Annotated in this window: 54 protein-coding genes and 2 riboswitches (1 of these 56 running past the window's edge); of the genes, 9 read left to right on the top strand and 45 right to left on the bottom strand. The window is 27.2% G+C overall.

Annotation, left to right across the window (positions count from 1 at the left end; genetic code table 11):
• The 13 genes from BM027_RS12705 to dhaS all read right to left on the bottom strand — a co-directional run.
• Positions 1-675, bottom strand: partial view of a DHH family phosphoesterase gene (locus tag BM027_RS12705; protein ID WP_090092420.1) — the 5' portion only. Its footprint begins 189 nt before the window's first position; only the first 675 of its 864 coding nucleotides appear in the window; it begins with the start codon at positions 673-675; its stop codon lies off the left edge, out of view.
• Between the two features lie 420 nt (positions 676-1,095).
• The gene (secF, locus tag BM027_RS12700; protein WP_090092417.1) at positions 1,096-1,965 is read right to left on the bottom strand and encodes a protein translocase subunit SecF; all 870 of its coding nucleotides are present in this window, start codon (positions 1,963-1,965) and stop codon (positions 1,096-1,098) included.
• Entirely contained in the window at positions 1,958-3,214 is a 1,257-nt protein-coding gene (gene secD, locus BM027_RS12695; RefSeq protein WP_090092415.1) for a protein translocase subunit SecD, read from the bottom strand. Before secD ends, secF begins: the two co-directional genes overlap by 8 nt.
• Before the next feature lie 272 nt (positions 3,215-3,486).
• Positions 3,487-3,855, bottom strand: coding sequence for a TIGR04086 family membrane protein (locus BM027_RS12690; protein WP_090092413.1), 369 nt, complete (start codon positions 3,853-3,855; stop codon positions 3,487-3,489).
• 53 nt (positions 3,856-3,908) lie between these two features.
• Positions 3,909-4,181, bottom strand: coding sequence for a preprotein translocase subunit YajC (gene yajC, locus BM027_RS12685; protein WP_090092462.1), 273 nt, complete (start codon positions 4,179-4,181; stop codon positions 3,909-3,911).
• 173 nt (positions 4,182-4,354) lie between these two features.
• Positions 4,355-5,491: a tRNA guanosine(34) transglycosylase Tgt gene (gene tgt, locus BM027_RS12680; RefSeq protein WP_090092411.1), complete on the bottom strand. Its 1,137-nt coding sequence runs from the start codon at positions 5,489-5,491 to the stop codon at positions 4,355-4,357.
• Positions 5,492-5,560: 69 nt separating this feature from the next.
• The gene (gene queA / locus BM027_RS12675) at positions 5,561-6,586 is read right to left on the bottom strand and encodes a tRNA preQ1(34) S-adenosylmethionine ribosyltransferase-isomerase QueA (protein ID WP_090092409.1); all 1,026 of its coding nucleotides are present in this window, start codon (positions 6,584-6,586) and stop codon (positions 5,561-5,563) included.
• Between the two features lie 18 nt (positions 6,587-6,604).
• Positions 6,605-7,642, bottom strand: a complete 1,038-nt coding sequence (gene ruvB / locus BM027_RS12670; RefSeq protein ID WP_090092406.1) for a Holliday junction branch migration DNA helicase RuvB — start codon at positions 7,640-7,642, stop codon at positions 6,605-6,607.
• Between the two features lie 50 nt (positions 7,643-7,692).
• Positions 7,693-8,289: a Holliday junction branch migration protein RuvA gene (gene ruvA, locus BM027_RS12665; RefSeq protein ID WP_090092404.1), complete on the bottom strand. Its 597-nt coding sequence runs from the start codon at positions 8,287-8,289 to the stop codon at positions 7,693-7,695.
• A gap of 417 nt (positions 8,290-8,706) precedes the next feature.
• Positions 8,707-9,288, bottom strand: coding sequence for a hypothetical protein (locus BM027_RS12660; protein WP_090092401.1), 582 nt, complete (start codon positions 9,286-9,288; stop codon positions 8,707-8,709).
• 114 nt (positions 9,289-9,402) lie between these two features.
• The gene (gene rbr, locus BM027_RS12655) at positions 9,403-9,990 is read right to left on the bottom strand and encodes a rubrerythrin (RefSeq protein ID WP_090092399.1); all 588 of its coding nucleotides are present in this window, start codon (positions 9,988-9,990) and stop codon (positions 9,403-9,405) included.
• 120 nt (positions 9,991-10,110) lie between these two features.
• The gene (locus BM027_RS12650) at positions 10,111-10,980 is read right to left on the bottom strand and encodes a radical SAM/SPASM domain-containing protein (protein ID WP_090092396.1); all 870 of its coding nucleotides are present in this window, start codon (positions 10,978-10,980) and stop codon (positions 10,111-10,113) included.
• A 291-nt stretch (positions 10,981-11,271) separates the two neighbouring features.
• Positions 11,272-11,841 carry a dihydroxyacetone kinase transcriptional activator DhaS gene (gene dhaS, locus BM027_RS12645; RefSeq protein WP_090092394.1) on the bottom strand — a complete coding sequence of 190 codons (570 nt, stop codon included), beginning with the start codon at positions 11,839-11,841 and terminating at the stop codon, positions 11,272-11,274.
• 138 nt (positions 11,842-11,979) lie between these two features.
• Between dhaS and BM027_RS12640 the strand changes: the two genes are divergently transcribed.
• On the top strand, positions 11,980-13,065 hold the full coding sequence (locus BM027_RS12640; protein ID WP_090092393.1) for a glycerol dehydrogenase: 1,086 nt from the start codon (positions 11,980-11,982) through the stop codon (positions 13,063-13,065).
• Positions 13,066-13,356: 291 nt separating this feature from the next.
• Here the strand turns inward: BM027_RS12640 and speB are convergent, their stop codons facing one another.
• The 23 genes from speB to hflX form a co-directional block, all read right to left on the bottom strand.
• Positions 13,357-14,205, bottom strand: a complete 849-nt coding sequence (gene speB, locus BM027_RS12635; protein ID WP_090092391.1) for an agmatinase — start codon at positions 14,203-14,205, stop codon at positions 13,357-13,359.
• Positions 14,198-15,052, bottom strand: a complete 855-nt coding sequence (gene speE / locus BM027_RS12630; protein WP_090092390.1) for a polyamine aminopropyltransferase — start codon at positions 15,050-15,052, stop codon at positions 14,198-14,200. The genes speB and speE overlap by 8 nt, the downstream gene beginning before the upstream one ends.
• A gap of 2 nt (positions 15,053-15,054) precedes the next feature.
• Positions 15,055-16,509, bottom strand: coding sequence for an aminotransferase class I/II-fold pyridoxal phosphate-dependent enzyme (locus BM027_RS12625; protein WP_090092386.1), 1,455 nt, complete (start codon positions 16,507-16,509; stop codon positions 15,055-15,057).
• A gap of 20 nt (positions 16,510-16,529) precedes the next feature.
• Entirely contained in the window at positions 16,530-17,348 is an 819-nt protein-coding gene (gene speD / locus BM027_RS12620) for an adenosylmethionine decarboxylase (RefSeq protein ID WP_175559987.1), read from the bottom strand.
• Positions 17,349-17,546: 198 nt separating this feature from the next.
• Complete coding sequence (locus tag BM027_RS18265; RefSeq protein ID WP_175559986.1) at positions 17,547-17,717, bottom strand: hypothetical protein; 171 nt, start codon at positions 17,715-17,717, stop codon at positions 17,547-17,549.
• A gap of 696 nt (positions 17,718-18,413) precedes the next feature.
• Positions 18,414-19,151, bottom strand: a complete 738-nt coding sequence (locus BM027_RS12615; RefSeq protein WP_090092380.1) for a YebC/PmpR family DNA-binding transcriptional regulator — start codon at positions 19,149-19,151, stop codon at positions 18,414-18,416.
• 348 nt (positions 19,152-19,499) lie between these two features.
• Positions 19,500-20,147, bottom strand: coding sequence for a YigZ family protein (locus BM027_RS12610; RefSeq protein WP_090092377.1), 648 nt, complete (start codon positions 20,145-20,147; stop codon positions 19,500-19,502).
• On the bottom strand, positions 20,135-21,562 hold the full coding sequence (locus BM027_RS12605; RefSeq protein WP_090092375.1) for an aminotransferase-like domain-containing protein: 1,428 nt from the start codon (positions 21,560-21,562) through the stop codon (positions 20,135-20,137). Before BM027_RS12605 ends, BM027_RS12610 begins: the two co-directional genes overlap by 13 nt.
• A 17-nt stretch (positions 21,563-21,579) precedes the next feature.
• A complete protein-coding gene (locus BM027_RS12600) occupies positions 21,580-22,488 on the bottom strand; it encodes a nucleotidyltransferase domain-containing protein (RefSeq protein WP_090092372.1) in 909 nt (302 codons plus the stop codon).
• A 232-nt stretch (positions 22,489-22,720) separates the two neighbouring features.
• Positions 22,721-23,665: a leucine-rich repeat domain-containing protein gene (locus BM027_RS12595; protein ID WP_090092370.1), complete on the bottom strand. Its 945-nt coding sequence runs from the start codon at positions 23,663-23,665 to the stop codon at positions 22,721-22,723.
• A gap of 41 nt (positions 23,666-23,706) precedes the next feature.
• Positions 23,707-24,759: a leucine-rich repeat domain-containing protein gene (locus BM027_RS12590; protein WP_090092367.1), complete on the bottom strand. Its 1,053-nt coding sequence runs from the start codon at positions 24,757-24,759 to the stop codon at positions 23,707-23,709.
• Between the two features lie 41 nt (positions 24,760-24,800).
• Positions 24,801-25,841, bottom strand: a complete 1,041-nt coding sequence (locus tag BM027_RS12585; RefSeq protein WP_090092365.1) for a leucine-rich repeat domain-containing protein — start codon at positions 25,839-25,841, stop codon at positions 24,801-24,803.
• 25 nt (positions 25,842-25,866) lie between these two features.
• Positions 25,867-27,777 carry a hypothetical protein gene (locus BM027_RS12580; protein WP_090092361.1) on the bottom strand — a complete coding sequence of 637 codons (1,911 nt, stop codon included), beginning with the start codon at positions 27,775-27,777 and terminating at the stop codon, positions 25,867-25,869.
• Between the two features lie 21 nt (positions 27,778-27,798).
• Positions 27,799-28,131 (bottom strand): hypothetical protein, encoded by a 333-nt coding sequence (locus BM027_RS12575; RefSeq protein WP_090092358.1) that lies wholly within the window; start codon positions 28,129-28,131, stop codon positions 27,799-27,801.
• Between the two features lie 66 nt (positions 28,132-28,197).
• Positions 28,198-28,563, bottom strand: coding sequence for a WXG100 family type VII secretion target (locus BM027_RS12570; protein WP_090092356.1), 366 nt, complete (start codon positions 28,561-28,563; stop codon positions 28,198-28,200).
• Between the two features lie 88 nt (positions 28,564-28,651).
• Positions 28,652-28,807, bottom strand: coding sequence for a hypothetical protein (locus BM027_RS18260; protein WP_175559985.1), 156 nt, complete (start codon positions 28,805-28,807; stop codon positions 28,652-28,654).
• Positions 28,808-29,016: 209 nt separating this feature from the next.
• Positions 29,017-31,392 carry a YhgE/Pip domain-containing protein gene (locus tag BM027_RS12565; RefSeq protein ID WP_090092353.1) on the bottom strand — a complete coding sequence of 792 codons (2,376 nt, stop codon included), beginning with the start codon at positions 31,390-31,392 and terminating at the stop codon, positions 29,017-29,019.
• An 84-nt stretch (positions 31,393-31,476) separates the two neighbouring features.
• Positions 31,477-35,916 carry a type VII secretion protein EssC gene (gene essC / locus BM027_RS12560; protein WP_090092350.1) on the bottom strand — a complete coding sequence of 1,480 codons (4,440 nt, stop codon included), beginning with the start codon at positions 35,914-35,916 and terminating at the stop codon, positions 31,477-31,479.
• An 8-nt stretch (positions 35,917-35,924) separates the two neighbouring features.
• Positions 35,925-37,181, bottom strand: coding sequence for a type VII secretion protein EssB/YukC (locus BM027_RS12555; protein WP_090092346.1), 1,257 nt, complete (start codon positions 37,179-37,181; stop codon positions 35,925-35,927).
• 13 nt (positions 37,182-37,194) lie between these two features.
• The gene (locus tag BM027_RS12550; RefSeq protein WP_090092344.1) at positions 37,195-37,434 is read right to left on the bottom strand and encodes a hypothetical protein; all 240 of its coding nucleotides are present in this window, start codon (positions 37,432-37,434) and stop codon (positions 37,195-37,197) included.
• The gene (locus BM027_RS12545) at positions 37,406-37,927 is read right to left on the bottom strand and encodes a hypothetical protein (protein WP_090092342.1); all 522 of its coding nucleotides are present in this window, start codon (positions 37,925-37,927) and stop codon (positions 37,406-37,408) included. The genes BM027_RS12550 and BM027_RS12545 overlap by 29 nt, the downstream gene beginning before the upstream one ends.
• Before the next feature lie 53 nt (positions 37,928-37,980).
• Positions 37,981-38,274, bottom strand: coding sequence for a WXG100 family type VII secretion target (locus tag BM027_RS12540; protein ID WP_090092339.1), 294 nt, complete (start codon positions 38,272-38,274; stop codon positions 37,981-37,983).
• A gap of 189 nt (positions 38,275-38,463) precedes the next feature.
• On the bottom strand, positions 38,464-40,278 hold the full coding sequence (gene hflX, locus BM027_RS12535) for a GTPase HflX (protein ID WP_090092338.1): 1,815 nt from the start codon (positions 40,276-40,278) through the stop codon (positions 38,464-38,466).
• Positions 40,279-40,843: 565 nt separating this feature from the next.
• Here hflX and hpt point away from each other — a divergent pair.
• Positions 40,844-41,365 carry a hypoxanthine phosphoribosyltransferase gene (gene hpt / locus BM027_RS12530; RefSeq protein WP_090092335.1) on the top strand — a complete coding sequence of 174 codons (522 nt, stop codon included), beginning with the start codon at positions 40,844-40,846 and terminating at the stop codon, positions 41,363-41,365.
• A gap of 89 nt (positions 41,366-41,454) precedes the next feature.
• Here the strand turns inward: hpt and yunB are convergent, their stop codons facing one another.
• Entirely contained in the window at positions 41,455-42,105 is a 651-nt protein-coding gene (gene yunB / locus BM027_RS12525) for a sporulation protein YunB (RefSeq protein ID WP_090092332.1), read from the bottom strand.
• A gap of 271 nt (positions 42,106-42,376) precedes the next feature.
• Between yunB and BM027_RS12520 the strand changes: the two genes are divergently transcribed.
• Positions 42,377-44,878 carry a transglycosylase domain-containing protein gene (locus tag BM027_RS12520; RefSeq protein ID WP_090092330.1) on the top strand — a complete coding sequence of 834 codons (2,502 nt, stop codon included), beginning with the start codon at positions 42,377-42,379 and terminating at the stop codon, positions 44,876-44,878.
• Between the two features lie 135 nt (positions 44,879-45,013).
• On the opposite strand, the gene BM027_RS12515 is transcribed toward BM027_RS12520, so the two are convergent.
• A complete protein-coding gene (locus BM027_RS12515) occupies positions 45,014-45,853 on the bottom strand; it encodes a YcdB/YcdC domain-containing protein (RefSeq protein ID WP_090092327.1) in 840 nt (279 codons plus the stop codon).
• Between the two features lie 63 nt (positions 45,854-45,916).
• Positions 45,917-47,026, bottom strand: a complete 1,110-nt coding sequence (locus BM027_RS12510; RefSeq protein WP_090092324.1) for a GNAT family N-acetyltransferase — start codon at positions 47,024-47,026, stop codon at positions 45,917-45,919.
• Between the two features lie 579 nt (positions 47,027-47,605).
• On the opposite strand from BM027_RS12510, the gene BM027_RS12505 reads away from it, so the two are divergent.
• The 5 genes from BM027_RS12505 to BM027_RS12485 are packed head-to-tail and all read left to right on the top strand — an operon-like array spanning position 47,606 to position 51,899.
• On the top strand, positions 47,606-48,145 hold the full coding sequence (locus BM027_RS12505; protein WP_090092321.1) for a helix-turn-helix domain-containing protein: 540 nt from the start codon (positions 47,606-47,608) through the stop codon (positions 48,143-48,145).
• A gap of 24 nt (positions 48,146-48,169) precedes the next feature.
• Positions 48,170-49,219 (top strand): spermidine/putrescine ABC transporter ATP-binding protein, encoded by a 1,050-nt coding sequence (gene potA, locus BM027_RS12500; protein WP_090092318.1) that lies wholly within the window; start codon positions 48,170-48,172, stop codon positions 49,217-49,219.
• Positions 49,212-50,054 (top strand): ABC transporter permease, encoded by an 843-nt coding sequence (locus BM027_RS12495; RefSeq protein WP_090092315.1) that lies wholly within the window; start codon positions 49,212-49,214, stop codon positions 50,052-50,054. The genes potA and BM027_RS12495 overlap by 8 nt, the downstream gene beginning before the upstream one ends.
• Entirely contained in the window at positions 50,048-50,848 is an 801-nt protein-coding gene (locus tag BM027_RS12490) for an ABC transporter permease (protein WP_090092313.1), read from the top strand. The genes BM027_RS12495 and BM027_RS12490 overlap by 7 nt, the downstream gene beginning before the upstream one ends.
• Positions 50,835-51,899, top strand: a complete 1,065-nt coding sequence (locus BM027_RS12485) for an ABC transporter substrate-binding protein (RefSeq protein ID WP_090092310.1) — start codon at positions 50,835-50,837, stop codon at positions 51,897-51,899. The genes BM027_RS12490 and BM027_RS12485 overlap by 14 nt, the downstream gene beginning before the upstream one ends.
• Positions 51,900-52,020: 121 nt before the next feature.
• On the opposite strand, the gene ndk is transcribed toward BM027_RS12485, so the two are convergent.
• Complete coding sequence (ndk, locus tag BM027_RS12480; RefSeq protein WP_090092307.1) at positions 52,021-52,431, bottom strand: nucleoside-diphosphate kinase; 411 nt, start codon at positions 52,429-52,431, stop codon at positions 52,021-52,023.
• A 122-nt stretch (positions 52,432-52,553) separates the two neighbouring features.
• On the opposite strand from ndk, the gene BM027_RS12475 reads away from it, so the two are divergent.
• Entirely contained in the window at positions 52,554-52,826 is a 273-nt protein-coding gene (locus BM027_RS12475; protein ID WP_090092304.1) for an acylphosphatase, read from the top strand.
• Between the two features lie 51 nt (positions 52,827-52,877).
• Here the strand turns inward: BM027_RS12475 and rsiV are convergent, their stop codons facing one another.
• The 5 genes from rsiV to BM027_RS12450 all read right to left on the bottom strand — a co-directional run bounded on the left by rsiV (position 52,878) and on the right by BM027_RS12450 (position 57,346).
• The gene (gene rsiV / locus BM027_RS12470; RefSeq protein WP_090092301.1) at positions 52,878-53,735 is read right to left on the bottom strand and encodes an anti-sigma-V factor RsiV; all 858 of its coding nucleotides are present in this window, start codon (positions 53,733-53,735) and stop codon (positions 52,878-52,880) included.
• Positions 53,736-53,741: 6 nt separating this feature from the next.
• Positions 53,742-54,224 (bottom strand): sigma-70 family RNA polymerase sigma factor, encoded by a 483-nt coding sequence (locus tag BM027_RS12465; protein ID WP_090092298.1) that lies wholly within the window; start codon positions 54,222-54,224, stop codon positions 53,742-53,744.
• A gap of 250 nt (positions 54,225-54,474) precedes the next feature.
• Positions 54,475-54,627, bottom strand: coding sequence for a zinc-ribbon domain-containing protein (locus BM027_RS12460; protein WP_090092295.1), 153 nt, complete (start codon positions 54,625-54,627; stop codon positions 54,475-54,477).
• Positions 54,628-54,841: 214 nt separating this feature from the next.
• Positions 54,842-56,263: an alanine/glycine:cation symporter family protein gene (locus BM027_RS12455; protein WP_090092292.1), complete on the bottom strand. Its 1,422-nt coding sequence runs from the start codon at positions 56,261-56,263 to the stop codon at positions 54,842-54,844.
• A 75-nt stretch (positions 56,264-56,338) separates the two neighbouring features.
• Positions 56,339-56,428: riboswitch (glycine riboswitch) on the bottom strand.
• A gap of 2 nt (positions 56,429-56,430) precedes the next feature.
• Positions 56,431-56,534: riboswitch (glycine riboswitch) on the bottom strand.
• A gap of 377 nt (positions 56,535-56,911) precedes the next feature.
• Positions 56,912-57,346 (bottom strand): GNAT family N-acetyltransferase, encoded by a 435-nt coding sequence (locus BM027_RS12450; RefSeq protein ID WP_090092289.1) that lies wholly within the window; start codon positions 57,344-57,346, stop codon positions 56,912-56,914.
• Positions 57,347-57,671 lie beyond the last annotated feature (325 nt).

Raw genomic sequence — 57,671 nt, 5'->3', positions numbered from 1 at the left:
ATTAAATTCTATTACTGATCTTAACCCATTATTGTTGGTATTAAATAAAAATTTATTCCCTTCTTTTATTAATATTCCATTTTCTCCTTTGGTCGATACATTTGTACATTGTACTCCCATAAGAATTAAATCTAAATATTTATTAATACTTTTCATATTGTAATATATTGCAATTGATTGCATTAACTTAAATGTTAATGCACTTATAGATAAATTTTTATATCTATACTGACATCCTTTTTGTCTTGGGTTAACATATATGTATTCATCTACAAGGTCACTTTCCTTGTTTTCAAGAACAATTAAATCTATACCCAATTTTTCACACAAAGTTACTTCTTCCTGTGACTTTAGTCCTACCCCTAAGGTTATTAATAACTCAGCTCCTAAAAAATCCACATTATTCTTTATATCTTTAGAATTAAGTTTATCTCTACTCTTCACTCCATCATATATAAGATATTCTACATCTGCATTTAAATACTTCAAAACAAGTATTAATGATGCAATTGCACAAATACCATCAACATTTGGAATTCCATAAATAACTATTTTTTCTCTATTGTTTACAGCAGAGACGACTCTTTCTAATGCTTTGTTCATACCTTTAAGTATAAAGGGGTTATATCCAGTAATATAATTTGGACAATAAATACTTTCCCAGAACTTACGCATGGCTTATTCCTCCATAAAATTAGAAAACAGTTATATTATAATTGATTATAATCTTTTTTACAAATATTTTATTACAAAATGAATAAACCTCCAAATTTCACTATGGAGGTTTAGGCACATTCAAAAAAATAACAGACCAGTGTGCTTGTCTATTTTGTGCCATACTGTGTCAGCAAGTTTTGATAATAGATAAGCTATGAATCAAAACTTACCTTCTTGTCTGACATGAAATATATGGCGCAATCTTTGGTCTGTTATTTTCTTTCATACACCTTATCCAATACTACGCATTACTTAATTGTTTCTAAAATTAAACTAAATAATACATAGACCCCTGGATTACTTTACCTAAACTTTTATGTATTTACTCACAAAAGCAAGTTTCATTTTATCTACCTTTAATTTATATCCAACAATAAATTAAACTCTTTGTAATTTTTTATTTTTCGCTCTTGCCTTAAGATAAACCCAAACTGGAGATGCTACAAATATTGAAGAATAAGCTCCTGCTACTATACCTATAATAAGTGGAATAGTAAATTCTCTAACCGTTGGTACAAATATATTTACAGCAACTATTGTAAATAGTGTTGTTATAGATGTATTTATAGATCTCGTCATAGTTTCAGTTAAACTAATATTAGCTATATCTATTGTATTTGCTCTTCTCATATTTTTTGCATTTTCTCTTATTCTATCAAAAATTACAATGGTATCATTCATTGAATATCCTATAATTGTTAATATAGCTGCAATAAATGGTGTATTAACCTTAATATCAAATATAGCATATACGCTTACAGTTATTAATACATCATGAACAGTTGCTACTAAAGCTGCAACACCAAAATTAAATTCAAATCTTATAGCTATATATATTAACATTACAACACAAGCAATACAAAATGCTATTAATGATTTTTGTGTTAATTCTTTACCAACAGATGCTCCTATTTCATCTTGAGAAATAAGTGCATTATCTTCTAATCCATATTTTTCTTTTAATTCTTTCATAATAGAAGATACTTTTTCGCTATTTAAATCTCCTGATTTAACTTCATACTGATTATTATCTACTGTATTTCCAACAGCATCTTGAGCATATGATTTTATTATATTATCCACTTCTTGTTTATCTGTACTTGAGTTTAATTGAATTGTTAATTGAGTACCACCTTTAAAGTCTATACCAAAGTTTAATCCTCTAGTACATAAAAAGCCTAATCCGATCAAAATAACAATTAGAGAAATTGAAAGCCATATCTTTGATTTTTCTATTATTTTAAACATGTTCTTCCTCCCTCTTAACTCCAAAGTATGATAGCTTTGTTAATATCCCAGCATCAACTGCTAAGTTAATAAGCATTTTACTAACTATCAAAGCTGTAAATAAACTTACAACTATACCTATCATTAATGTAACGGCAAATCCTTTAACTGCTCCTGAACCAAAGAAATATAAAACCAATCCTGATAAGATTGTTGTTACATTTGAGTCTACTATTGAAGACAGTGCATTTTCAAACCCTTTTTTAATTGAGGTTTTAATAGATAAACCTTTTCTTAATTCTTCTCTAATTCTTTCAAAAATCAACACATTAGCGTCTACTGCCATACCAATAGTCAGTAACAGTGCTGCTATTCCTGGTAGTGTCATTGTTACTCCAACTTCTACAAATATAAATAATGTAAGTGTTATATATAAAGTTAAAGCCACGCTAGCTAATACACCTGGAACTCTATAATAACAAATCATAAATAGGAAAACTAATCCTATACCAAGTGCTCCTGCTTTTAAAGCATTTGGTAGTGCTGTAGCACCAAGTTGAGCTCCTACATTTTTTACTGAAGCCGCTTTAACTGTAGTTGGTAAAGCTCCTGAGTTAATAATTCCAGCTAAACTCTTAGCTTCTTCTAAATTTTTACTACCAGAAATGCTTGCCCTTCCATCTGTAATTTGTGTTTCTACAGTAGGCGCTGACACTACTTCGTCATCCATACAAATGGAAATTTTTTGTCCTATATATTTGCCAGTTGCTGCTGAAAAAGCTTGTTGGCCTTCTTCATTTAATTCCAAAGATACAGATGGTTTACCATTTTCTTGATTAATTCCTGCCGATGCTTTTTTTACTTCTTTACCAGTAAGAATTTCTTCTCCATCTGGACTCTTAAATACTAGATTTCCTGATTTACTTAAACTTTCTACGATTGCTTGTGAATCAAATGCACCTGGAACATCTACTCTGATTTTTCTATCACCTTCTGTTGTTACAACAGTTTCAGCAACTCCAAGTTTATTTACTCTTAAAGAAATATGTTCCTTAGTACTCTCTAATTGGTCTTTAGTTACTTTATCGTCTTGAATTTCCATTAACACAGAAACTCCACCTTGTAAATCAAGTCCTTTGGTTATTACATCATTAAAAGATTTAAATTGCCATCCGCCCAAGAAAAATCCTCTAAATCCTGCAAAAGCTAAAAAAAACGTTACAACAATTATTGCTATAAATAATGCTGAACTCTTACTTTTCTTCTTCATTTTAATCCCCCTCTGGTATTTCTACAATTTTTATTACTAAGTAAAATTAAAATTATTCAACCTATACCGTTAAAACTTTCCATAAATTTTTGTTATGTAAAACGTCTATACACAAGTATAAGTTATGGTAAACTAAGTGAAAATATTAATTCTTCACTTAGCAAACTTAGCTTATACCTAGTTTACAATAATTTCTATAAACATTAATAGTGTTCAATACTTTTCTAACACACCCATGATTATATCACAATAAAATTTCTTAATAAAGATTTTTATAAATTTATCCCTAACATTCCTGCTAGTAATCCAACAACTACTGATATTATACACTTAGCTAAATCAAAAGCTTGAAATATTATAGCACCACCTATGTAACTTGAAATTATAAATAAAACCAAATAATAACTTAATCCTATTCCAAGTCCTACTAACCACCCTTTAGACGCATTAGCTTTTGCACCCATTACAGATCCTAGCGCTAAACTCACTAAAGATATTATTACATATAACATACTAAATACACTTGAACTAAATTCTATTGTTTTCATAAGTATTGACAATATTAATACTCCAATTAAACTTAAAATTATTGTTCCACCTAATCCTTTTAAAACTGATCTTAAATAATTATTACTTTCCATTAAAACAACACCCCCCAATACTTTATTTTATGAAGTATCAAGGGGCATTATGATTAATTTTCTTTGTTTACTTTGGATGATATTCCATTTTTAGAAAGTTTAATCTTAGTTTTTGCTGGACTTGTTTCAATAATAATATATTCTTCATCTATATTTGTTATTTTACCTATGATTCCACCTCTTGTCATGATTTCATCATTTACTTGTAGTTCAGTTAGCATGGTACTATACTGCTTTTTTCTTTTCTTTTCAGGTAATATAAGTAAAAAATAAAATATAACAAATACCGCTACCATCGGTAGTACATTACTAAGTATTGAAGCCATCGTCATTTTTTTTACCTCCATAAATTTACTTTTATATTAAATCACTATTTTTTAAATATGTGTAATATAATGCTTTAATAAAATACTATTTTAAAAATCTACAAAATAAGTTCTATCTTATTCCATGATAGATAGTTTACAATTATTTATATATAATGTCAATTAAAGTTCTATTATATGATTTGCCATTCTCTTAATTTTTGTTCTTTAAAATCTTTAAAATAATCTCCATCTATGGCATCTCTTATCTCTTTCATTAGATTATTGTAGAAATATAAATTATGTAACACACATAATCTCATAGCAAGCATTTCTTTTGCTTTAAATAAATGTCTAATATAAGCTCTTGTATAATGCTGACACGCTGGACATTTACAGCCTTCATCTATTGGTCTATCATCTAATTCGAATTTAGCATTTAATATATTGAATTTACCATCTTTAGTAAATAAATGACCATGTCTACCATTTCTTGCTGGAAGTACACAATCAAAAAAATCTACTCCTCTATCTACAGCTTCTAGTATATTAGCTGGTGTTCCAACACCCATTAAATAAATAGGTTTATCTTCTGGCAGATGAGGAACTACAGCATCAATTATTCTATACATTTCTTCATGAGTTTCACCAACTGCTAATCCTCCTATTGCATATCCATCTAAATCCATCTTGGTTATAGTCTTAGCATGTTTTATTCTTATATCTTCATAAACTCCACCTTGATTTATTCCAAATAACATTTGTTCTTTATTCAATGTATCTTGTGATGAATTTAATTTATCCATTTCGATTTTACATCTTTCAAGCCATCTTGTAGTTCTGTTTACTGAATTTTCAACATATTCTCTTGTAGATGGGTTAGGTATGCATTCATCAAATGCCATTGCTATAGTTGATGCCAAATTACTTTGAATTTGCATTGATTCTTCTGGACCCATAAATATTCTTTTGCCATCTATATGAGAGTTAAAATATACGCCTTCTTCTTTTATCTTTCTCATTCCTGATAAAGAGAAAACTTGAAATCCACCTGAATCTGTTAATATAGGTCTATCCCAATTCATAAACTTATGTAATCCACCAAGCTCTCTAACAACCTTGTCAGAAGGCCTTAAATGAAGATGATATGTATTTGAAAGTTCAACTTGACATTCTATTTCCTTTAAGTCCATGCTAGAAACTGCACCTTTTATAGCAGCTAATGTTCCAACATTCATAAATACTGGTGTTTCTATAGTTCCATGAGGCGTAACAAACCTTCCTCTTCTTGCTTTTCCATTTTTCTTTAATAAAGTATACTTTTTACTCAAAAATTTCACTCCTTATAATTGTTGCCTTATCTATTGATTATAATCAATTTTTATATTAATAATTGAGTTTTATTTAATAAACATAGCATCTCCAAATGAGAAAAATCTATATTTTTCTTTAACTGCTTCATTATATGCATTCATAACATTTTCCTTACCTGCTAAAGTCGAAACTAACATTATTAATGTAGATTGTGGCAAATGAAAATTAGTAATTAATTTATCAACAATATTGAATTTATATCCTGGATATATAAAAATATTAGTCCATCCACTTTGTTCTCTGACTATGCCATTTTCATCTCCAATAGTCTCTAATGTTCTTACTGAAGTTGTTCCAACTGAAATAATTTTGTTACCTCTTTTCTTTGTTGCATTTATAATATCTGCACTTTCTTTTGAAAGATGATAAAACTCTGAATGCATTTCATGTTCTTCCAACTTTTCAGCCTTTACAGGTCTAAATGTTCCAAGTCCAACATGTAAAGTTAAATAAACTACATTAACACCTTTTTCTTCAATTTGCTTTAATAATTCTTTTGTAAAATGTAATCCTGCTGTTGGTGCTGCTGCTGATCCCTTTTCTTTAGAATATACTGTTTGATATCTCTCTTTATCATCTAATTTTTCATGAATATATGGTGGAAGTGGCATTTCGCCTAAAGAATCTAAAACCTCTTCAAATATACTAGCATAATAAAATTCAATTATTCTATTGCCATCTTCTTTAACCTCTATTACCTCTGCCTTAAGCTTTCCATTTCCGAAAGTAAATCTTCTACCAACCCTTGCTGACTTACCCGGTTTAGCTAAACATTCCCACTTATCGCCTTCTATTCTCTTAAGTAATAAGAATTCTATTTTTCCACCTGTTTCTTCCTTTTCTCCAATTAATCTTGCTGGCATTACTCTTGTATTATTTAATACTAAAGTATCTCCAGAATTTAAATAATCTATAATGCCATGAAAAGTTTTATGCTCAACTTCGCCTGTTTCTTTATCTAAAACCATAAGCCTTGAAGAATCCCTTTGTTCTAGTGGATGTTGTGCTATAAGTTCTTCTGGTAAATAAAAATCAAAATCCTTTACGTTCATTATTATATCTTCTCCTAACTATTTAAAAAAACTTCTTTGTCCTTTATTAATTTCACTATTTTTATTAATATTAACTTTCCCTATATGTTTATAGGCCTTATCTGTTGCAACTCTTCCCCTTGGTGTTCTTATAATAAACCCTTGTTGAAGTAAATATGGTTCATAAACATCCTCAATGGTTCCAAGTTCTTCCCCGATAAAATAGGAAAGAGTTTCTATTCCAACAGGGCCACCATTGAAATTATCTATAATAGCTTCTAATATTTTATTATCGACTTTATCAAATCCTTGATTATCCACTTCTAACAATTCTAAAGCCTCTTTTGCTTCTTTAAGCGAAATTATATTGTTAGATTTAACTTCAGAATAATCTCTAACTCTCTTTAATAATCTATTTGCAATTCTTGGTGTTCCTCTAGATCTAGTTGCAATCTCAAAAGCACCTTCTTCTGTAATTTTGCATCCAAATACTGCAGCACTTCGTACAATAATCTCCTTAAGTTCATTCTCATTGTAATATTCCATGGCACAAAGCACTCCAAATCGATCTCTTAAAGGAGATGTTAGCATTCCAATTCTCGTTGTTGCTCCTATTAATGTGAATTTAGAAAGATCAAGCCTTATAGACTTTGCAGCCGCACCCTTACCTATAATGATATCTAATGCATAATCTTCCATAGCAGGATACAATATTTCTTCAACGGTTCTATTTAATCTATGTATTTCGTCAATAAACAAAACATCATAATCTTTTAAAGTAGTTAAAATAGCTGCTAAATCTCCTGCCCTTTCAATTGCCGGGCCAGATGTGATTTTTAAATCCCCACTCATTTCCTTAGCAATAATATTAGCTAGCGTAGTCTTACCGAGACCTGGAGGACCATATAAAAGTACATGATCTAACGCCTCTTTTCTATTTTTTGCTGCTTTTATAAATATATCTAATCTTTCCTTTACTTTATCTTGCCCAATATATTCATTTATCTTTTGAGGTCTTAAGCTAAGTTCAGATTTACTATCTTCTTGTATTTCACTTGGGACTACTATTCTTTCCATAAACACACCTCCTATTTTATCAAAATACTATTAATTAAAGGCTTCTTAAGTTAGCCCATTAATGTTTTTAATGAACTTTTTATTATATTTTCAACACTTTCGTTCCTGTCAACAGTTTTAAGAACCTTCTCTGATTCTTTCTCAGTATAACCCAACGCAAGTAATGCACTTAACGCCTCCGACAATGCAACTGAATTTCCATCTTCGCTCCCATTAAATTCATCAACGCCATCTAATAACTCATCAGATTTTAATTTATCCTTGAGTTCTAATATAATCCTAGCAGCTGTCTTCTTACCTATTCCTACCCCACGGCAAAGGTGTTTTTCATCCCCTGTCAATATTGCATACTTTAAATTATTAACTCTACTTATAGAAAGTAATGATAACGCTGCCTTTGCACCAACACCATTAATTGTAAGTAATAATTTAAACATCTCTAATTCTCCTAAGGATTCAAAACCATATAATCCAATAAAATCTTCTCTTACAATCTGTTCAAGGTATAACATAATCTCTTTTCCTAACGTTGGCATTGAGGACATTGTTGCACCAGATGTGAAAATCTTATAACCTATTCCATTATTCTCAACAACTAAATAATCTTTATTTATTCCAATATATTTTCCTTTAATATATTCGTACATTAATATTTTTCCTCCAAAATTCAATCACTTAAATCAATTATTTAAGGCCTTTTAAAGAAAATAATGCCTTAATTCTAATTTATACTTTATCATTTTACGGCTAATCTTTCAACAACACCTAAATTTATAACATATTTCTAGCAAAACAAAAACTGTAATTTTAATAACTAAACAAAAAAAAATTAAATTGATTAGTAAATAAAACAAAAAATGCCTAGAAAACAAAAAAGTTTCTAAGGCATTTTAGATTAAACACACGAAAGAAAATAACAAGTCAAAGATGCGATGTATATTTTGAGTCAGGCAAGAAAGCATGTTTGCACAATAGCGAGCTATTGACCTAATATGCCGACGCAGTATGACACAAAATAAACTAGAATACTGACTTGTTATTTTTTGAATGTGCCTTATTTAGTTTTATGATATTAACTCGGAAATACTTTCCTCTGCTTCATCTTTTGAATTATATTTAAGTTCAAAATTCTTAATTTTATTTTTATCACCATCTCTTAAATTTTCAATAGGTTTATTGTCTGAAAAAATATCTTCTGTACTCTTAATTGATGCAACTCCCTCATTGTCCGTTTGATATATAGCTAGATATCCATCTTTGTCACCAATATAATATTTGTTTGCTTCTAAAGTACTTGAAGTTTCTCTCTTGAATATAATTTGTCCATTTGATGTAACATCTAAATTATAACCACTATTTTTTAATATTTGAGTTAACTCTTCTCTTGTTAAATCTCCATTAATATTTAATTGTTTCTTTATCTGGGATATTGTTAAATCTGTTTCTTTTTTATCACCTGCAAACAATGAGACCTTAACGCTATCTTCTAATTTATTTGCATCAACATCAGTATTAACTTTTCCTTGAGAACTTTGAACTAATCCTCTATCATTTATTGATCTATCTACTAAATAATAAGTCATTGAAAATATAAGTGCTAACATTAAAATAATTGAAACTACTATTCTTCTTTTCTTGTTTACCATAATTAATCACTCCTTAATAGGAGTATTACCTTATTTTTTCCTATTTATGCACTTACTTCATTATTTTATAAAACATTTCAAAAATAATTTTTAATGATATTTCTTTAATATGCCTTATTCAAATAATGAGTGTGAAAACAAAATGAAATACCCTTGTGGATGTTGACAAGCTGGGCAATCTTTCGGTGCTTCCTTGCCTTCATATATAAATCCACAATTAGTGCACATCCATTGAGTTTCTTCTTCTTTCTTAAATAAGCTTCCTTCTTCTAACTCTTTTTCAAAACGTTCAAATCTAGTTGCATGAATTCTTTCAATTGATCCTATGTTCTCAAATATTTTTGATACTGCTAAAAAGCCTTCTTCTTTTGCTACTTTTGCAAATTCACTATATACATCATTAAATTCTTCAAATTCATTATGCTTTGCAACCTTAAGTAAATCTAATGTAGTAGTGTAAGTGTCAACAGGATATCCTGCACAAATTTCTATGTTTTCACCTGAACTTTGCTTTAATTGACCATAAAATACCTCAGCATGTTCCTTTTCTTGATTGGCTGTATACTTAAAGAGTGCTTCAACTACATAAATACCTTCATTTTTAGCTGTAGAAGCTGCTATATCATATCTATTTCTAGCTTGACTTTCCCCTGCAAATGATCTAAGCAAATTTTTCTTAGTTTGACTATCCTTTAACTCCATACTAATTCCTCCTACTAAAATATTATTCAATATTCAGTATTTGATGTTTAGGAGTAATTATACATTCACACACAAATTTATTTATAGATATTCACACATAAAAATACCTACTTGTTTGTATTATCTTATTCTATTTATAAATCCACATTTTTTACATAGTTCTTCTACTGCCACTCTTCTTGAAAATCCTTCATATATATCTTTAGCTTTTTTAGAATTTAAAATATCATCTAATTTAGTTTCAAATATATTTCCAAGCGGAATATTACCTTCACTATCCAAGCAACAAGGCACAACTGTTCCATCTACTAATATTCCAATTTGATCTCTTAATCCATAGCAAAATGCTCTTTCTCCTAATTCATCACTATTAATTGATGGCCACTTAAATTTTTCTCCCATACTAAGATATAAATTTTTAGATAACTTTACACTATTCTTTTCCTTTAACTGTTCTTTTAAGTCATAATCTAAATTAAAGCTTTCCTCAAGAACTTTAAAAATATCAATGTTCATATTATTACTGGCTTTATACTTGGTATCTAAATTCCATAATCTTAATGAACAAATTATATTACTTTTTTCAGTGGCTTCTTTAGAAAAAGCTATTATATTATTTATGTATTCCTCAAATTTTATTTCTTTATTATTAGCTTCAAAGCTATGAAGAGAAATATTAACTTGTCTTAATGCAGGTGATTTAATCAATATATTCTTAACTTCATTTATCAAAGTTCCATTTGTTGTAATATTGGCCTTCAATTTATATTCATCACTTAATTCTAAGAACCTTTTAAGATTTGTATTTAAAAAAGGCTCTCCCATCAAATGAAAATAAACATAGTCACTATACGGTTTCACGCTTTTTAAAATATACTCAAAAGACTTTTCTTCCATAAAGCCTAATTTTCTAGATGTTTTAGGACAAAAATCACATTCTAAATTGCAAACATTAGTTATCTCTATATATATTCTTTTAAATTTCTTCATTAATTCATTCACCTTTTCTGCCTTAGGCACATTCAAAAAAATAATAAGTCAACATGCTAGTCTATTTCGTGTCATGCTGCGTCAGCAAAATGACCTAATAGCTCGCTATTAAATCATTCTGCTTCCTTGCCTGACGCAAAATATACATTGCATCTTGGACTTGTTATTTTCTTTCATGTGCCTTAGTTAATTTTTATTTTTTCAATTTATCTTCTTTCAAATGCTATTATACTAATTTATTAGTTGTATTTCTACAAGCATATTCTTAAAAAGATAATATTGTATAACACATTAACATGATTTACTTTCATATCTTTGTAACGCCTTTAAAAAATTCCCTTCTACTAAATCGCTTAATCTTTTAATTATAATGTTGGATTCTTCTCTCATACCTTCTTTCATCCATTTAGTAACCAATCCTGTAAAAGCTAAGCTATAAAAATTTGCAATAAATTCTTTGTCATTTTCCTTAACATTCATACCTATTGAGACTTCGTCAACTACTCCCATAACCAAATCATTTGTAACAGAATAAAGGTAATTATCTAAATGATTTCTTCCTAAAGAATTTAATGTATTGCAACAGAATTCTTTATTGTTTTCTATATAAAGAAAAACCTTTTTAACGCCATCAATCCACGTGTCATAACTTCTAGACTCTTCTATACTTTCAAGTCCTTCTGTTTTGTAAATCCATTCAACTAAATCATAAATATCTTCAAAGTGATAATAAAAAGTTTGTCTATTTAGTCCACAATCATTTACAATGCTCTTAACAGATATTTTATTTAATGGAAGTCTTTTGGTCAATTCTTTCAAAGAATTTGCCAAGGCTTTTTTAGTGATTAATGAATTAGACACTGCTACTACCCCCAATGCTAAGCTATTTATATATTATTCAATATTTAACAAATCATAATTTAAAAGCAATATTTTATATGTTATAATAAAATTATACATCAATAAATTTAATTTTATACATTTAGGAGGGGAAGTTTTATGGCCAATATCGTTATTTTTCCCGGAAAATATATCCAAGGAAAAGATGAACTTAAAAATATTTCTAAACATACTAGTAATTTAGGGGACAAGTTCCTCATTATTGTAAGTGGCTCTGGAATGAAAAGGGTTTCTTGCATTATTGAAGAAAGCTTTTCCACTACTGATGCAAAACTAACTTTTGAAATTTTTAACGGAGAATGTTCTCAAAGCGAAATTGAAAGACTTCAAAAAGTATTTAAAGAAAATAACTGTAATGTTGTTATTGGTATAGGTGGAGGTAAGATTTTAGATGCCGCAAAAGCTGTTGCTTACTTTGAAGACGCTCCAATAGTTATTGCTCCAACTGTTGCTTCAACTGATGCTCCTTGTAGTGCTTTGGCTGTTATATATACCGAAGAGGGGCTATTTGACAGATATTTAGTATTAAAGCAAAACCCTAATATTGTTTTAGTTGATACTAAGATAATTGTAGGTGCTCCTGCAAGACTTCTAATATCAGGTATGGGAGATGCACTCGCTACATATTTTGAAGCAAGAGCTTGTATAAAATCAAATAGGAAAAACCTATCTAATGGATATGTAACCTTAGCTGCTGAGGCATTAGCTAAATTATGTTATGATACATTATTAGCAGAAGGATATAAAGCTAAATTAGCTGTTGACAGTAATGTTGTAACTAAAGCTGTAGAAAACATTGTAGAAGCAAACACTTTATTAAGTGGCTTAGGCTTTGAAAGTGCTGGATTATCAGCAGCACATGCAATTCATAATGGCTTTACAGTGTTAAAATCTTGTCATCACTTATATCATGGTGAAAAAGTTGCTTTTGGTACTATTGCACAATTAGTACTTGAAAATGCTCCTTTAGAAGAACTCCAAGAAGTTATTGATTTTTGTTTAAGTGTTGGTCTTCCAACTAATCTCTCTGATATGGGAATTAAATCAATTAACAAAGAAGACATTATGAAAGTTGCTGAAGCTTGCTGCGTAGAAGGTGAGACAATTCACAATATGCCATTTAAAGTAACTCCTTATGATGTTTATTCTGCAATTTTGACTGCTGATAAATTAGGGTCACTTTAATTACTTAATTGTTAAAAAATATAGAAACATTTATCCTACATTGTAAACTGTACATTGAAATATATATTAAAAAACAAACTCCATTTTAAAATTTAAGCTATATTTTAAGTGAATGTTGATATTTTAAAACATAGCCAAAATTTAAAATGGAGTTTTTACTATAGTTAGTTAATTCTATTAACCTTAATGCATATAAGACAAACATAATAACATTAATGCTTTTAAGCATTATATACTAGAAATAGACCCTATTATAAAATAAAATTATAATAAGGTCTTTGAAATAATATATTACTTATAAATAGCTAACAATAGTTCTCTTAGTATCTTGCAAGCAGTTGCAGTAGATGATCCACTTTGATCATAAATTGGTGATAATTCATTTACATCACATCCAACAATGTTAAGCTTTGAAACATCTATAATTGCTTTTAATAATTCCTTGAATGTAACTCCTCCAGCTTCTGGGGTTCCAGTTCCAGGGAACACTGATGGATCTAAAATATCAAGATCAATTGAAAGATATACAGGTTTTCCTTTTAAAACTTCTATTGCATGATTAAGATTTGTAAAATCAAATTTATTTGTAATCACATGATCTTTTGCCCATGTAAATTCTTCTCTCTCTCCAGAACGAATTCCAAATTGAAAAATTTTATTATCTCCTGTAAGCTCCCATACTCTATGCATAACTGTTGCATGAGAAAGCTTTTCTCCTAAGTAATCATCTCTTAAATCTGCATGAGCATCAAAATGTATAACATGTAAATCCGGGAATTTTTTCACTACTGCTTTCACAGTACCAAGAGTTACAAGATGTTCTCCACCTATCATACAAGGAATTTTATTATCTTTTACAATTTCTGCTGCAAATTTTTCTATTGCATCTAATGCCTTTTTAGGACTACCAAAACAAAGTTCTAAATCTCCACCATCAAATACATTTATATCTTCTAAATCTTTATCTTGATATGGACTATATGTTTCTACTCCAAAAGATTCACTTCTCATTACCTTACTTGCAAATCTTGTCCCTGGTCTGAATGATGTTGTAGAATCAAAAGGTGCTCCAAATATTACAATCTTTGAATCTTCATATTCACTCTCACATCCAATAAAGGTTTCAATATTTCTATTCATCTTTATTTACCATAAGCTCTTTCACATAGTTTGGAAGTGCAAAACTTCCTTTATGAAGATCCGTGTTATAATACTTTGTTTTAATCCCTAAGCTATTCCATGCATTTTCATCAAGGTCAGTGATTGGATTATATTTTTTAGATGCAAATCCAAATAACCAATGTCCAGATGGATATGTTGGAATATGTGCTTGATACACTTTACATACTGGAAAGAATTCTACAATACGCTTATGTGCTCGTTTCATTGATTTTGCATATGATTCATAATAAGGTGATTCATGTTGATTAACAAGAATACCATTTTCATTAAGAGCTTTATAGCAGTTGCCATAAAATTCTTTAGTGAATAATCCTTCACCAGGACCAAATGGATCAGTTGAATCTACAATTATTAAATCATATTCATTTTCTTTTGTTCGAACAAACTTAAGTCCATCTTCAAAATATAAATTTACCTTTTCACTATCAAGTTGACATGCTGTTTGTGGTAAATATTCTTTACATATATCAACAACTAACTTGTCAATTTCAACCATATCAATTCTTTCAATTGTTTTGTATCTTGAAAGTTCTCGTACAGTTCCTCCATCTCCAGCACCGATAACTAATACTTTTTTAATATTAGGATTAGTTGCCATAGGAACGTGTACAATCATATCATGATAAATAAATTCATCTTTTTCTGTAAGCATGATTAAACCATCTAGTGTGAAAAACTTACCAAATTCTTTTGATTCAAAAACATCAATTCTTTGAAATTCACTTTTTCCTGAATAAAGTTGCTTATCTATTTTTATTGAAAAACGTACGTTATCTGTATGCTCTTCTGTATACCATAATTCCATTGTTATAATTCCTCCACAATATTAATTTTTTCTATATTTATATCCTCTGTTCCTGTTAAAAGACATCCTTTTTCTTTTGCATAATTAATATAATCTAATATTTCCTGGGTAATTCTCTCACCAGGTGCAAGTATTGGAATACCAGGTGGATAGCACATAATAAATTCTGCACATATCTTATTACTACTTTCCCCTATACTCATTGAAATTTTATTTGAATAAAATGCATTCTGAGGAGTCATAACTACCTCTGGATTTATATATTCATGGTCAAATGTATCTGATTTATTATTAGAATATAATCTCTTTATTTCTGACAATGATGATACTAATCTTTCAAGAGCAAGCTCTCTATCTCCAACTGATATTATTGCAAGAACATTACCGATATCTCCAAATTCAATCTGTATTCCGTAATCATCACGAAGAATATCATAAACTTCAATTCCCGCAAGTCCTATATCTCTTGTATAAATAGAAAGTTTAGTAGTATCAAAATCAAAAATAGTATCATTATCTATTAATTCTTTAGAAAAAGCATAATATCCACCTATCTTATTAATTTCTTTTCGTGCATATTCTGCAAGTGAAGTGACTTTTTTAAATATTTCTTTTCCATTAAGAGCAAGATCACGTCTTGCTATATCAAGAGAAGATAATAATAAATATGAAGCACTTGTTGTTTGTGTCAAATTAATAATTTGACGTATATATCCAATATTCACATCACAATTTGTAAGTAAAAAAGAGCTTTGCGTTAATGATCCACCTGTTTTATGCATACTCACAGCAGCCATGTCCGCTCCTGCTTCCATAGCTGATATTGGCATATTGTCTCCAAAATAAAAATGCGTTCCATGTGCTTCATCAACAAGAACATACATGCCATGCTTATGCGCTAGTTCTGTTATAGCTTTAAGGTTTGAACAAATCCCATAATACGTTGGATTATTCACAAAAACAGCTTTTGCATCTGGATTTTCCTTAATAGCCTTTTCAATATCACCAACTGCCATTCCAAGTGGAATTCCAAGTTTTTTACTTACTCCTGGATTAATATATACAGGAGTTGCACCACTAATAATCAAAGCATTTATGGCACTTCTATGCACATTTCTAGGCATTATGATTTTATCACCTTTTTGGCATACACTCATAATCATACCTTGTACAGCAGAAGTTGTTCCATTTACCATAAAGAAGACATGTTTAGCACCAAACGCATCTGCTGCTAATTCTTCTGCCTCTTTAATTACTGAAGTCGGATGACATAAATTATCGAGTGGTTTCATAGAATTTACATCTACTGAAAGACAACTCTTTCCTAAAAATTCTGTTAATTTTGGGTTTCCTTTTCCCTGTTTATGTCCTGGAACATCAAAAGGGACAACTCTCATAGATTTATATTTAATTAATGCTTCATAAATTGGAGCATTTGATTGTGATAGTTGATGCATTTAAAAATCTCCTCTCGCAATCAATATATATTCATACCGCTATAAATTTCAATCATCTCTTTACGAAGATTTTGTGTTATTTCAAGCCTTTCCTTTGGAGAAAGCTCATATACATCTTTTTTAAAAAGATAATTTTGCAGTTCAAGTTCTTTAATTAGCATTTTTGTGTGAAAAATATTTGATTGATATACATTAACATCTAGTGCATCATATTTTGTAAGTGTTTCTTTATCTATATAATCCTGTATAGATGATATATCATGGTCTATATAGATTTTTTTACCATCTACATCTCTTGTAAATCCACGTACTCTATAATCTGCAGTTATAATATCTGAATCAAAACTTTTGATTAGATAATTTAACGCATTAAGCGGTGAAATTTGTCCACATGTAGAAACATCGATATCTACTCTAAATGTAGCAATAGAATTATCTGGATGATACTCCGGATAAGTATGCACTGTAACATGACTCTTATCTAAATGTCCCACAACACTATCACGTGTACTTAAAATCTCTATCTCTCCATGATTACATGACCCATCAATTAAATGTACTGGTAGAGATTCTTCTGATATAAGAATAGTAACACTTGCACCTTGAGGATCATAATCTTGTTTTGAAACATTAAGAATACTAGCACCAATAATTTCTGTTACATCACATAAAATATTGGTCAATCTCTCTGAATTATATTGCTCATCAATATAAGCAATATAGTCCTTTTGTTCTCTCTCACTTTTTGCATAGCATACATCATATATGTTGAAGCTAAGTGTTTTTGTGAGGTTGTTAAAGCCGTATATTTTCAGCTTATCTCCCAACCCTAACATCACAACCTTTCGTTATTAATTTTGTATCATTTTACATTAAAAAATATCAAATGTAAAGAATTTAAATTTATCTTTTGTAACATGCTTATTAAATATTCATTTATTTTAAATAAGCTTAAATTGATGAAATAAACAAAATTTACAAAAAAAAATAAGGCAACCATATATTACTATACCTTTGCCTTAAATATTAATGATTTCTTATCCAATCATTAAAAACTTTTTATAGTTTTCTATAATATCTACTCTATTAGTTTTTTCTAACCATTTATCATAAGCAATAAGACTATCTTCTAAAATACTCATATTTATTTGCTTATTATCTGATTTTTTTCTATCTGCGTAAATATTAATCTTTATTAAATTACCCATTTATTTTACTCCTTTATTTAATTTTTATTTAGGTACATTAAAAAAAATAACAGACCATTATGCTTGTATGGCACAAAATATACGACGTATATTGGGTTTATTATTTTCTTTTGCGTTCCTTAACTTTAAAGCCCAAAAGGTTTGTAGTCTAGAAATTTGTAGATACGTGACCTAAAAATCATATAAAAGATATACTATAATCTTCATATCTGTATTATATTTTTTGTTCTATTGGTGACTGCTTATCATAGCTAGGATTACATATCTGCTATGTCAGAAATGATAACGAAAGGTGTGTTTATTCTATAAGTTAATCTTAAAAATACTCTTTTTCTATATCTTCTTAAAAATCAATTTTTCTCTAAACCAATATAAAATTAAAAAATAAAAAAGCCCTCCATGTTTGGTAGTGCTTCAGTCTTCTAATTTACATTATATAAATTTATTCCAATAGCTCTAAAATAAATATCCTAGGATTTTTCGTTTTGGTAGTACTAAAGTTTTCTTATTTTTATTATATACTACTTTATCTATAAAAGCAATAGAACACTTTCTGTTATTATTTTACAAATGCAGAAAGTGTCTTATAACATTCACAATTAAACATAAACTTTAATGAATGTATACTATAATTATATATGTTTTAAAGTTAATAGAATAATCTATTAAACTTAGTTATACTAATATATCTATTAATTATTCATCCCAACCTTCAGGAAATTCTGCATTGTGATAAACTTCTTGAATATCATCATCATCTTCAAGCATATCAAGCATTTTTTCTAGCTTTTTAGCATCGTCTCCTTCAATGTTACTTAAGGTATCTGGTACCATTTTAACTTGTGCTTCTAGGAATTCTATTCCCTCTGCTTCTAATGCTTCTCTAACTGTTCCAAAATTTTCAGGTGTTGTTGTAATTATAAATACTTCACCTTCTGATTCTAGGTCTTCTGCTCCTGCATCTAAAGCCATCATCATCATTTCATCTTCATCATGATCTGATTTTTCGATAATGATTTGTCCCTTTTCTTGGAACATAAATGATACACATCCTAGTGCTCCTAAGTTTCCATCTGCTTTAGAAAATGCATGTCTTACATTAGCTGCAGTTCTATTTTTATTATCTGTAAGAGTTTCAACAATTACAGCAACACCTGATGGACCATATCCTTCATAAATTATAGTTTCATAATTAATTGAGTCTGCATCACCAGCTGCCTTTTTAATTGCTTTAATTATGGTATCATTAGGCATATTAGCAGCCTTTGCTTTTGCAATAGTATCTCTTAATCTTGCATTTATTTCGGGGCTAGCTCCACCATTTTTCACTGATACAACTATTTCTTTACCTAGCTTAGTGAAAATCTTTCCTCTTTTTGCGTCTGTCTTGCCCTTCTTGGCTTGAATATTATGCCACTTTGAGTGTCCTGACATTTGTTTTCCTCCTCACTTTAATTTAATATATATGTTCATTAATAAATGTATATACATATTAAGTTAGTATCTATATATTATAATAAATAGCTTACCTCTAAATCAATTTTTTGAAAATAATTAACTCTATAAACCTAATTGTAAAATATATATATTAATATAGTTTTTTTGTTACACTATACACAATTATTGTTTTAAATTTAAATACAAAATATAACAAAAATTATATCATACTCGCTACTTCTATTCAAGCTAATGTAAAATAGTGTAATTTAATTTCCTCATCTAGTGCTAATAACATCTCTAGTTAGTTATTTATTGGGAGATACCTTATGTTACCTACACATCTTAAATACACTTATATAATCTATTTTTTTCTTTAAAGTAAATCTCTTCTTCACTTTTAGTAATGGTTATTTTACCGCTGCTTGATTCTATCATCTCATTTTCTATGGTTTCTATAATAGTTTTTTCTGCTAAAATATATGCGACAACCTTGTCTGTATATTCAGTATCTTCTATATGCCAAAAGTTTTGTCCACATATATATTGAACTTTACCAAATAAATCATAATCCATTTCTAATCTTATTCTTAATCCTAATACTTTTTCAACAATTCCAGCAGATTTTATAGCTATGCTAGCTCCCTTAGTATAAGCCCTAGTAAGTCCCCCAGTACCTAATAAAACTCCACCAAAATATCTAGTTACTACAATAGCACAATCAGTTGTCCCACTTTTCTTCATAACTTCTAATATAGGTATGCCTGCTGTCCCTTGTGGTTCTCCATCATCAGAATATCTTTGAATATTCATGTTTTTTCCAACAACATAGGCCCAACAGTTATGAGTAGCTTGTTTATGCATATTTTTAATTTCTGTAACAAATGCTTTAGCTTCCTCATCACTCTCTACTCTTTTTGCATACCCAATAAACTCCGATTTTTTTTCTTCAAAGCTATCTTCGCCTAAATTTCTTATAGTTATATATGACATTTAAGTAGCTCCTCCCTTAAAATATTAAGTCCTATTTTAATTTTATCTTCATTTGTTTGGTAAAACCCTATCCTGAACGTATTTTTTCCATCATTTTCAGATGTAAAAAACATAATTCCAGGAGTTATATATACTCCTCTTTCTTTCAATTTAAAAAATAGCTCTTTTGAGCTTATAGATATATCTTTTAGGGTTAAGTAGAAACTTAGTCCCCCCTTAGGATCAATGTAACTAACTAATTCTTTAAAATCTTTATCTAAAATCTCTTGCATAGCTTTATATCTCTTATTATACTCTACATTTAAATATTTAATATTTTGTTTCCATTTATTTTCTGAAATATATAATTCAAGAGCTCTTTGCATCAAACTTGAGGTGGTTATGTCAGTATTAAACTTTGAGTTTTGAAGGCTTTCTCTAAAAACTTCTGGAGCTACTAAATATCCAAGTCTTATTCCTGGTAAGAATATTTTTGAAAAGCTTTTAATATATATAACTCTTTTTTTCCTATCTAACCACTTAAATGGTATATATTCTATAGAATTTTCATAAATAAGTTCTGATAAATAATCATCTTCTATTATATAGAAATCATAAATTTCTGCCAATTCAAGAATTCTTTTTTTCTTTTTCAAGCTATAACTTATACCTGTAGGATTTTGAAAATAACTCATTGTATAAAAACATCTTATTTTATTTTTTCGAAGTATTTTTTCAAACTTATCTAAATCTACTCCTCCATTTTCTATTGGAACTTCAAATATATTTGCTTTTCTCCATTTAAAAACAGATAAAGCTCCCCCATATGTTGGCTTTTCCACAATAACATTATCATTAATATTTAATATACCTTTTGAAACTATATCAATTCCCTGTTGTGCTCCTGATACAATAATCATGTCTTCTTCATTTAATTTATTATCCCAAAAAACCTTATTTATGGTTGAAATAAGGTTTTTATATCCATATGTACTATTTGATATTAAAGCGTTAGCCCCATCTCTATCTAATACTTTATCAATAGTGGTTTTTAAATCATCTATTGGAAATAGCACTTCAGTATTAGTTTCTCCTGTAAAATCAACAATACTTGGTAATTCATCTATTGATAATACTTTAAGACTATTTGAATATTCTTTCCTAAAAACAGAAGATATTTCTCTAATCTTTGCATAACTTCCACTTCCAACTTTTTGATAAGCATATCCTTCTGATTTAAGTTTTTTATAAGCATTAACTATTGTTACTGAATTAACGCTTAAAAAAGATGACAGCTCTCTTATTGTAGGAAGCTTATCCCCATCTTTTATTTTTCTTTTCTCTATTAATCTTTTTATAAAAGTTGCTATTTGAATATACTTTGGTATATCTTGTTTAAAAGTTAATTTATTATAAACCTCAATAGAATTACTCATAACTTAACTCTCCTAATTTAAAAATTATATGTTTTACATGCATAAACATTTTCATTAATTAACAATATGTTATCTTCAGTTTTTAAACTTCTAACATCTTTTGTAACTAAATCTCTTTTTAATAATTCCTTTAATATATCTTCAATTTTTATATTAAACTCTTTAAAATTTTCATTATTCTCAATTTCATAAGAACTTAAAAATAACTTTTTTTCATATAAAAACTCTAATAAAACTTTAGTAGCAATTCCTATATTAATATTTAAAAAGTTGTCAATATAATCTAACGTACATTGAATATTTTCCTTGCATATATTATCATGAAATAAACTATTTATAATTTCATTAAATTTATTATTTAAGTTCATCGCCATCTTAACTGAATCCTTGCTTACAGTATATCCATTCAAGTTTAAATATAATTTAGAAAAACTATCTAATGCTCTAATTAATACTTCATAAGAAGTAAATATACTATTATTTTGCAAGTACTTTTTAGTTACTCCAAGATCCTTAATTAGTTCTCCAATGTAAACTAAATTCCATTTTCCAATGTGCTTATCTAAACTATATCTAGCTTTATTAAACGTAGCAGTAACCTCTTCATCTCTTGAAAACACTATTTTAGAAGACAATAATAAATTTCTTGCAAATCCTTTTTTACCATCACTTTTATATAATGCTAAAAAACTATTTTTGTTTAATATTCTTATGTGAACATCTATTCCTAAAATTTCTGAATATACATCTCTAATTTCTTCAAAGTTATCTTTATATAAAACAAATAAATCTATATCAGATTCCTCCCAAAGATCCCCATTAACTATACTTCCAAAAGCAAATATAGCTAAAACTTTTTTATTAGTTTTTAAGGTATTTATTAATTTTTGAGATGATTTTTGATAATCTAATATGGATTTTAACATTGTATCGCTCCCTTTTTTTCAGTTACAACTAATATTATAACTGAAATAGAACTTCATTTAAAGAAATCTGTAATATTACAATAATTCTTTTATTATAATAACTCAAACTTCGTAGAACAAAAATAACTACAAACCCTTATATATTAAGGCTAATGCAGTTTTTTACACTTTTTCACCTATTTCTGCTTGTTCAGCCTTTTTAAAGTTCTTCATTTCAATAAGATCATCTAAGTTACCTGTACCATAACTCTTTTAAATTTTTCATTCCCATCAAACTATCAATATTTTTTATCTTATTTTCTTCTATGTGAACCTCTTCTAATGACTTTAATTCTTGTAAACTTGAAATATCTTCTACTTTATTTCCCGCTATACGCAATTTTTTTAACTGTGTTAAATTTTTAACTGGTGATATATCTTCTATATTGTTATTATCTAACCATAGTGTACTTAAATTTTTAAAATTAGATAAAGAACTTATATTTTCTATTTTATTGTAAGATAAAAATAACTTTTCAAGATTTTTAAGATTTGCTAAAGAACTTATCTCCTTAATTTGATTATCCTCTAAGTTTAAAACTCTTAATTCTTTTAAAATACTAATTGCGTCTTTTACTCCTGTATCATCTAGTTTACTTAAATTAATTTCTAATTGTTCAAGATTAGTTAGTTTATTAATTCCACTCCAATCTTTTATATCACTAGTTGCAATTGATAATGTCTTTAGATTTTTAAGATTTGAAAGGACATCAATATTCTCCACATCTACCTTTACTAATGTTAGTTCCTCTAGGTTTTCTAATTTTTTTAATCCATCTAGATTTTTTATATAGCCATCCCCAGCTGCTATAGTAAGTTTTTTAAGCTTTTTATTATTTTCTACAAAATTTATATTCTTATATTCTGCTGTACCTTGCATTCTCAACTCTTCGAGATTTTTAAACAAATAAATATATTTTCCTTCATCTTCTCCTGTTACATTTTCAATTTTTATCACTTTATCTAAATCACTTTTTCTTAACTTTCCAGTTTCTTTATGTGCTTGTACTCTAATTATATTTTCAATTCTACTATCATAAATCTTAAATTCAGTAACCTTATCTACTATTAATCCTACTCCTATTACTATGCACATTATTACCAATAGAATAGCACCTGTTTTTTTCTTCTTATTCATGTTTAACCTCCAAGTATTGAAGTAATATTTCCCAATACTTTTTACTTCCACATAAATCTGTTTTGACTAGTATTTGGGTTATTTTTATAAATTCGTTCTTGTAAAATTTTTAGTTTTTCTTCATCTTCGATAAGATTATTATATAACCACAACTCTTTTAAATCTTTCATTTCCATCAAACTATCAATATTCTCTATTTTATTTCCTGATATACGCAATTTTTTTAACTGACTTAAATTTTTTAATGGTGATATATTTTCTATCTTGTTATTATCTAACCATAATGTATCTAAGTTTTTTAAATTAGATAAAGAACTTATATCTTTAATATTATTAGAACTTAAACCCAAAATCTTTAATTTTTTAAAATCTCCAATTAATTCTTTTATTACTTTATCATTTAACTCACTAATTTCAATTTCTAAATATTCAAGATTAGTTAATTTATTGATTCCACTCCAATCTTTTATATTGCTACATATAATTATAAGTTTCTTTAAATTTATAAGATTTGAAATTGAATCAATATTTTCCACATCTGTATTTCCAAATGAAAGTTCCTCTAAATTTTCTAATTTTTTTAACCCATCTATATTTTTTATCCTACCATCTTTAGGTATTATACTTAATTTTTTTAAATTTATAAGATTTGAAATTGAATCAATATTTTCTACATCTGTGTTTCCAAATGAAAGTTCCTCTAGATTTTCTAATTTTTTTAATCCATCTATATTTTCTACTCTTCCATCTCTAAGTATTATATTTAATTTTTTTAATTTTTTATTGTCTTCTAAAAAGTCTAAATTGCTATATCCTGATGTCCCTCTTATAGTTAATTCTTCAAGATTTTTAAACAAATAAAGATATCCTGCTTCATCTTCTTCTATTGTACAATCGATTTTTACTATTTTATCTAAATCACTTTTTCTAAGTTTTCCCTCTCGTTTATTTGCTTGATCTCTAATTATATTTTCAATTATATGATTATCTGTCTTAAATGTAGTAATATTATCTACTATTAATCCTACGCTTACTCCTATTACTATGCACATTATTACCAATAGAATAACACCTGTTTTTTTCTTCTTATTCATGTTTAACCTCCAAGTATTGAAGTAATATTTCCCAATACTTTTTACTTCCACATAAATCTGTTTTGACTACTATCAGGGTTGTTTTTATAAATTCGTTCTTGTAAAATTTTTAGTTTTTCTTCATCTTCGATAAGATTATTATATAACCACAACTCTTTTAAATCTTTCATTTCCATCAAGCTATCAATATTTTCTATATTATTTTGTTCTATATGTAGCTCTTCTAATGACTTTAATTCTTGTAAATTTGAAATATCTTCTATTTTATTTCCTCCTATACGTAAAGTTTTTAACTTAATTAAATTTTTTAATGGTGATATATCTTGTATATTATTACTATCTAAATATAGTGTATTTAAGTTCTTCAAATTCGATATTGAACTTATATTTTCTATTTCATTATCACATAAAAATAATTCTTCAAGATTTTTATGATTTGCTAAAAAACTTATATCTTTAATATTATTTGTGTTTAAACGTAAACTCTTTAATTTTTTTAAATCTCCAATTAATTCTTTTGTTTGTTTATCATCAAGCTGACTGAAATTAACCCCTAATTCTTCAAGATTAGTTAATTTATTAATTCCATTCCAATCTTTTATATTACTAAATTCTATTATAAGTTTCTTTAAATTTTTAAAATTAGAAAGAGCATCTATATTTTCTACATCTACTTCTCCTAATTGAATTTCTTCTAAATTTTCTAATTCCTTTAGTCCATCTAGATTTTTTATACTTCCATCATCAGCTGTTATAACTAGTTTTTTTAACTTTTTATTATTTTCTAAAAAGTCTAAATTATCATATTGTGCTGTACCATTCATATTTAATTGCTCAAGATTTTTAAATAAATAAAGATATTTTCCTTCATCTTCCCCTTTTATATTAGAAACTGTTGTTACTTTATCTAAATCACTTTTTCTTAACTTTCCAGTTTCTTTATGTACTTGTACTCTAATTATATTTTCAATTCTACTATCATCAATCTTAAATTCAGTAACCTTATCTATTATTAATCCTACGCCTATTACTATGCATAGCATTATCAGTAAAGTAATTCCTATTTTTTTCTTTTTATTCATTCTTATCCTCCAAGTATTAGTTATATTATTTATCTACTGATTCGATCACATCACTTTTTACATCACTACCTTGCAATAATTCTTTTAATGATTTAATTTCACTTTCTTCGCTTTTCTTATAGTCAGTTTGTATCTTCTCAGCATCTCTTCTCTGTTCAATATGTTTTTTTCCACCACCCTCATACCAATTTACATAATTTTCTATAGAAGTATCACCTTTTTTTACACCAGAACCATTTTCGTCTCCATGATTTCTATAATACCAAATTCTAAACTTAGTTTCGTCCAAATTTACATAAGTACTTTCTAATTCTGCTGTTCCATCTTTACCTTCACCAACAGATACTGAACTATTTATAGCTAATGCATCAGTATACCTTCCTATATCTATCATATTTGCTGAATGATTTAAGCCCTTATTTTCATCTTGTACTTCTGTATACTTTTCATTAATATCATTAAGTGCATTTAATACATCTGCTGCAACACCTACATATCCGGCAGCCTTAGGTGCTATTCCTTTAACAACATCCTTAACGCTATCTTCCATAAAATCTGTTACTTTTCCTTTTACATAATCCTTTCCAACATCCTCCACTACATCCGTAAGATCTTTTTTCATTGATTTTAATTTATCTTGAGTTGCTTTAGCTATGTTATCATTTTGTGTATCACTCAATTCAAAAACAGTAAACTTAATATTAGTATCTTCATCTTTTGCCTTTGGTATTTTACCGTTTATTGATATATCATAATTATTTCCTTCATAATCATTATTCTTATAAATTTGATGACCCTTTATAGTAACATCTATTTTGTGACCTGACTCTATAGTACTTGCATCTACTACACTTGCATGTTTAATAACACTGCTTAATATATCTGAGTTGGATATATATTTTCTTATCTTCTTAGACTCCTCACTTGATTTTTCTGATAAAATACTATTGCCTGCTCCTTCTACCATTAACTCTGCCATTAGTTTATATCGATTTGACATTTCTTTGTAAACTGGACTTATTGTGTAACAGTCTAAAGGTAAATCTCTTTGTGCATTTTGTGGTCCTATATAGATATACGAATTTTCTATAAATCGTTCCATACTAGCTTTATCATCGTCATCTGCCATCTTAGTATATATCTTCATCAAGTCATCATAATCATCATTACTAATTAAATCTGGATCTAATTCCATTAAACCTTTTATTCTATCCCAATCATAATTATTTGAATTACAATCTATAGGGGTGTAATAATCCCTTGTTACATCTTTTGCTACATCATCAATTAATATTTTCAATCCACTTGCCACTGTATCTTCCATGCTTTGTATTCCATTATAATATCTACCAAAGGACTGATTAAAATTAGCAATTCTTTCTTTTTCTTTATTTATTACGGTTGCACATTGTGATACTTCATTATCAACATTAAATGAGCAATATCTTAATCCTCCATTAGAAAACCATCCATGTTTTCTTATTGTATCACTAATATCTCTCAATTTATTTTGTTCTTTCTGTACTAGATCAAAAGTTATATCTGTAGTATTTTCTCCTATCTTAGTTACATTGTCATATTCTAATGAAATAATTCCGCTCGTTCCTCCACAATCTTCACCATAAATTCCTTTTTCGCTTCCTAAAATACAATTTTCAAAATCTTCACATCTGTTTTTCAAGGCGCTTGCCCTAGCTTTTGTGTCCTTTTCTAGAACCTTTTTCATTCGCTTAACAAAATCTTCTTCAAATTGTTTATAACAATGCATTGTGTATTCAAAAGCTTGTTCATATGATATCTTTGCTGTTCCAGACCATCCATTTGCAGTTAGTGTTGATACTGCTTCCTCTAATCCTGTTTTAGTTTCTTCTAATTTATTAAATAAATTATTATATTCTGTAATTGTCTCACTTAAAACTTTTATATCTAATCTCATGTATTATCCTCTCTTCGTGTTTTAATCATGATTATGATGATGTCGTTCATGATAATGCTTGTCCTCTCTTTTTAAATGTGTTAACTCATCTCTTAAATCATCTATCTTTCTTTCCACTCTTATTTTTAAATCTGATAAAGTCTCTGCTAATATATCATTTAATTTTTTTTCTTCACTTTTAAGTCCATCTATATTATCAGCTGTAAAGGTTGCTTCACACAAATTTGCAAGTAAATTAAGTTTTTCTTCGCCTTCTTGATCTAATTCAATTAGCTCTTTTATATAACCTTTCCCTGTACCTAAAACCTCTATATCATTTTTACAATCTGATATATCATTACAACGACATCCCATACAACTTCTCCTTTTTGACTATATTTTACTTATTTTTTATATTTCTAATTAAAATTTATCTATTCCTTATTTTACTGATGTTGCACACTCTCCTGCTACTTTTGCGGCACTTGTTCCTATACCGCCTGCTATTACCGCCCCCATTAAGCCAGCAATATAATTATCTTCCTTTAAGAATGCTTCCTTAGCTTTTTCTAAATCTTCTTTATTGACTTTTAACTTAGCTATGACTTGAGCATATTGTCTTTCAAGTGAATATGCTGCTTTTAAAAAAGCATCTCCAGCTTTTCCTGTCCATGCCATAGCAAGTGCTTCATTATGTTTTGCAATATTTTTATATTCATTACATAAATCTTTAATTAATTTATCAATTTTTTGAATTGCATTATTAAAATCTGATTCATTAACTTTGATTTCAGTTCCCTCTGCCATCTCATTTCTCCCACTTTCTTTATTATTAATCTATATCTTCTAAACAGCCACTGTTACACTCTTCAATTTATTATTATTTTTTACTGTATTAATTATATCTTTCCAATATCCATGTTTGTATTGCTGATACAGAATTTATCATAAAGTTATATATATCAATATTTTCTACTGTTCCTACTCTTGAATTTGATAATATCAATGACAATGAGCCTAACTTTTCTTGATTATAATTTGTTGTATTCATTCTGACTTACTAAGCTCATTTTTTGCACTTTTATATTCTATCATCTTTTTTTATAATAAGACTTGCTACTCATACCCCTCTCCTCTCTAATTCTATGTTTTTATAATTTTTAATTTAGTTTTTAATATAATAATTCTCTATGTGGTTTATCTTTTTAACCACATAGAGATATAAATTAATTTAGGTATGCCAATATATTTATTTCTAAGTTATTTTATTATTTTTTGTTTATTAAGTACTAACCTTGCTAATATACTACCTAAAGCTAAAAGCACAACTGCTAAAATATATTTAATATATTTGTTACTTTCATCTTCATTTGTATTTTTAATATTAGTAGCAAGATTTTCTGTTTGTATTGTTGATACTGGGTTGGTTATAAAGTTATATACCTCAGTATTTTCTACTGTTCCAACTCTTGAATTTGATAATACAGTAGATAATGATTGTAATTTTTCTGAATTACTATAGATTGTCTCTTCTTTGGTAGATTTAGCACTTTCTAATGCTTCTGATATTTTATTTTGTGATTCTTCGATATTTTGTTGCATACTGTCTTGCATCTTTCTTACATCTATATCAGAATTTTCATATACTTTTTCTAAGTGCTCTCTATCATTATCAAGCTTAGTATTAATGATATTAGTAATGTTTTTATTTGAATTATCGTACTTATTCCAAATTTCTTTCATTGTCTTTTCATCTTCATTTATTGATGAAGGTGTTGATGCTTTTTCATTAATTTTAATTATAAGGTCATCAAACCTTTTAGTGTATTTTTCATCAAACATCTTTAAGATTCCATTTATGTCTAATGAACCTTCTTCAGATATTACTTTTTCAACTTGAGTTTGAACCTTAAATTTAACGTCATCTGCCATTATTTTATTATTAGTTTTTATAGTCTCTAGTAATTTATTTGTATTACTATTTTTAACTTTTTCTTTTAATGGAGTAATAAATTCTTTATCTAATTGTAATTCAGTAAATAAATTTGAATCTTTATTAAATAGTCTATTTAAATATTTGTAATTTGAATCTGTTCTTATTAAATCTACTGACATTTGCATATCATGAAAATCATTTTTAACATTTTCTAAATTACTAACTACTTCATTTAGATTTTGAATATTGTTACTTGCAACAGAACTTGGTTCAATATTTTTATAGTTATCTGCTCTATTTACAGCTGAAACTTGTTCTTCTTGTGGCATTGTTGATGAAAACATATATCCTTTAAAATCATCAGCATTAACAAAATTATTATTCTCTAATACCTGATTAGTTGGAGTCTTTAATATTTTCTTATAATCTACGTTATTTCTACTCATGACATTATTATAAATACGTTCTAATTCACTTGGATTTGTATTTTTTAATTCTTCTATCATTTGAGAATATAATAAATATTCTTCATTTAATGATTGTTTCTTAATGTCACTTTTATTTAAGCTATTAATATTAAGAGTTAACTCTTTTAACTTATTAATAACATTAGTTTGAATATTATCATTATTATTTTTAGCTAAATTATCAATAGCTTCAAGTTTACTTTCACATTTATCAATGGCTTTTATGCCTTTACTATTTATAGATGATAGTACATTATTATTATATTTTTTTATTAAAGTATCAATTTCACCATTTTCTTTAGTTAAATCTTCTATGTATTTATTTACTTCATCTATATTTTTATTATAATCATCTGATAAATTAGAATATTTGTATTGATGCTTTTTAGTTAATGCTTCTTTTAACTGTTCAGGAGTCATATTTTTTATTTCATTCCTAAATGATTGCAATGATGAATCACTACTTCCTGTTAGTTTTAATACTTCGCTTTTTATTTCTGATAAACTATCATCTTTAGCTAATATACGATTTTTGTATTCTTCGTCAATTTCTTCAATTATCTTTTTATTAGTATTAAAATTTTCAGTTAAATCTAAATCTTCTAAGTTAACGTCTAAGTTTTCTAATTCAGTTATATCTATTGAAGCTAAAAGATCACTATCACTTATAGCATTAATAGCTTCTAAATCTGAGTTATCATTACTTAATACTACAGATATGGCATCTTGACCTTGATGCAATTCCTTAAACATAGAAGAAACATACATATAACTTAATTTGTTATTTAGCTTTTTCTCAAAATCTGAAATTCTTCCTTCTACTATAAGTTTATTATCATTAGTTAATTTTTTATTTGTCTGATAATACATATCAACTTTTGATGGTGTAATATCATTTACTGAAATTACATTTGTTGAAAAGTTCCCTGGAAGAGTTATTATCCCACCATATTTCCCATCTTCTAATCCTTTTTTTGCTGATTCTCTATTAGTAAGTACAAAATCATGATCTAAAGAATTAACCATGTCCAATGCATAATTTACTTCTTTATTATTGTAAGTAATTCCTGAATCTTGATTTACAACAGCAATAGTTGTAGATTCATCTTTACTTTTTTGAGCTTGTGTTAAAAACTCTTTTTCCTGCATTTGTCTCCCAGCAAAAAAAGATATCCCGGAAAATACAATAACAACAATTAAAATTTTCAGAAAAGATATTGCTTTATCTTTCAAATTTTAAATTCCCCCTTTTTATTAATTGGCTTACCTAAAATAATAACTTTTTCATTTGATATTTATACATAACATTGTTTTCTTTTAGTTATAGGATTTAGGAATTTTAATTAATTCCACTTCTCCTTTATTTAACATATAAGCAAAGTCAATAGGTAGTTTTTGTTTTTTAACTCTCGGAACATTAAGAATCGTTTGTTCGTTTGGCGTATCTAAAATAACTGCGTTTATTGTATTTTTAAACATTTTTGTTACTTCATCATAACCCTTAAACTTACTTGATTGAGTAGTCCCAATAAATGTTACTCCGACATTCATTGAATCTTCTAATATTTTTTCTACACTACTAACTCTTGTATTCTTAAGTATTTCAATAAAATTATCTAAATCTTCTATTAAAACCATAACTGGAGATAATGAATTAAAGTATATCTTTTGAGCTATTCCTGTTTCTTTACTTCTATATTCTTCAAAGTCACTTCTTCTCTTATTAGTTATCTCTATCATGTTGTTTAAAAATATTTTAGCTTCTTCAGATTCTGTTATATATTGGTTTACATATTCTTTAGATTGATAGAGATCTCCAAATTCTGAATCAAATACATAAGTTTCAATGTTTCCTTTTAATTCAATAATAAGCTTTATAAGATTTGTTTTTCCTGATTGCTGTGGTCCTATAATTAATCTTACTCCACCATTTAATTCTATAAATTGACTTGTTACATTTTCTGCATCAAGCCCTATAGGAATTTTCTTTTCCATATCCTTATCATTTGTAAGTTCTTTAAGATGTGAAATTTTGAGAACTTCTGGTAACATTCTAATTCCTTCTAACTTATCACCAGTGTACAGTTCATTAAATCTCTCTATCATATCAATAACACCATTTGTATAATCAATATCATCCTCAAAATCAACTGAAGAATATACTTGCATTATATTTGGATTTTCCAGTTTGACCATTGCCTTTCCTGGTATATCATATAACTTGTAGATTGATCTTCCTATAAGTGAATTTATTTCTGTCTCATCAAATAAATAATGTGCTATTTTATTTTTAAAGTTATTAAAAATAGAATATTTTATTGCACCTTGACGCGATGCTGTAACTATAGTATATATTCCTAATCCTGCACCATCTCTAGTTACTTTTTGTATAAAATCTTCTGCTTCTAATCCAAATTCTTTTATAACATCGTAATTATCAATTATTATAAATAATGCTGGTAATTTCTCTTCACTAACTTCATTGTACATACTGAAATTCGCAACACTTTTCTCTCCTAAAAGCAATTTTCTATTTTTAATTTCTTTTTCTATTAAATGTATAAGTTTAAAAAATTTCTCTGAATCATCAAATTTTATATAATCTCGTGTATGAGGTAAATCTTTCATAGGAATTAATGCAGAATTACCAAAATCAAGTATAAAAAGTTGAAGATTTTTAGGAGAATTCTTAAATGCTAATGTAAAGATAATAGTTGTTAAAGTTATAGTTTTTCCAAATCCTGTTGAAGCAAATATTGCGCAATTACCGTCTTTACTAAAATCAATTATATATTCTGCTTGTAATTGATTTTCTGGTATATCTACAATACCAATTTCTGCACTCAATGATAACTTTTCTATATTGGATACATCTTGTATCTCTTCAAAGATTATATGAGGAGAAACTATTTTTTCTTCTAAGGGTGGTAACCAAGGTTTTTTTACATTTTTTAAGTTAAGTTGTTTAAATAAATCTTGCATATAGTTTATTGTTACATCTAACTCTGTTTCACTAACCTTAGATTCATCTGTTACTTCGCTTAAATCTTCATTTAATAATTCACTTTGTCCTAAACTATTAATTATATAAACTCTATTATCTATAAACTCTTTATTATCATCATCATTTTCATATGTAGCACCACTCCAAGCTGATTGAAATAATTCATATATTTCATTATTTCCTACTTGTAAATATGCTCTACCTGGTTGAGTTATGTTAGCAGCATCTGGTGTTTTAATTACTTCATTACTATCAGATTGATTTTGAACTTTTAATGCTAATTTGAACCTTGAATTACTCCATATTTGATCATCAACAACACCTGATGGCTTTTGAGTAGCTAGAATTAAATGTATTCCTAAACTTCTTCCTATACGCGCTGCACTTACTAGTTCACTCATAAAATCTGGTTGTTCTTTTTTTAATTCTGCAAACTCATCTGAAATTAAAAATAAATGTGGCATAGGTTCATCACTTTCACCATTTCTGAATAATTTATTATATTGGTTAATATGATTTACTCCATATCTACTAAATATTTGTTGTCTTCTTGATAATTCACTTTTAATTGATGCCATTGCTCTCATACTTCCAGAACCATCTAAATTCGTTATAGTTCCTAATAAATGAGGAAGATTTTTAAATAATCCAGCCATTCCTCCACCTTTGTAGTCTATTAATAAAAATCCAACTTCATATGGATGGAAATTAACTGCTAATGATAATATGTATGATTGAATTATTTCACTTTTACCTGACCCTGTAGTTCCTGCAATAAGTCCATGAGGTCCATGCGCTTTTTCATGTAAATTTAAATACACATAATCATCTTTTCCTCTAACCCCTAAAGGGACTGCTAATGTTTTATAAGCTAAATTTTTATCCCATCTTTGTTTTACATTTAATTCTTTTGCTTGGCTTACTTTATACATATCAAAAAATGTTATACTGTCTGGAATTTTATTAGACATACCCTTTATATGCTCTAAACAAGCTAATCTCCTTGATAAAAAGCTTATATCTATATCTACATGATTTAATTTTATCTTCTTATTAACTAATATACCTTCATTTAATATAAGTGTACCTTCTTGATAATTATCAATAGTAAAAATACTTTTAATATTTTCAGGTAAATTAGCCTTTAAATTAGTTGTATATATTATTGAAAAACCTAATTTAGATTCTTTTTCTTGTAAATATTCCATTATTGAGTGGTTGATAACTAATTTAGGTTCATCTATTATAAATATATAGTGTGGTAAAAATACCCCTTCTTTTTTCTCTTCTTCTTGTTTTATTTTTCTATCTTTAATTATTTTTGAAATATTACCTAATACCTGATCTCTAACTCTTTCTGTATCTATGATTCCTGTAACATTTATTGATTTTATTTTAAAATGAGGATACCAACTTAACCATTTAAATTGCTCTTTATAGTCTTCATTACTCAATAATATTATCTCTATATCATGATAACTTTGAAAAAATGTTAGTTGTGTAAAAATCAAATTTAGTTGTTCATGCACATATTTTTTTTCGCCTACTATACCCAAATGAGCTTTTTTTAAGTCTATTGATAATGGCATATCTTTAATTATATTAAATTCCCTAAACACCTTTTCTGCATTTTCAACTAAAGGATCTTTTTCAATTTCTATTGCATCATTTGCAAAACTCATTTGATAACTTGGTTCTATATCTGATTTTCCTATACAAATATTTAAAAAATCATCATCATTATTATTTCTTTCATATATTCTACTATTATAAAATTCAGTCATTTTAGTTATTTCATTTAAATTTGGATTATGATATCTCAAAGATTCAATTTGTTTTTTCCTTAAGTTATTTAAAGTCTTTCTAAGATCAAGTAAATATTTAGTGTATACTTCTTCTCTTAACTTATTTTTTCTACTAGTTTCTTTTTTATCATTTATATATGAAGTTATTCCAAAAACTGTACTCATTGAAGTAGCTGCAATACTCATTATTATGTAAATTCCTCTAGGCATTATAAAGCTAATTACAATTGTTAATATAAGCATAACAATTGGAGGAACTATTAATTTAGCTAGCTGACCTTTTTTATGCTCTGATTTAGTTGGTGGCTTCTTAAATGAAATTTTATCCGTCGGAACTTCTTTAAATATTCTTGGAGATCTTTTATATTTAGGAAAATCTTCTGATTTTTCTTCATTCAAGTCTATTTCATTAAGTAAAGTTTTATAAAATTCTCTTCCGCCCTCAATTATTAAAGAATTTTCATAATAATTTATTTTGATATTACCAACAAAAATAAGGTCTCCTTCTACTAAGTTTTCTGGATTATTACTACACCTTTTTCCATTTAAATAAACTTCAGATTCAACTGAAAAATATAATTTTCCTTTTTCTATTGTTACATTAAGATTTGAAGATTTGGTTAAATATATATCACTATTTTTAAAATCTCCTATTCTTAATGCATTTTTATATTTAGTAGAAATTCTTTTTCTTGTATTGATAAAATACATAATTAAAATTGATTCATTTTCTTTAAACGCCTTCTTTTGATAAGAATCTAATTCTATTTTTTCTGAATTTCTCATTATAACAGTTGCTTTTTTATTTACTTCATCACATTCTATATATCCCATGTGATTATTATTGTTTCCAACTTTGAAGTCATTTGTAATATAAACTTTTTTATCACATGGGACTTCTTTTATTGCATCATCTTCAAAAATTAATATGCTATTTTTATAATACATTTTTCCTCCTAATTAGCACCTGGAATCAATATATTTGTGTTATTACTTGTCTTATTATTTTGTTCTTCAGTAGCTTTAGCATTTGTATTAAATTTAAAAGATTCATTACCTTTTAATTCCTTGCTTAGCTTATCTATTTCAGATTTAAGTGTCTCTTGTATCTTTTGCTTTTCTTCGCCAGACATCTTATCATCATCTTGAATAAATTTATCCTTTTTTATAAGAGCATATAAAGTTAACTCATTATCTTGTATTTTCTTTCCTAAATCTATTGCTTCATCATAATCTGATCTACCTAAAAAAATCCAATAATCTAAAATATTTTCATCACTTTTAGACGATACTGTTAATAAAATGTTTTTCTTTTGAGTATCCGATAAGTTATCAGATACAATATATGAATGTGCTAACATATATTTTGATTCTTTGCTTAATCTAGATGTTTTTGAATCTTCAAGTGATTTTATTACGCCCTCATAATCTTGATTAAAATAATAGTTATTAGCTTTTATTATAGAATCCTTAAATGGATTTAGATATGTGATAGAATAGATGCCATATGCAAATGCTACTATAAATAATCCTGATACTATTTTTAATAAATAATCTTTTATTTTGAAATTTCTAGATTTTATTTCTATATAATTTTCGCTATCATCTTTTATTTTTTTGTTCAAATCTGAGACTAATTCTTTTTTTATTTCTTCAACAGTGTTAAATGAAAAATATTTTTTTAAAGATTTGTTATTATTTAATAAATCTATCCCACCATTATAAAAATCTTCAAATGAGTACTTATTATTAAATAATAATCCAATTAAACTCTTATATTGTAAAACAATATCTTGCCAGTTTATTACTTCATCATAATTTCTAATATCTCTATCCATTATTTTCACAGAATAATTATAATCATAATATAAATTATCCGGATTAAGATCAAAAACATATTCATCAAACAAACTGAATGTATCACTAACATTTATTAAAAATCTCAATTTTTCTACTATTCTGTTGTTTTGTATGCATTTTAATGAAGATAATCCTATTAAGTTATATATGAAAATTACTTCCTCATTATCTATTTTAGAATCACATGGTATAAGATATCTATTTTGATATCCTAACCTGTTAATTTCATTCTCTTTTTTTGCATTTAAATCAGATATTTTTATTTTTTTTTCAATAGTGTCTTTTATATTAACACCAATTTTATTTTCCACTTTACTTTTATGGTTATTTTTAGTAAATTTATTTTTAATCATTTTTATCTTTCCTCTATATAAATTCTAATATATCTCCAGTATATATATTGTTTTCTTTAAAACTGCCATAATTAGAGATAATTCTATTCTCTCTTTTAGATTTGCAATAATTTATTTCTTTTAATTTTAAATTTAAATTTAAGTTTTCATCAACTATTCTTAAACATTCATCAATTATTTGATCAACATTTACTTCTATATCAATTATTCCTTTTTTATATGTGCTAATATCTAATGTAACTCTTATATTCACTGTAATTCTCTTCTTTCTTATTCTTATACTTATAGTACTTAGTAGTAAATATAGCCGTTAATATGCTTAACACTACAATAATAGAAACAGTTACTATATTAATAGTAGATTGTTTCTTTAAATACTTTATTTTACTTTCTTCCTTTTGCTTTGAAAATAAATTATATTTATTAATTTTTTTTGTAAATTCTTCTTCAGAATCTCTTGATTCAGACATTTTTAAAAAAAGATAATTTTTTAATTTAACTTTTTCTTCTTTTTCTCTTATCAATACTTCATTTTTTTCATTTGTAACATCTTCGGTAAATAATGGTATCTGATATATATCTGTAATTGATTTATATGAATTACTATTGTTATTTTTTAATGAATCGGTCTCTATGTTTAATCCCTCTGTAGCATAAATCACAAAAGAATTAGATAGGATAATACCTATCAATAGTACAAACATACTAATTTTTTTAATACTTTTTATTAAAATTCTATCTTTCATAACCCACCTTTAAAAAAAGAGATGATAAATCACCTCTTTTTTTCTAATAAACTTTAAACTCCAAAACTTTTAGAAATATTATCATCCATTTCTTCCATTGCTGCTGCAGTTTGTGTTAATTGAGTAGAAATAGTATCTACTAATTCTTGCATTTTTTGAAAGCTTGGTTTTAAATCTTGGTATTGTGTAGCAAAAGATTGACTTGCTGCACCTTCCCATTCATTTTGTAACTCGTTTATTAATTTGTCCATGTTACCAATAACTTGTCCAATATTCTCAGCTTCTCTTTTGTATTCTCCTGATCTTGATCTCATTTGTTCTGGAGAAATTCTGATTTGATTTGCCATAATATCACCCCCGTTCTATATTATACCATTTTTTTATGTTTTTCTGAAATTTTTTTTATATTCAGACAATTTTTTTCTAATTTTTTTCTAATAAATTAACGAAATTATAATAATATTAAACAAAAAAATAATAGTTAGTAATTACCAAAATAACTACTAACTATTATTTAGTTTAAAATTTTTCATTTTTTAACTAAGTATGTTCAATGCACATTCCTTAGCTTTGTTATATATTTCATCATCTACTTCTACAAGCATAAAGGTCCCATCTTCTCTATACTCTTCATTTATAACTCTTCCATTTCTATGCAAAAATGATTGAACACTGCTTTTATCGTAAGGAATTAAAAATTCAACTTTTCTATAATTGTAAGGAAGCTTCTCTTCTATTAATGATAAAAACTCCTCTAAATTTATTCCTTCTTTAGCTGATATTTTAATAATAGTTTGTTCTTCTATGCTCTCATCGCTTTGTATAAATTCCATGAAATCATTTATTTGATTTTCACTAGCCTTATCTATTTTATTTAAAACTAATATTCCATCTTTATCTATTGCATTTAACTCTGCTAAAACTTCATTTACTGCTTTATATTGCTCAATAGCAGTATCAGAAGAGACATCTACTACATGACATAAAAGATCTGAAAATATAACTTCTTCTAATGTTGATTTAAATGCTTCAACTAAATCATGAGGAAGCTTTCTAACAAATCCAACTGTATCCGTTAAAGTTATTAATCCCTTATTTTTTAATGTTAAAGCTCTTGTTGTAGTATCTAAGGTTGCAAAAAGCATATCTGCTTCAAATACTTTTTCCTTCCCTTGAGTATCTTTTCTAGCACATATATCACAAAGAGTATTTCTTAAAGTAGATTTTCCTGCATTAGTATAACCCACAAGAGATACTTTAGGAATATTTTCTTTATTTCTCTTTTCTCTTTGTACTTCTCTAGTTTTCTTTACCTTTTTAAGTTCTCCTCTTAAATCGTAGATAGTTTCCATTATATGTCTTCTATCTGTTTCTAATTTTTTTTCTCCAGGTCCTCTAGTTCCAATACCACCACCAGTTCTTGATAATATAGTTCCAAGGCCTTGCAATCTACTCAACCTATATTTAAGTTGTGCAAGTTCTACTTGTATTTTAGCTTCTTTAGTTTTAGCTCTAGTTGCAAATATTTCTAATATCAAAGTAGTTCTATCAATCACCTTAGCACCTAAAGCACCTTCTAAGTTTCTAACTTGGGATCCTGAAAGCTCATCATCAAATATTATAACATTTGCCCTTTCAAGTTGTCTCATTGAAGCAATTTCTAACACCTTGCCTCTCCCTATGAAAAATGCTGGGTCTATCTTATTTCTGCTTTGGAACACAGTTTTAAGTACTGGAATATTACAAGCTGTTGTAAGTTCAGCTAATTCATCTAAACTTTCTTTTGTATCAGAACCAACTAATATTGCTTTCTCTTCTGTTTCTTCTATGACATCATTTGTTTTAATTAAATTTTCTATAAATCTAACCTTTTCTAATATATTTATAGAAGTTATTTGATCCAATGAAAGATTCATTTGTTCATCATATTCTAACTTATTGTTATATAGTCTTAGCATTCCAAGTGAAAAATCTTTTATCTTACCATCTACTATTGCAACTGATACAATAGCATCTAATTTTAACCTTAAAAGTGCTGTTATATCTAGTGCAGAAAAATTACAATAACCATTTGGATGAGTATGAATTACTCTGACTCCAGATAATCTCTTCTCACTTATATCAATTACTTGAACTTCTACTGATGTTGAATCTCCTATAGCAACTGATATTGCATTTCCTTTTCTATTTATTGCTACACTTATTTCTCTTTCAATTGAACCTGAAACTCTAGAAATTATATTTAAAATCTCTACATTACATACTTCATCTTTAGATGTTCTAATAGAATAAATCTTCTCTAGTTCATCTAAAGTAAAATTTTTAATGCCATCAATATTACCATCTATCATTTAATTACCACCTCACATAAAACGATATAACATTGTATAAAACATCGCCAAATAAATAACTACTAAATTAGTATTCTTATCTTTTTTGTACTATTCTAAGTCAACTAATAACAGCAGTATTAACTGCCTTCGCCTCCTTGTCTAGTTCAAAAATTTCTAAGAATCTTTGATTAGTTATTCATTTTACAATGCTTAATGCTATCTTGACAACTTTCATATAATTTTATACTATTAATCATTCCTTGTAAACTAACACACCTATATATGTATTATACCTATAATATTTATATTATCCACTTTTTATCATCATCTTTAATTTTATTATTAGTTATTCAATAACTAATAATTTCTTTGGTATGAGCTATCTTGACAACATTCTTAATATTTTATACTATTAAACTATTATAAATAACCATATTAATAATACTTAGAGGAGGTGACCTGTTGTTAAATCTATAAATTAAATTCATTTATTTTTTTGCATTTATCTATAATATTATAGTTTTTATGATGTAATTTAATATGTATTTTTATACAATCTTATAGATTTTAGCAATGGAATAGTATGGAAAACAAAAAACGTAATATACTTTTTTCTAAAGAAAAAATTAATATTAGAATACAAGAATTAGGTAAAGTTATTACTAATGACTATAAAGATAAGAATCTTTATGTTTTATCTTTATTAAGAGGTAGCTTTATATATGCTGCTGATTTAGTTAGAGAAATAGATTTAAATACTAAAATAGGATTTATGACTACATCAAGTTATGGTGATGATGAAATGTCTTCAGGAAAAGTTAAAGTAGTTAATGATATTCCTGATAATATTAAAGGATTTGATGTTCTTATCGTTGATGACATTGTTGATACTGGTATAACAATGGATTTTGTTGTAAATCACGTAAAAAAATTAGGAGCAACCTCAATAAAAACTTGTGTATTACTTGATAAACCATCAAGAAGAAAAGTTGATATTAAGCCAGATTATTGCTGTTTTACAATCGAAGATGTTTTTGTAGTTGGTTATGGATTAAATTATGGAGATTTTTATAGAAATATTCCTTATGTATTTAATTGGAAATAAATTTTAATTAAGGCTCTGTTTTAATATCAACACGGTTTTAAAACAGAGCCTTAATTTTAATTCACATATCTTGTGTTTTTTAATATGCCTTATTTGTTATTTCCTTTAAAATCAATTGCAGTACTTGGTATTTTGCCTACTATAATTGTATCTGAAACAGGAACCTTAGTGTTTATATCAACTTCATCAGTTTTAAACGGTAAAATTATTCTTATCTTTGATTCAATATTAAGATAGATTCTATGTCTTGTTTGATTAATTCCAGCACTTTCAAACTCTGATTCATAACTTGCATTAATATTACCTAAATTTTCAACTTTTATTGATATTTCGGGACCTAAGTTATAATAAATAGTATTTTCTGTAATCCATCCTAATGGCATCTTAACTTTAATTTCGCCTAAATTTTCTAAATCTTTATTACACTTCATGGACAACTTAGACATTAGATAGTTTAATTTTACAGTATCAGCTTGAATAAGAGTTATGTTTCCATCATTATCTTTTTGTATTTTTATCATATCTTCATAGTTAAATTCTTGTGAAAAAATATCAATACTAGTTTGATTAATTATATTTAGTACCCTAGATCTTACTGTCATTTCTGATACTCTTATAAGAGATGGCACAACTCTCTTATTAAAAAGCATTGTTATTAAATTAAAAAGGATAAGCAAGGTTATAATAATAATTATACTCGGAATATATTTATATTTTTTTCGTTTTGTATAATACTTCATTTTAAACACCTTTATATTGAGTTATTAGTTTACTCTTATTATAAGTATGCTATAATGATAAATAATATTATTTATTATAAGGCACATTCAAAAAAATAATAAACCAGTATGTGTGCATATTTTGCGTCATACTGCGTCGGCAAATTCAGTTAATAGCTCGCTATTAACTGAACTTGCCTCCTTGCCCTTGCACCAAATATATGACGCATCTTTGATCTATTATTTTTTTCATGTGCCTTATAGCTATTTTATATGATTTTAGGAGGATAAAATGTCAGTTGAGAAAACTCCAAATAAAAAAATGAGGCCTCAAAATAAAAAAATGAGAAAAAAAAATTCTAGTTCTAAAATTTTTAAAAAAATCGGAATTAGTTTCTTAATTTTTATGTTAATAATTTCTGTTATTGCTACTGGATATTTATTTGCAGTAATAAAAAGCACTCCTCCTCTAGATGTTGATGCTGTTTTATCATTAAATCAGCCTTCAAGCTTATATGATAACAATGCTGAATTTATGGATAATCTTCATACTGATGAGGAACGTTATGTTATAGCCTCTAATAAAATGCCTGATAACTTAAAAAATGCTTTTGTATCTATAGAAGACGAGCGTTTTTACACACATAAGGGAGTAGATATCCAAAGAATCCTAGGTGCAGCCTTAATGGATGTTAAAAAAATCTTAACTGGGCAAAAAGGTTTACATGGAGCATCTACCTTAACTCAACAACTATTAAAAAATACGATATTAACTAATGAAGTAAGTATAAATAGAAAAGTTAAAGAAATTTATTTAGCATTGAATTTAGAAGAAAAATTAACCAAAGATCAAATTTTACAAGCTTACTTAAATACGATACCTCTTGGAGGTCACGTATATGGTGTTGAAGCCGCATCACTATTATACTTTAGTAAAAATACTGAACAGTTAAATTTAATTGAATGTGCGTACCTAGCTGGTATAACTCAAGCTCCAACATATTATAGTGCCTTCAACGATAATAATAAAGAAGACCCTTCTAGGTATATTAATAGAACAATTACGGTATTATCTAAAATGCAAGAATTAGGTTATATCTCAAATAATGAATACACTAAAGCAGTTCAAGATTTAAATAATAATAAATTAGTATTTAAATCAATCAAAAAAGATTATAGATTAAATTATGAATGGTTTGTTTACCCTACTGTATCACAAGTAAAAAGAGATTTAAAAGAAAAATATAAATACACTGATGAAGAAGTTTCAAAATTAATGCTTAATGGTGGCTTAAAAATATATACTACAATGGATAAGAATTTACAACATTTTACTCAAGATACCTTAAATAACTACAAGAACTTAAATGTTGGTAATTCAGAAGCTTACGATGAGAATGGGGTTCCATTATTACAAGCATCTGCAACTATAATGGACTATAGAAATGGTAAGGTTCTTGCAATGGTTGGCGGAAGAGGAAAACAACTTCCTCAATCAAATAATAGAGCTTATACTGAGTTACGTTCTATTGGTTCAACTACTAAACCATTAACAGTATATGGTCCTGGGATAGATCAAAAAATCATTACGGCTGCAACATCTATAGATGATGCACCACTTCCTGTAGATATCGGCAAACACTATTTAGATAATAAAGGTAAACCATATGATCCAAAAAATTCACCTAATGAATACTTAGGCCTTATATCTCCACGTGAAGCTATAACTTATTCTAAAAATGTTGCTTCTGTTATAACAGAATACAATATTGGCGTAAAAACAGGATTAGCCTATGGAAGAAATTTAGGTTTAGTATATGGTACTAAATCTGAAACTTTATCTGCACTTGCTTTAGGTGAAGTTGAAAATGACCCAGCGGATAGAGATGGTGGTAATACTTACAAATTATCAGCTGCTTTTGGTACCTTTGGTAATGGTGGCTTATATACTGAACCAATTCTCTATACAAAAGTTGTTGATGCAAAAGGAAAAACACTTTTAGATGGTAAAGTGCACCAAAAGCAAGTATTTTCTCCTCAAACCTCATATATTATGTATGATATGTTAAAAGGCCCAGTTAATTATTATGGCGGAGCTCCAGCTAAATGGGGAAATATGCCTGTAGCTGGTAAGACTGGTACTTCCACTGATTCTAAAGATTTATGGTTTGCAGGTTTATCTCCCTACCTTTCCGGTTCCGTTTGGGTAGGATACGATAAACCACAAACAGTTATTGGTGGTTCAGGTACTGTCTGTGCTAATTTATGGGGAAAGATAATGGCTAAAGCTCATGAAGGATTAGAAATAAAAGATTTAGAAAAGCCTAACGGAATAGTAAATGTTACAGTATGTAAGGATTCAGGTAAATTACCTAGTTCGTTATGTAGTCAAGATCCTAGAGGAGATAGACTTGTTGAAGAAATGTTTATTGAAGGAACTGAGCCTAAGGACATATGTACTACTCATATATCTGCTCGTGTAAATAGACTTAATAACAGGATTGCAGGCCCTAATACGCCTTCATTCTTGACTCAAAATAGAGTGTTTATCAAAAAAACATATCCTAATCCAATAACTAAAGATTATCCTTATGTATTGCCAAGTTCACAAGATACATCTACATCACCAAATGTACTTACAGAGCAAGAAACAAAAAACAAAACTGAATCTGAACCACAAGTACCACCAGATGTTAATTCATCTCCTAATACTAATTCTGAGCCTAACAATAATCAAGAAGCAAAACCTGATTCAATATTAGACTCTATACTTAAACCCTTAAAACCGAATTAAATTTTTAACTAATATACTATTTTTACAATTGACTATGTTTTAAAATTAAAAGAAGCCCACTCAAATCATTCTACTAAATGATTTGAGTGGGCTTCTTTCACTTAGGCATATTAAATTTTAAAACATAGCCAAAAATTAATTTGCAATTACAGAATCTTCAGTTCCATATTTTAAAATATTGACTATCTCTTTTGTTTCAGTACTTACGAATAGCTTCCATGTAATATCAGCACCATTTTCATCCTTACCTTTTATAGCAACAACATAACACAACTCTGATATTGATTTATTATCTGCATAAGCTAACTCAGTTATATTAGAAATTTGTCCATTTTTATGATACTTAACAAATGTGTCTAAAGCCTCTATCTCCGCCATTTCTTTTGAAATATTTAATATTGGCTCTTTGCATTCCTTTTGTATTGATGAATTTGTATAATTGTCTAAAAATCCAGTTGATTTATTAATATTAACTATTATTTCATTAAAATAAAGTGGGTACCCATATTTAGATTTTAAATATACAAAAGAATAATATGGCAATTTACCTGCATCTTCATCACTTTTAATAGTTTTAAATGTAACTTCTTTATCATATATTTTACTTAAATATTGATCTGCTATAGATTTAGCTTCTTCAACTGTTATCTCAGAATCTACCTTTACAAGTTCTTTGTTTGCAAAACCTATAATATTATAATTTTTATCTAAATCTATTCCAAAAGAGTCTGTAACTATAGTTTTATATATTAATTCGTTTTTAGTATTTAATGTCTTAACTCTTTTATACTTAATACTTTTTAAATCTTCTTGCTTATTTATAGCATTAATTGAATATAATTTTTCTATAAAATTCTTAGCCACTTTAATATCCTTAGCTCCAAGCCCTACAAAATTATGCATTACAAAAATTACAATTACAATAAGTAGTGCTAAAATAACACTTATTATTATTTTAGTTTTTTTCGAATTCATTTATAACCTCCTTTTCGCAACTTCCCAATATATATTATAATAACATAAATATTGTATAAATTGTTACGATTTATAATATGTACTAAATCCAATTTTTTCTGCAACTTTATCTACTAACTCTTTACCTGCCAATTTAAATATAATAGACAATCCCATCTCAATTACGCCTAACAAGTTACAACTAATCATAACTTTTCCGTTATCAACAAAGTTTTTATTTATAACTTTTGTATTCTCTAAATTATTTTCTTTAATTAATTCCTGTATATTATCAATGTTTGGAACAGATATTCCTTCAAGACATTTATACCTAAACAAAAACTTTATTGCTTCTCCTATTGCACATATATAATCGCAGTTATTATAATATGTTAATATATAATTTGTTGTTTCTTTATTTTCAACATAATTATCTATATAGTTTCCATTTGGTAATATAATGATATCTGGCTTTAATAAGTTTTCAGATAATGTTGTTATTTCTAAGTTAAAATTATTATTATATCTCACCGTGCTTAATACAGATATAGCTTGTATATTAAATATGTCTTTATTTGCTATTTCATTTGCTTTATCAAACAAATCACACATTAAAGTATAATTTGTAATATCCATATTATCATACATAATAATAGAAACATTTTTTGTTTTGCTTTCAGGCGCATTTAAAAATTGATCCTTCATCAGCTTATATGTTACTTCATTTCTATAGATATTCTGCCCTTTAAAGCCTAATTTCTCAGCAAACAATTTACTACTTTCATTCTTAATATTATCCATGATTATTTCTCCCTTTACCTCAAAGAAATAATATTCTAACATTAATTTTATAGCCTCTTTCCCATAGCCGTTATTTCTATATTTATTATGAACTTTAATATTAAACCTTGCTATTTTAGTAATAGGATCAAATCCATGAAAGCTTACTTCCCCAACCGGCTTATCTTTTATAGTGTATATTAGGCAATAAAAGTTTCTTCCATCAGTTGGATAAACCATTTTTTTATAAAAACTATCCCATTTATTTTTCGTGAAATTATACACTCCACCAATATCTTGCATTGTTTCTTGACTTGCCCATAGCTTTTCCGTAAATATTAATTCATCATATTCTGGTTGTTTTATATAAACTAATTTTCCATTTCTTCTATACAATCCATCTTCATTTTTCATAAAATCACCCAATAATTTTTCTTAATCTTCCTTTTAATATCTCATATTTTCCTAGGTTTATCAATAGATTATGCCATAAATTAAGCTTTTTCATGCAAATTGTTTGAATATTATTACTTTTATTTAATATTAAACATAAATTTTAATTATATATATATGTTCTAATTAAGTTAATACATTTATAAACTTTTATTTAATTTTTATAATAAATTACATCTTTAATTAACAATATCTACTTAGAATCATATATATCATAAATTTTCTATATAAGTTCCTCACTATAGTAGTTAAATCATATTATTTATAAGTGTTCTAAAATTTATATTAATGAACAAACTTTATTGGAACTTATATATTAAAATCTTAGTATATGTATACTTAAGTTCTTCCTTTACTAAACATTATTCACTATTTACTCATAAACAGGGATTTAGAGGCTATAAATATTTTTCCATTTTTTCTAAAAAAATCTTGATTTTTGTTTCTAAAATTTATATAATATTATTGTTTGTTTAGTAATTTTAAACTTAAGGTTTAGTAAAGGTGAATATCTCAAATATTCAACGGTAGGTGTGAATTGTGCAAATTGGAGAAAAAATTCGTATATTAAGAATGGAAAAACAATTAACTCAAGAAGAATTAGCAAATAGATGTGAATTATCAAAGGGATTTATATCTCAAGTTGAAAATGATTTAACATCTCCATCAATTGCTACTTTAATGGACATACTTGAGATTTTAGGAACTAACTTAAATGAATTCTTTAGTGAAACAAAAGAAGAGAGAGTTACTTTTAGTAGTGATGATATGTTTGCAACCGAAAGTGAGGAACTTAAATATTCTTTAATGTGGCTTATTCCAAACGCTCAAAAAAATGCTATGGAACCAATTATGATTACTCTTGAGCCTGGTGGACAATATATTGAGGAAGAACCTCATGAAGGTGAAGAATTTGGTTATGTACTGTCTGGACATATTTATCTTCATTTAGGAAAAAGAAAATATAAAGTGAAAAAAGGAGAAAGCTTTTACTATAAACCAAAAGTAAATCATTATATTTCAAATGTTGGTAAAACTCCAGCAAAAGTTATTTGGATAAGTACTCCACCATCATTTTAAAATTTAGAAGAGAGGTGTTTTTTTGTGAGTGAGAATATAATACAACTAAATAATATTAATAAGTCTTACGGTGAACAGCAAGTATTAAATAATTTATCTTTAAACATTAAAAAAAATGAATTTCTAACATTATTAGGTCCTAGTGGCTGTGGTAAAACAACAACACTTAAAATAATTGCTGGATTTGAAAATTCTGATTCTGGAGAAGTAATGTTTAAAAATGAAGATATTTCTGCTCTTCCGCCTTATAAAAGACAGGTAAATACAGTTTTTCAAAAATATGCATTATTTCCTCATATGAACGTTTTTGAAAATATCGCTTTTGGTTTAAAGCTAAAAAAAATGCCAAAAGATAAAATAAAGCAAAGTATTGAGCAAATGCTTTGCTTAGTTGCCTTAAAAGGTTTTGAAAAAAGAAGTATTGATTCTTTAAGTGGTGGACAACAACAACGAGTTGCTATAGCAAGAGCTTTAGTTAATAAACCTGAAGTTTTACTACTTGATGAACCTTTAGGTGCTTTAGATTTAAAACTTAGAAAAGAAATGCAATTAGAATTAAAAAAGATACAAAAAGAAATTGGTATTACTTTTGTATTTGTAACTCACGATCAAGAAGAGGCTCTTACAATGTCAGATACTATTATTGTTATGAATAAAGGAGTTATTCAACAAATGGGAGCTCCAGAAGATATTTATAATGAGCCTGCTAATGCCTTTGTTGCAGATTTCATAGGTGAAAGTAATATTTTAGATGGAATTATGATTAATGATTTTAAAGTTGAGTTTTGCAATAAAGAATTTGAATGTGTTGATAAAAACTTTGAAAAAATGGAAAATATAGATGTTGTTATAAGACCTGAAGATATAAAAATAGTTAAAGCTGAAGATGGAATGCTTAAAGGTAAAGTTGAATCTGTAATGTTTAAAGGAGTTCATTATGAAATGCAAGTTTCATCCAATGATTTTACTTTCATACTTCATAATACAAAATACGTGGAAGTTAATAATGAAATAGGGCTAGATATATATCCTGAAGACATTCATATTATGAAAAAGAGTATTGATAATGAATAAGAAAAAAACTTCAATAATAGCATATCCTTACCTTGCATGGAGTGCATTATTTATAGTTATTCCTTTAATTATTGTGTTATTCTTCAGCTTTACAACAAAAACTGATTCAGGTTATTCATTTTCTTTAGAAAACTATAAAAAATTAATTAATCTCCAATATACAAATATATTTATTAAATCATTATGCTTAGCATTTAAATCAACTTTAGCTTGCTTAGTTATTGGATATCCTGTTTCGTACATAATATCAAAGATGCATGCAAGTAAAAGAAATTTTTTAATAATGCTATTTATTTTACCTATGTGGATGAACTTTTTGTTAAGAACTTATGCTTGGCTACCTATATTAGGAAAAACAGGCATAATAAATACTTTACTTATCAAATTAGGTATATCTCCAATCTCCTTTCTTTACAATGATGGAGCAGTTTTATTAGGAATGGTTTACAACTTTTTACCTTTTATGGTTCTTCCAATTTATACTGTATTAACAAAGATGGATCAAGATTTATTAAATGCAGCTCATGACTTAGGTGCTAGTAAAACTCAAGTTTTCACAAAAGTTATCTTACCACTTAGTATCCCTGGTATTATTTCAGGAATTACTATGGTATTTATGCCTTCTGTTTCTACATTTGTAATTTCAAGATTGTTAGGTGGCGGGCATTATATGTTACTTGGAAATTTAATCGAGCAACAATTTACAAACATGGGTGATTGGAACTTCGGATCTGCCATTTCAATTTTTATGATGATTATTATTTTAATTTTTATGGCTATCACATCTAAATTTGAAAATAGCGATAGTAAAGAAGGAGGGGGGCAATTATGGTAAACAAAATCGAAAGTTTTTTTAAAAGATTTTATTTATTTATCATATTTTTATTCTTATATACTCCTATTTTTACTTTAATGGTATTTTCATTTAATGAATCTAAAACAATGGGCAAATGGACAGGGTTCACTTTTAAATGGTATAAAGAATTATTTAATAACCACAGACTTATGTCTGCACTTTACTATACCGTACTAATTGCTGTTTTAGCTTCAGTTATTGCTACAATAGTTGGTACATTAAGTGCTATTGGTATAAATAAAATGCGTGGTAAGAAAAAATCTTTAATTTTAAACATTAACTATCTTCCAGTTTTAAATCCTGATATAGTTACTGGTATTGCTCTTATGAGTATGTTTATATTTATTAATTTAAAGTTTGGATTTGTTACTATGCTACTCGCTCATATTACATTTGATATTCCTTATGTAATACTTTCAGTACTTCCAAAGCTTAAACAATTACCTGAAAACACTGTTGAGGCAGCTTCTGATTTGGGTGCAACTCCTATGTATACTATTAGAAAAGTTATACTTCCTCAAATTAAGCCTGGTATTTTTTCAGGATTCCTTATGGCTTTTACAATGTCCATTGATGATTTTGTTATAAGTTTTTTTACAACTGGACCTGGAATAACTAATCTTTCTATAGAAATTTATTCAATGGCTAGAAGAGGAATTAAACCTGAAATAAATGCACTTTCAACTTTAATGTTTTTAACAGTATTAACGTTGCTAATAATTGTGAATAAAAAACAAAATTCAACAAGAGGTGATAAATTTGAAAAAATCTAAAATTCTTGGAGCTATAACTCTAATAAGTTTATTAACTTTAGGACTTTTTTCTGGGTGCATTAATCAAAAAATTGGTGCTAACGGAACAGTTTATTTTTATAACTGTGGAGATTATATTGATGAAGATTTATTATCAAAATTTGAAAATGAAACTGGAATTCATGTTGAGTACTCAACATATGATACAAATGAAATAATGTATCAAAAATTAAAAAGTACTCCTGGTAGTTATGATTTAGTAATACCATCTGACTATATGATTCAAAAGATGATTAATGAAAATATGGTTGAAAAATTAGATTTTAATAATATACCTAACTATAAATATATTGATAATCCATATAAAAATTTGTCTTATGATGCAAATAATGAATATTCAGTTCCTTACATGTGGGGTACTATAGGTATAATATACAATCCTGATATAGTAACTGATAAAGTAGATAGTTGGGATATTTTATGGAATGAAAAGTACAATAATAAACAAGTAATAATGTTTGACTCAATGAGAGATAGTCTTGCAATAAGCTTAAAAAAACTTGGTTACTCTATAAATAGTACAAATCCTGATGAAATAAATAAAGCTACTCAAGAATTAGTAAAACAAAATGAAATTATGGATCCTCTTTACTATGTAGATGAAGTTAAAGATAAAATGATTAATGACGAGGCTGCTCTTGCTACAGTTTGGTCTGGAGATGCTACACACATTAAGTTAGAAAATCCTAAATTAGAATATGTAATACCTAAAGAAGGTTCTAACAAATGGTTTGATGCTATGGTAATTCCAAAAGATTCAAAAAACAAAAAAGAAGCTGAAGCTTTAATTAACTTCCTTTGTGATCCTGAAAATGCAGAGCAAAACGTTGACTATATAGGCTTTTCAACACCTAATAAAGAAGCATTTAATATGTTAGATGATGATCTTAAAAATGATAAAGGCGCTTATCCAACTAAAGAAACATTAGACAAATGTGATACATTTATAGATTTGGGCGAAAACCTAAAATTATATGATGATGCTTGGATGAAAGTTAAAACTTCTAATTAAAAAATTGTTGCCTCAAAATAGAAGTTCTTCCGCCCGATCATAAAAATCACTTGATTAAATAAATAAGGAAGTGTTTCAAAATTTATATTTGAAACACTTCCTTTTAATATATCTTAAACCATTAACCTAGTTCTGGAAACCATAAGTTAATTTCAGCTTTTGCACTTTCTAAAGTATCTGATGCATGAACACAATTTTCTGTTTTACTTCTAGCATATCTATGCCTTATTGTTCCTTCTTCTGCATCATCTGGACTAGTTGCTCCATTTATTCTTCTTACCTGCTCTACTACATCTTCACCTTGCAAAATTATGGCACATAGGGGACTTCTTGTTATAAAAGTTATAAGTTCTTCATAGAAATCTTTTCCTTTATGTTGTGAATAATGCTTTTCTGCAATCTCTCTTGTTGCTTTCATAAGTTTTAATTGAACTACCTTTAATCCATTATCTTCATAACAACTTATAATATTACCAATTAGATTTCTCTCTACTCCATCAGGTTTAATTAATACCATACTTTTTTCAACCATTTAAGTCGCCTCCTTTAATTGCTTATCTATATTATATACAATTTTCAGAAAATTATAAAGATTTTTATTTTTTACCAACTGTGTTATTATAATCTTTAATAATATATTTAGGAGAGAAAACTATGCTTAGATATTTAATGATAATAAATGGTCGAGTTCAAGGTGTTGGTTTTAGATATTTCGCTAAGTTAAAAGCATTAGAACTTTCCTTAACTGGATATGCTAAAAATCTTAACTCTGGTGAAGTAATAATTGAAATACAAGGAGGAAAAGAATATCTTGATAAGTTTATTTCTTATATAATAAAGGGAAATAATTTTGCTAAAATTGATGATATAAATTTTAAGGTCCTCCCCCTTGTCTGTAATGAAAAAAACTTTAAAATTAAATACTAGTAAAGCAAGAAAACTAATTACCTCTATTTAAGATTTTTTAGTTATATTCATCTATATTTCTATATCTTTTATTACTTCACTCGGTATTACAAATTCAACAGTTCCCATATATCCTGGTGCCACTTCATATTTATCAAAGCAAATTACTAGTTTACCATCATTATTTATATAAAAATCTTGTTCTTTAGCTATGCTATCAAAATCATCGGTTGGAACATCTACTTGATCTATAAAGTAATTTTTATTCTCATCATTTCTCATTTGCTTTTTCATTTGTTCTTTTATATTTTCACTTATTAATTGTATATATTTATCATATTTAAATAGTAAAGGTAATGTTAATACAATTTCTTTATTTTTATCTATTGTATAATGCTTTTTAGTAACATAAGATGAAGCCTGTATCTCCTCTTTAGTAACTTCTATAGATAAAATATCCTTTGAATCATTTTTTATATTATAATCAACTCCTACATACTTATGCCCTTCTTTTATATCAGGCATTTCTTTTATCAATTTCTCATAAATTGCTTTTCCTTCTTTCATAAAATCATTATTTAATGATTCTTCTAATTTTTTATTATCTAACCCATCTATTTGAGCAATATCAATATTAGCTTCAATATTTCCTTCTTTAACAGAATAATTTTTAACTACAACAAGCTTTACTAAATCTCCTACTACTGGCACTTGTGATATTGTCTTTGCAAATGCAGGACTAACATTTGATAGTATCACAATAAATGATAAAGATGCTGCTATGCTTATCCAAACTCCTCCTTTTTTAAATATTTTTCTTCTATTACTTTTACTATTATCTATAGTTTCATTTACAATAGATTCTAAATTATCTGGTATAGATATATTATTATAAATATTTTTTAAATCATCTAATTTTTTCTTATTCATAATTTTCTACCTCTCAATCTTTATTTTTAATTTTCTTAATGCAGTATATAGCCTAGTTTTTATCGTATTAGTATTTTCATTTAAAATTTCTGCAATTTCCTCTATTTTTAAATCTTCAAAGAATCTCAATATTATAATAGTCTTATAATCAGCACTAAGCGTATTTAGTGCTTCTTCTAAGTCTATATCTGTATATTGATCATATTTACCTGTATCATTTACTTCGGAAATATCCATCATCTTACTATACTTAGTATTCTTCCTTATATAATCAATGCTAGTTCTTATTAGTATCCTGTAAAACCACGACTTTACATATTTATACTCTCTCAAACTTTCTACTGAAGAAAGAGCTTTATATATTGATTCTTGTACCACATCCAATGCATTAGCTTCATTTTTAGTATAAGTGTAAGCAATTCTATAAAATAAATTTCTATTATCTATTATATATTTTTCAACCTTTTTTCTTTTAAAGTTCTTAAGCATTAATCCTTCCCCTTTATATAAATTATAAGTGCACTTTTTATCTATACTATATAGACGATATTATAATAGGAAAAAGTTTTATTATTTTCCTAAAATTATAACTAAATTTAAAAATAAAAAAAAGGATCTGATTAGATCCTCTATAAAAATCAATTTTCTATTGTCACTATAATTATCCACAAATTAAAATAAGGGTTATTTCTTAATAAAAATTACTTTCTACTAAGAAATAACCCTTTAGAAAACAAAACTATCTTCTGTTTTGTTCTTTTTTAGCTCTTCTACAATCTGCACATCTTGTTGGTTCGTTAGTAAATCCTTTTTCTTGATAGAATTCTTGTTCTCCTACTGTAAAAACAAATTCACTACCACAATCTCTGCATACTAAAGTCTTATCTGTCATATTCAATTTCCTCCTTTTAATTAAAAATTAATATATTGATTTATATAATTCTCTAAAAGGAGAACTTTACATATCTATAAAAAATCTTTTTTTATTTTGCCTGTACATTTATAATAACACATTTATAATAAATAGCAAGACTTTTTTTAAAAAAATAAAAGCTTAACTTAAAATAAAATAGATAATTCTAATAAATTACTTGTTTTAATATTATTTACGCAATAATTTCTTCATTAACTTTATTTAATTTCATTTCTTCAAAGAATTCTTCTGTTTCTTGAATTACTACTTTTCTAAGTCCTATTAAAGCTACTAAATTAGGGAATGCCATGCATCCATTAACTATATCAGCAATTATAAATATTAATTTTAGTGGTAAAAATGGTCCTATAGCAACAAGTACTATATATATTATTCTATATGGCATTATTGCTTTAACACCAAAAAGATATTCTGTACATCTCTCACCATAATAGTTCCATCCAAGTATTGTTGTAAATGCGAAAAATATCAATCCTATATTAACAATATATTTTCCGATTATTGCAATTGGTAAACCTGATTGGAAAGCTACTGTTGTTAAATCAGCTCCTGCAACCACACCATTTACACCATCCATCCATGACCCTGTAAGTATTATTACAACTCCTGTCATAGTACAGATTAGTATTGTATCAAAAAATGTACCTGTCATTGATATTAATCCTTGTCTTACTGCTGACTTTGTCTTTGCTGCTGCTGCTGCAATAGGTGCACTACCAAGACCTGATTCATTTGAAAATACTCCTCTAGCTACACCATTTCTAATTGCCATTACAAGTGTAATACCCATTGTTCCACCTAATACTGATTTAGGATTGAAAGCACTTGTTATAATTAATCCAACTGCTCCTGGAATAGCTTTATAATTGCATATAAGTACAGTTAATGCACCCACTATATACGCTGCTGCCATGAATGGTACAACTAATTCTGAAACTTTAGATATTCTTTGAATTCCTCCCAAAGTCACCATTGCAACTAATATTGTTACAACTACAGCTGTTACAATTAATGGGACATTAAAGCTTTTTGCTGCTGCTGCAATTGAATTAACTTGTCCAAATGTTCCTATACCAAAGAAAGCAACACCAATACCAAATAGTGCAAATAATTTTGCGAGCCACTTAATACCTAATCCATTTTGAATATAATACATAGGACCTCCAGCCATTTGTCCATTTGCATCTACTTGCCTATACTTTATAGCAAGTAACCCTTCTGCATATTTTGTTGCCATTCCAAAAAATGCTGCTATCCACATCCAAAATAATGCTCCTGGCCCTCCGGCAGTTATTGCTGTTGCAACTCCAACTATATTACCTGTTCCTATAGTTGCCGATAATGCTGTACATAAAGCTTGAAAACTAGATACATCTCCTTCTGCACTATCACTACTTGCTTCTTCATCTTTGCCAAAAACATATTTTAATGCAAGTGGTAATTTAAATATTTGTAGTAATTTAAGACGAAATGTTAAATACATTCCTGTTCCTACTAAAAGAATTAATAATGGTGGTCCCCAAATAATAGTGTCAATTTTGTTTAAAATATTTTGAACACCTGCTGTTGAAAATAATAGATTTGATAATAACATAAAAAAGTCCCCCTTAATTTTTTATTACGGAGGAGAATAAGAGTTGAATCAAAAACCATATTTGATTAATCCTATCCCCTGTCCTTTTACCTGAGAGTTTCAGTAATTAAAATAATAATTACCTTGCTCCTTCGGTGCTCATATTAAAATGAGTCTCTCCAGAGGCTCGTCCAATAGCGGTCCTAATACCTGAAAGATTTCCCTCTTCGGTGTGTTATTATAATCTAACCTTAAATTTCTAATATAATAACAACTCTCCCACTATCTTCATCCGAACATTCTATAAGTTATATTTAAATTATATATGGATTTTTTAATCAATTCAAGTATTTTTTAACAATTTGAAAATTTATTTAATTGAATATTAATTTTTACAATAAAATGCTTCTAATGAATTTCAACTCCGTATCTTCAGAGTTTCACATGATATATAATTTAATAAGCCATATTTATAAATCTAAAAAATTTAGTCTTGGAAATAACTAATAAGCTAAGGCATCTATTATTACTCTGATTATTTATTTGTAATATTTGTAAAACACGAATATTATTTTAAATTTCTATATAAAGAAAAGATAGAAATTCACTATTTTTAGTATCATTCTATCTTCACTATTTATATATTAGACTGTTATTTTTTCAAATACCTTATATATTTTTTGTCATTATGCATAACGACTTTGCTTCTTCAAAGTTATCTTTTAAATAAAAATTTTTAATGCTATTATTTTGAGTAAATAATAGCAAAAAATCTACGCCTAATTTCTTTACTTCACTTTGAATACTTTCAAGTAATTTGCTTCCAACATGATTTCCTTGCATTTCACTTGAAACAAACACTTCTTTTATATTAAAATGTCTTCCTTCATACCACTCTTCACAATTCCCAAATATTGCACCTTTAATTTTTCCATTTTCAATGTACTTAACTCCAACAAAATCCGGACACATATAAATATATTTAAGCCTTTTATATGCACTTTCTGTTGTCCATTTATCATTCCAAGGTTCACCATTAAAAACTTCAGCAAATAATTTGGCACATTCTTGTAGATCTTCCTCATGTACTCCTAATATACCCATAGATTTATCCTCCAATTTAATCCTTATAACTTTATCTTAGGCATATTTTAAAAAATAATAGACCAATATGCTTGCCTATTTGGCGTCATACTGCGTCAGAAATTTTAGCTAATAGTCTGGCTATTAACTAAATTCACATCCTTGTCTGATCCCCAATATACGACTCATCTTTGGTCTATTATTTTTTTCATGTGCCTTATGTATATTCATACTATAACTTATTATTATAATAGGTTGTTGAATAACTAATTTTTACAAATATTTATTTAAAAAATATTCTTAGGAATCATAAATTCCAAGGATATTTTCTCGTTTTGATTCCTTG

Origin of the sequence: Clostridium uliginosum (assembly GCF_900112485.1) — a bacterium.
GTDB lineage: Bacteria > Bacillota > Clostridia > Clostridiales > Clostridiaceae > Clostridium > Clostridium uliginosum.
Note: the sequence above shows the minus strand (reverse complement) of the source record. Positions and strands in the feature narration are given on the sequence as shown.

Excerpts from the sequence above, each read along its gene's own strand:
- secD (WP_090092415.1), bottom strand. The coding sequence starts at position 3,214 with ATGAAGAAGAAAAGTAAGAGTTCAGCATTATTTATAGCAATAATTGTT.
- BM027_RS12575 (WP_090092358.1), bottom strand. The coding sequence starts at position 28,131 with ATGGGATGTCGTTGTAATGATATATCAGATTGTAAAAATGATATAGAG.
- BM027_RS12590 (WP_090092367.1), bottom strand. The coding sequence starts at position 24,759 with ATGAATAAGAAGAAAAAAACAGGTGTTATTCTATTGGTAATAATGTGC.
- BM027_RS12580 (WP_090092361.1), bottom strand. The coding sequence starts at position 27,777 with ATGAGATTAGATATAAAAGTTTTAAGTGAGACAATTACAGAATATAAT.
- BM027_RS12615 (WP_090092380.1), bottom strand. The coding sequence starts at position 19,151 with ATGTCAGGACACTCAAAGTGGCATAATATTCAAGCCAAGAAGGGCAAG.
- queA (WP_090092409.1), bottom strand. The coding sequence starts at position 6,586 with ATGAACGTAAAGGATTTTGATTTTTATTTACCAGAAGAACTTATAGCA.
- rsiV (WP_090092301.1), bottom strand. The coding sequence starts at position 53,735 with ATGAATAAGAAAAAATTAGATGATTTAAAAAATATTTATAATAATATA.
- BM027_RS12625 (WP_090092386.1), bottom strand. The coding sequence starts at position 16,509 with ATGCATCAACTATCACAATCAAATGCTCCAATTTATGAAGCATTAATT.
- BM027_RS12570 (WP_090092356.1), bottom strand. The coding sequence starts at position 28,563 with ATGGCAGAGGGAACTGAAATCAAAGTTAATGAATCAGATTTTAATAAT.
- rbr (WP_090092399.1), bottom strand. The coding sequence starts at position 9,990 with ATGGAGTTAAAGGATAGTCAAACTAAGAAAAATTTGCTTAGATCATTT.
- BM027_RS12640 (WP_090092393.1), top strand. The coding sequence starts at position 11,980 with ATGGCCAATATCGTTATTTTTCCCGGAAAATATATCCAAGGAAAAGAT.
- ruvB (WP_090092406.1), bottom strand. The coding sequence starts at position 7,642 with ATGGAAAGAATAGTAGTCCCAAGTGAAATACAAGAAGATAGTAAATCT.
- speE (WP_090092390.1), bottom strand. The coding sequence starts at position 15,052 with ATGGAATTATGGTATACAGAAGAGCATACAGATAACGTACGTTTTTCA.
- ruvA (WP_090092404.1), bottom strand. The coding sequence starts at position 8,289 with ATGTACGAATATATTAAAGGAAAATATATTGGAATAAATAAAGATTAT.
- BM027_RS18265 (WP_175559986.1), bottom strand. The coding sequence starts at position 17,717 with ATGGGTAATTTAATAAAGATTAATATTTACGCAGATAGAAAAAAATCA.
- yunB (WP_090092332.1), bottom strand. The coding sequence starts at position 42,105 with ATGAAGTATTATACAAAACGAAAAAAATATAAATATATTCCGAGTATA.
- BM027_RS12585 (WP_090092365.1), bottom strand. The coding sequence starts at position 25,841 with ATGAATAAAAAGAAAAAAATAGGAATTACTTTACTGATAATGCTATGC.
- BM027_RS18260 (WP_175559985.1), bottom strand. The coding sequence starts at position 28,807 with ATGAATACAACAAATTATAATCAAGAAAAGTTAGGCTCATTGTCATTG.
- BM027_RS12490 (WP_090092313.1), top strand. The coding sequence starts at position 50,048 with ATGGTAAACAAAATCGAAAGTTTTTTTAAAAGATTTTATTTATTTATC.
- BM027_RS12650 (WP_090092396.1), bottom strand. The coding sequence starts at position 10,980 with ATGAAGAAATTTAAAAGAATATATATAGAGATAACTAATGTTTGCAAT.
- ndk (WP_090092307.1), bottom strand. The coding sequence starts at position 52,431 with ATGGTTGAAAAAAGTATGGTATTAATTAAACCTGATGGAGTAGAGAGA.
- BM027_RS12690 (WP_090092413.1), bottom strand. The coding sequence starts at position 3,855 with ATGGAAAGTAATAATTATTTAAGATCAGTTTTAAAAGGATTAGGTGGA.
- BM027_RS12520 (WP_090092330.1), top strand. The coding sequence starts at position 42,377 with ATGTCAGTTGAGAAAACTCCAAATAAAAAAATGAGGCCTCAAAATAAA.
- BM027_RS12595 (WP_090092370.1), bottom strand. The coding sequence starts at position 23,665 with ATGAATAAGAAGAAAAAAACAGGTGCTATTCTATTGGTAATAATGTGC.
- BM027_RS12540 (WP_090092339.1), bottom strand. The coding sequence starts at position 38,274 with ATGGCAAATCAAATCAGAATTTCTCCAGAACAAATGAGATCAAGATCA.
- BM027_RS12510 (WP_090092324.1), bottom strand. The coding sequence starts at position 47,026 with ATGAAAAATGAAGATGGATTGTATAGAAGAAATGGAAAATTAGTTTAT.
- BM027_RS12450 (WP_090092289.1), bottom strand. The coding sequence starts at position 57,346 with ATGGGTATATTAGGAGTACATGAGGAAGATCTACAAGAATGTGCCAAA.
- BM027_RS12455 (WP_090092292.1), bottom strand. The coding sequence starts at position 56,263 with ATGTTATTATCAAATCTATTATTTTCAACAGCAGGTGTTCAAAATATT.
- BM027_RS12605 (WP_090092375.1), bottom strand. The coding sequence starts at position 21,562 with ATGAGTAATTCTATTGAGGTTTATAATAAATTAACTTTTAAACAAGAT.
- BM027_RS12495 (WP_090092315.1), top strand. The coding sequence starts at position 49,212 with ATGAATAAGAAAAAAACTTCAATAATAGCATATCCTTACCTTGCATGG.
- hflX (WP_090092338.1), bottom strand. The coding sequence starts at position 40,278 with ATGATAGATGGTAATATTGATGGCATTAAAAATTTTACTTTAGATGAA.
- BM027_RS12660 (WP_090092401.1), bottom strand. The coding sequence starts at position 9,288 with ATGGTAAACAAGAAAAGAAGAATAGTAGTTTCAATTATTTTAATGTTA.
- BM027_RS12460 (WP_090092295.1), bottom strand. The coding sequence starts at position 54,627 with ATGACAGATAAGACTTTAGTATGCAGAGATTGTGGTAGTGAATTTGTT.
- BM027_RS12610 (WP_090092377.1), bottom strand. The coding sequence starts at position 20,147 with ATGTCATATATAACTATAAGAAATTTAGGCGAAGATAGCTTTGAAGAA.
- speB (WP_090092391.1), bottom strand. The coding sequence starts at position 14,205 with ATGAATAGAAATATTGAAACCTTTATTGGATGTGAGAGTGAATATGAA.
- secF (WP_090092417.1), bottom strand. The coding sequence starts at position 1,965 with ATGTTTAAAATAATAGAAAAATCAAAGATATGGCTTTCAATTTCTCTA.
- BM027_RS12545 (WP_090092342.1), bottom strand. The coding sequence starts at position 37,927 with ATGAAAGATAGAATTTTAATAAAAAGTATTAAAAAAATTAGTATGTTT.
- BM027_RS12465 (WP_090092298.1), bottom strand. The coding sequence starts at position 54,224 with ATGCTTAAGAACTTTAAAAGAAAAAAGGTTGAAAAATATATAATAGAT.
- yajC (WP_090092462.1), bottom strand. The coding sequence starts at position 4,181 with ATGGCTTCAATACTTAGTAATGTACTACCGATGGTAGCGGTATTTGTT.
- hpt (WP_090092335.1), top strand. The coding sequence starts at position 40,844 with ATGGAAAACAAAAAACGTAATATACTTTTTTCTAAAGAAAAAATTAAT.
- essC (WP_090092350.1), bottom strand. The coding sequence starts at position 35,916 with ATGTATTATAAAAATAGCATATTAATTTTTGAAGATGATGCAATAAAA.
- BM027_RS12600 (WP_090092372.1), bottom strand. The coding sequence starts at position 22,488 with ATGTTAAAATCCATATTAGATTATCAAAAATCATCTCAAAAATTAATA.
- BM027_RS12555 (WP_090092346.1), bottom strand. The coding sequence starts at position 37,181 with ATGATTAAAAATAAATTTACTAAAAATAACCATAAAAGTAAAGTGGAA.
- BM027_RS12515 (WP_090092327.1), bottom strand. The coding sequence starts at position 45,853 with ATGAATTCGAAAAAAACTAAAATAATAATAAGTGTTATTTTAGCACTA.
- BM027_RS12475 (WP_090092304.1), top strand. The coding sequence starts at position 52,554 with ATGCTTAGATATTTAATGATAATAAATGGTCGAGTTCAAGGTGTTGGT.